The 42,116-nt window shown below is 70.4% G+C and carries 37 protein-coding genes; 15 read left to right on the top strand and 22 right to left on the bottom strand.

Features of this window, described 5'->3' with window-relative positions; all coding sequences use genetic code 11:
* The 3 genes from EIZ44_RS40815 to EIZ44_RS40805 form a co-directional block, all read left to right on the top strand.
* Positions 1-312, top strand: a 312-nt coding sequence (locus EIZ44_RS40815) for a sensor histidine kinase (RefSeq protein WP_205673467.1), incomplete at its 5' end; no start/stop codon positions are given.
* A gap of 263 nt (positions 313-575) precedes the next feature.
* Complete coding sequence (locus EIZ44_RS40810) at positions 576-1,313, top strand: GAF and ANTAR domain-containing protein (protein ID WP_134662277.1); 738 nt, start codon at positions 576-578, stop codon at positions 1,311-1,313.
* 530 nt (positions 1,314-1,843) lie between these two features.
* Positions 1,844-3,469, top strand: a complete 1,626-nt coding sequence (locus EIZ44_RS40805; RefSeq protein WP_134734232.1) for a carboxylesterase/lipase family protein — start codon at positions 1,844-1,846, stop codon at positions 3,467-3,469.
* A 42-nt stretch (positions 3,470-3,511) separates the two neighbouring features.
* Here the strand turns inward: EIZ44_RS40805 and EIZ44_RS40800 are convergent, their stop codons facing one another.
* Entirely contained in the window at positions 3,512-4,156 is a 645-nt protein-coding gene (locus EIZ44_RS40800) for an SDR family oxidoreductase (RefSeq protein ID WP_134734231.1), read from the bottom strand.
* Between the two features lie 93 nt (positions 4,157-4,249).
* Between EIZ44_RS40800 and EIZ44_RS40795 the strand changes: the two genes are divergently transcribed.
* Together EIZ44_RS40795 and EIZ44_RS40790 are read left to right on the top strand one after the other, a co-directional pair.
* A complete protein-coding gene (locus EIZ44_RS40795; RefSeq protein ID WP_337824933.1) occupies positions 4,250-4,612 on the top strand; it encodes a winged helix-turn-helix transcriptional regulator in 363 nt (120 codons plus the stop codon).
* Positions 4,613-4,731: 119 nt separating this feature from the next.
* Positions 4,732-5,229 (top strand): hypothetical protein, encoded by a 498-nt coding sequence (locus EIZ44_RS40790; RefSeq protein WP_134734230.1) that lies wholly within the window; start codon positions 4,732-4,734, stop codon positions 5,227-5,229.
* A gap of 5 nt (positions 5,230-5,234) precedes the next feature.
* Here EIZ44_RS40790 and EIZ44_RS46135 read toward each other — a convergent pair whose 3' ends face one another.
* The gene (locus EIZ44_RS46135; RefSeq protein WP_338081109.1) at positions 5,235-6,056 is read right to left on the bottom strand and encodes an ATP-binding domain-containing protein; all 822 of its coding nucleotides are present in this window, start codon (positions 6,054-6,056) and stop codon (positions 5,235-5,237) included.
* Positions 6,040-6,975 carry a helicase domain-containing protein gene (locus EIZ44_RS46130; RefSeq protein WP_338081108.1) on the bottom strand — a complete coding sequence of 312 codons (936 nt, stop codon included), beginning with the start codon at positions 6,973-6,975 and terminating at the stop codon, positions 6,040-6,042. The genes EIZ44_RS46135 and EIZ44_RS46130 overlap by 17 nt, the downstream gene beginning before the upstream one ends.
* Before the next feature lie 243 nt (positions 6,976-7,218).
* Between EIZ44_RS46130 and ligA the strand changes: the two genes are divergently transcribed.
* Positions 7,219-9,210 carry an NAD-dependent DNA ligase LigA gene (ligA, locus tag EIZ44_RS40780; RefSeq protein ID WP_134734229.1) on the top strand — a complete coding sequence of 664 codons (1,992 nt, stop codon included), beginning with the start codon at positions 7,219-7,221 and terminating at the stop codon, positions 9,208-9,210.
* 654 nt (positions 9,211-9,864) lie between these two features.
* Here ligA and EIZ44_RS40775 read toward each other — a convergent pair.
* Positions 9,865-10,818: a ketopantoate reductase family protein gene (locus EIZ44_RS40775; RefSeq protein WP_134662271.1), complete on the bottom strand. Its 954-nt coding sequence runs from the start codon at positions 10,816-10,818 to the stop codon at positions 9,865-9,867.
* Positions 10,819-11,010: 192 nt separating this feature from the next.
* Between EIZ44_RS40775 and EIZ44_RS40770 the strand changes: the two genes are divergently transcribed.
* Positions 11,011-11,397 carry a hypothetical protein gene (locus EIZ44_RS40770; RefSeq protein ID WP_134662270.1) on the top strand — a complete coding sequence of 129 codons (387 nt, stop codon included), beginning with the start codon at positions 11,011-11,013 and terminating at the stop codon, positions 11,395-11,397.
* A gap of 156 nt (positions 11,398-11,553) precedes the next feature.
* On the opposite strand, the gene EIZ44_RS40765 is transcribed toward EIZ44_RS40770, so the two are convergent.
* The 5 genes from EIZ44_RS40765 to EIZ44_RS40745 form a co-directional block, all read right to left on the bottom strand.
* The gene (locus EIZ44_RS40765) at positions 11,554-13,269 is read right to left on the bottom strand and encodes an ATP-binding cassette domain-containing protein (RefSeq protein WP_134734228.1); all 1,716 of its coding nucleotides are present in this window, start codon (positions 13,267-13,269) and stop codon (positions 11,554-11,556) included.
* 541 nt (positions 13,270-13,810) lie between these two features.
* The gene (locus EIZ44_RS40760; protein ID WP_134734227.1) at positions 13,811-15,463 is read right to left on the bottom strand and encodes an ABC transporter ATP-binding protein; all 1,653 of its coding nucleotides are present in this window, start codon (positions 15,461-15,463) and stop codon (positions 13,811-13,813) included.
* Positions 15,464-15,763: 300 nt separating this feature from the next.
* Complete coding sequence (locus EIZ44_RS40755; RefSeq protein ID WP_158691391.1) at positions 15,764-15,898, bottom strand: class III lanthipeptide; 135 nt, start codon at positions 15,896-15,898, stop codon at positions 15,764-15,766.
* A gap of 32 nt (positions 15,899-15,930) precedes the next feature.
* On the bottom strand, positions 15,931-18,465 hold the full coding sequence (gene lanKC, locus EIZ44_RS40750; protein WP_134734226.1) for a class III lanthionine synthetase LanKC: 2,535 nt from the start codon (positions 18,463-18,465) through the stop codon (positions 15,931-15,933).
* Between the two features lie 592 nt (positions 18,466-19,057).
* Positions 19,058-19,951: a LysR family transcriptional regulator gene (locus EIZ44_RS40745; RefSeq protein ID WP_037813014.1), complete on the bottom strand. Its 894-nt coding sequence runs from the start codon at positions 19,949-19,951 to the stop codon at positions 19,058-19,060.
* Between the two features lie 82 nt (positions 19,952-20,033).
* Here EIZ44_RS40745 and EIZ44_RS40740 point away from each other — a divergent pair, with 82 nt between their 5' ends.
* Positions 20,034-20,930: a DMT family transporter gene (locus EIZ44_RS40740; protein WP_134662266.1), complete on the top strand. Its 897-nt coding sequence runs from the start codon at positions 20,034-20,036 to the stop codon at positions 20,928-20,930.
* Here EIZ44_RS40740 and EIZ44_RS40735 read toward each other — a convergent pair.
* From EIZ44_RS40735 to EIZ44_RS40700, 8 genes are all read right to left on the bottom strand, one after another.
* On the bottom strand, positions 20,927-21,709 hold the full coding sequence (locus EIZ44_RS40735) for a class I SAM-dependent methyltransferase (protein WP_134734225.1): 783 nt from the start codon (positions 21,707-21,709) through the stop codon (positions 20,927-20,929). The two genes, EIZ44_RS40740 and EIZ44_RS40735, sit on opposite strands and share 4 nt — an antisense overlap.
* Positions 21,710-21,761: 52 nt before the next feature.
* Positions 21,762-22,592 (bottom strand): endo alpha-1,4 polygalactosaminidase, encoded by an 831-nt coding sequence (locus EIZ44_RS40730; RefSeq protein WP_134734224.1) that lies wholly within the window; start codon positions 22,590-22,592, stop codon positions 21,762-21,764.
* Between the two features lie 177 nt (positions 22,593-22,769).
* Positions 22,770-24,074, bottom strand: coding sequence for an alpha-glucosidase/alpha-galactosidase (locus tag EIZ44_RS40725; protein ID WP_134734223.1), 1,305 nt, complete (start codon positions 24,072-24,074; stop codon positions 22,770-22,772).
* Complete coding sequence (locus EIZ44_RS40720) at positions 24,071-25,009, bottom strand: carbohydrate kinase family protein (protein WP_037813006.1); 939 nt, start codon at positions 25,007-25,009, stop codon at positions 24,071-24,073. The genes EIZ44_RS40725 and EIZ44_RS40720 overlap by 4 nt, the downstream gene beginning before the upstream one ends.
* A gap of 26 nt (positions 25,010-25,035) precedes the next feature.
* A complete protein-coding gene (locus EIZ44_RS40715) occupies positions 25,036-25,923 on the bottom strand; it encodes a carbohydrate ABC transporter permease (protein ID WP_134734222.1) in 888 nt (295 codons plus the stop codon).
* Entirely contained in the window at positions 25,920-26,834 is a 915-nt protein-coding gene (locus tag EIZ44_RS40710; protein WP_043829941.1) for a carbohydrate ABC transporter permease, read from the bottom strand. The genes EIZ44_RS40715 and EIZ44_RS40710 overlap by 4 nt, the downstream gene beginning before the upstream one ends.
* 10 nt (positions 26,835-26,844) lie before the next feature.
* Entirely contained in the window at positions 26,845-28,128 is a 1,284-nt protein-coding gene (locus EIZ44_RS40705; protein WP_134734221.1) for an ABC transporter substrate-binding protein, read from the bottom strand.
* 52 nt (positions 28,129-28,180) lie between these two features.
* The gene (locus EIZ44_RS40700) at positions 28,181-29,362 is read right to left on the bottom strand and encodes a Gfo/Idh/MocA family protein (protein ID WP_134734220.1); all 1,182 of its coding nucleotides are present in this window, start codon (positions 29,360-29,362) and stop codon (positions 28,181-28,183) included.
* A gap of 910 nt (positions 29,363-30,272) precedes the next feature.
* Between EIZ44_RS40700 and EIZ44_RS40695 the strand changes: the two genes are divergently transcribed.
* The 4 genes from EIZ44_RS40695 to EIZ44_RS40680 all read left to right on the top strand — a co-directional run bounded on the left by EIZ44_RS40695 (position 30,273) and on the right by EIZ44_RS40680 (position 34,129).
* Positions 30,273-31,100 (top strand): SIS domain-containing protein, encoded by an 828-nt coding sequence (locus tag EIZ44_RS40695; RefSeq protein WP_134662458.1) that lies wholly within the window; start codon positions 30,273-30,275, stop codon positions 31,098-31,100.
* Positions 31,100-31,987, top strand: a complete 888-nt coding sequence (locus EIZ44_RS40690; RefSeq protein WP_134662261.1) for a 1-phosphofructokinase family hexose kinase — start codon at positions 31,100-31,102, stop codon at positions 31,985-31,987. The genes EIZ44_RS40695 and EIZ44_RS40690 overlap by 1 nt, the downstream gene beginning before the upstream one ends.
* Entirely contained in the window at positions 31,984-32,820 is an 837-nt protein-coding gene (locus tag EIZ44_RS40685; protein WP_134662260.1) for a class II fructose-bisphosphate aldolase, read from the top strand. Before EIZ44_RS40690 ends, EIZ44_RS40685 begins: the two co-directional genes overlap by 4 nt.
* Before the next feature lie 100 nt (positions 32,821-32,920).
* Positions 32,921-34,129, top strand: a complete 1,209-nt coding sequence (locus EIZ44_RS40680; protein ID WP_134662259.1) for an amidohydrolase family protein — start codon at positions 32,921-32,923, stop codon at positions 34,127-34,129.
* A 271-nt stretch (positions 34,130-34,400) separates the two neighbouring features.
* Here the strand turns inward: EIZ44_RS40680 and EIZ44_RS40675 are convergent, their stop codons facing one another.
* Positions 34,401-35,045, bottom strand: a complete 645-nt coding sequence (locus EIZ44_RS40675; RefSeq protein ID WP_037812994.1) for a GntR family transcriptional regulator — start codon at positions 35,043-35,045, stop codon at positions 34,401-34,403.
* 138 nt (positions 35,046-35,183) lie between these two features.
* Here EIZ44_RS40675 and EIZ44_RS40670 point away from each other — a divergent pair, with 138 nt between their 5' ends.
* Complete coding sequence (locus tag EIZ44_RS40670) at positions 35,184-36,650, top strand: chlorohydrolase family protein (protein ID WP_134662258.1); 1,467 nt, start codon at positions 35,184-35,186, stop codon at positions 36,648-36,650.
* A gap of 13 nt (positions 36,651-36,663) precedes the next feature.
* Here EIZ44_RS40670 and EIZ44_RS40665 read toward each other — a convergent pair whose 3' ends face one another.
* Genes EIZ44_RS40665 through EIZ44_RS45005 form a run of 3 tightly spaced genes read right to left on the bottom strand, consistent with a single transcriptional unit; the run spans position 36,664 to position 39,487 of the window.
* Positions 36,664-37,824, bottom strand: a complete 1,161-nt coding sequence (locus EIZ44_RS40665; protein WP_134734219.1) for an amidohydrolase — start codon at positions 37,822-37,824, stop codon at positions 36,664-36,666.
* Positions 37,821-39,275 carry a sodium:solute symporter family protein gene (locus EIZ44_RS40660; protein WP_037812991.1) on the bottom strand — a complete coding sequence of 485 codons (1,455 nt, stop codon included), beginning with the start codon at positions 39,273-39,275 and terminating at the stop codon, positions 37,821-37,823. The genes EIZ44_RS40665 and EIZ44_RS40660 overlap by 4 nt, the downstream gene beginning before the upstream one ends.
* Positions 39,272-39,487, bottom strand: a complete 216-nt coding sequence (locus EIZ44_RS45005; protein ID WP_037812989.1) for a hypothetical protein — start codon at positions 39,485-39,487, stop codon at positions 39,272-39,274. Before EIZ44_RS45005 ends, EIZ44_RS40660 begins: the two co-directional genes overlap by 4 nt.
* A 248-nt stretch (positions 39,488-39,735) precedes the next feature.
* Between EIZ44_RS45005 and EIZ44_RS40655 the strand changes: the two genes are divergently transcribed.
* Positions 39,736-40,083 (top strand): hypothetical protein, encoded by a 348-nt coding sequence (locus EIZ44_RS40655; protein WP_037812987.1) that lies wholly within the window; start codon positions 39,736-39,738, stop codon positions 40,081-40,083.
* A 140-nt stretch (positions 40,084-40,223) separates the two neighbouring features.
* Positions 40,224-41,348: a hypothetical protein gene (locus EIZ44_RS40650; protein ID WP_205669840.1), complete on the top strand. Its 1,125-nt coding sequence runs from the start codon at positions 40,224-40,226 to the stop codon at positions 41,346-41,348.
* A gap of 24 nt (positions 41,349-41,372) precedes the next feature.
* Here the strand turns inward: EIZ44_RS40650 and EIZ44_RS40645 are convergent, their stop codons facing one another.
* Positions 41,373-41,987, bottom strand: coding sequence for a TetR/AcrR family transcriptional regulator (locus EIZ44_RS40645; RefSeq protein WP_037813407.1), 615 nt, complete (start codon positions 41,985-41,987; stop codon positions 41,373-41,375).
* Positions 41,988-42,116 lie beyond the last annotated feature (129 nt).

Below are 42,116 nucleotides of genomic sequence, written 5' to 3'. Positions count from 1 at the left end.
GCGGTCAGCATGGCGGGCCCGCTCGACGCGGTGCCCGCCCAACTGGCCGAGCACGTGGAAGCGGTGGTGCGAGAGGCGGTCAGCAACGCGGTCCGGCACGCTGGCGCTTCGGCGCTGTCGGTTTCCGTCGCGGTGCGGGACGAAATGGTGCGGATTTCGGTGACCGACGACGGAACCGGGCTGCCGGAGGGGGTTTCGCCGAGCGGACTGGGGAATCTGCGGGAACGCGCGGAGTCGGCGGGCGGGGAGTTCACGCTCGGAACGAGCGCGGGCGGCGGGGTGCGGCTGGACTGGTCGGCTCCGCTGCGCTGACCTGGCCGTCCGCCGCGCGACTCTGCAGGTTGGTGAGAAATCCGGCGCTCCGGGCGTTCGGCAGTCCACTGTGGACCTATGAATTCCCAGCGCGGGGCCGATTTCCTGGTTGTCCATTGTGGACTCCGCTTGGTGCGGCGGGGAAACTGGTTGAGGCCGCCGCGACGGCGGGCCGAGCCGGGAGTAGGGTGGCGAAGCCGTCCGAAAAGGCGCAATGCCGTTGGCATATTCGCGTTTCCGCTGCGGCCCAGAAAGGAGAAAACATGACCGACACGGCCGCGTCCTCCGGCGACCACGAGTTGCTGCGCGCGTTCGTGGACATGGCCGACACACTGGCCGACGAATACGACGCGACGGACCTGCTGCACCGGCTCGCGAACTACTGCGTCACGCTGCTCGGAGCATCGGCCGCCGGGCTGCTGCTCGCCGATCAGCGCGGCGGACTGGAGACGATCGCTCCGGACGAGAGTGCCCCGATCCGCGAGCTGCTGCGGGCCGAGCCGGGGCCGTGCCTGGACGCCTACCGCAGCGGCGAACCAGTGCGCGTCGAGGACATCGCCGCGGAGGCCGCGAAATGGCCGCGCTTCGCGGAGCAGGCGACGACGGCGGGATTCCGGTCCGTACAAGCGCTTCCGTTGCGATTGCGCAAGCAGGTGATCGGCACGCTGAATCTGTTCGGACAGGGCCCGGACCCGGTGAGCGGGCCCGCGCTGAACGTGGCCCGCGCGCTGGCGGACGTCGCGACCATCGGGATTCTGCAAGAACGCGCGATCCGGCGCGGGGAACTGCTCGCCGAGCAGTTGCAGCACGCGCTCAACAGCCGGGTCGTCATCGAACAGGCGAAGGGCGTGCTGGCGCATGCCGGCGGGCTGGAAATGGACACGGCGTTCGACCGGCTGCGCGCCTACAGCCGCGCGCGCAACGAACGGCTCAGCGCATCGGCCGGGGCGGTCGTGCGCGGCGAACTGCGGCCGGAGCGGGTGCTCGGCGACGCGAGCTGAGCGTCACCCGCCGCGGCCGGGATGACCGCGCTCGTTCCCGATTCCTCGCGCGTCGATCCTGCCGATTGCTGCCCGAGTTCGTCCGCCAGGCTGTTCGACACGGTGCCCGCTGCCGTGCTTGCCAGGCGGGCAATCCTGCTGACCCCGCCGCTCCCCGGAGAAGGCGGTGTTCCGTCCGCGTTTCCCGCGGATTCCGTTCCACTGCGCCGAAGAATGAACCGCATTCGCCGACCAACCCGTCGCGGCCGGTCCGGCGGAGCGAATCCGATCCCTGACAAAGACCATTCTGCCCGGGAATTTGACAGTTCCGGCGCGACCGAACGGAGGTTGTGCCGTTTCCCGCCGCGCCCAGACTGGAGTCAGGCGGGAACGAGCGGTCCGTGCCGTTCTCGTGGCGGCGGCCGGGAAAAGGCCGCCGGTGATGTCGAGCCCATGCCGGCAGGCCGCCTGGTCGGTGCGTGGATGCCGCTCGTCGTGTCCCGCGCCTGTCCGTCCGGCTCTCCTGGCGAGGCGGGAGCGAAGGAGGACGGATGAGACTTGACGGGAAGGCAGGCGTCGCGCTGGCGGCCGTCGCGCTGGCGGCGGCGTCGCTGGCCGGTTCGGCGTCCATGGCCGGCGAGCGGGCCGCGGCGGCACCTCCGCCGGCGTGCTCGCCGGACACGACGGTGACCACCGACGACGGCCCGGTGTGCGGGATCGCTGGCCCGGATGTCCGGTCGTGGGAAGGGATCCGGTTCGGCGCGCCGCCGGTCGGCGATCTGCGCTGGGCGCCGCCGCAGCGTCCGGCGAAATGGACCGAGCCGTTCCCCGCGACCGCGCCCGGCAACGCGTGCCCGCAACTGGCCGGGCTCGGCCCCGGATCGGAGACCGAGGACTGCCTGAACCTGAACGTCCGCGTGCCCGCCAACCCGGGGCACGAGAAGCTGCCGGTCATGGTGCAATTCCACGGCGGCGGATTTCTGATCCTGCAGGCACAGGACGCGAGCCGGCTCGTGACCGAGGGCCGCGTGATCAGCGTCGAGGTCAACTACCGGCTCGGGATTTTCGGGTTCCTCGCGCACGCGGCGTACGGCGAGCACGCGGGCGATTACGGGCTGCAGGACCAGCAGGCGGCGCTGCGCTGGGTGCAGCGCAACATCGCGAAGTTCGGCGGGGACCCGCACAACGTCACGATCTACGGGGCGTCCGCGGGCGGTTCGAGCGTCTGCGACCACACCGTTTCGCCCACCGCGGCGGGATTGTTCCAGCGCGGCATCGCGCAGAACGGCGAGTACAACTCGTTGCTGGGCGAGGACATCCAGTGGCAGGCGCAGGACTGCAAGGCCGATCTTCCCGACGAGGAGGAGGCCCAGCAGGCGGGCGCGCGGTTCGCCAAAGCGCTGGGGTGCGAGTCGAATGCCGGGGAGTGCTTGCGCAAGGTGCCCGTGGCGACCTTGCTGAAGCAGGCGGGCAACGGGATGAAACCGGACAGCGGCACGGTCGCGCCGATCGTGAACGGGACCACGCTGCCGATGTCGCCGGGCGAGGCGTTCGCCAAGGGACGGGTCAACAAGGTCGCGCTGATGCACGGCGTGGCCCGCGACGAGGTCCAGCTGCCGTCCGCCTCCACTCCGGAGGACTACCGGAAAATGGTGGCGCAGCAGTACGGCGAGCACGCGAAGGAAGTCAGCGAAAGCTATCCGCTGAAGCGATTCCCCAATCCCGCGCCGTTCCTTGCCTTCCGGACCATCGTGGCCGACTCCAATTCGGTCTGCCCCGCGCTGCTGAACGACGAGCGGCTGTCCCGGCATATTCCGGTGTATGCCTACGAAATGGACGACACCGACGTGCCGCCCGCGTTCTTCCTGGATCCCACCAAACCGAACGGCGCGTACCACGTCTCCGAGGGGATGCTGCTGACGCCGCCGCCGGGAGTTCAGCTCAACCCCAACCAGAAGGTGCTCTCCGCCCAGCTGGTGGCGCAGTGGACCGGGTTCGCGCGCACCGGAAACCCCACCGTGGACGGAACTCCGCAGTGGGATCCCTTCACCGAGCGCAACCCGGTCGTCATGTCCCTCAACGCGGCGGGGGACAGCCAGCTCACCACTGAGATCCCGCGCCAGCACCGGTGCGACGGCTTGTGGAACCCGTTGGCTCCGTTCGCGCAGCATCGGTGAGACCGCCGGTGCCGGCAGGGTTTCCTCCTGCCGGCACCGGTTTCAGGGCCGTCCGCCTTCGAGGTGGATGGTTTCGCCGGTGAGGAATTCCGCCTGCAGCATCCACAAGACCGTGTCGGTCACGTCGGCGACGGTGCCGGTGCGCCCGACGAGGGTTCGTTTCGCGGCGTTGGCGAGGACATCCGGTTTTCCGTCCCAGACGCCGGAGTCGATGATCCCCGGCGACAACGCGTTGACCCGGACCGGCGCGAGTTCGGCAGCAAGGTGCCGCGCGGCGAAGGCGGCCGCCCCGTTGGTCACACCGGTCACGACGCTTCCGCGCGCCGGACGCCAGCCGACCTGCCCGGAGAACAGGAGCAGCGACCGTTGGATCGTGAAGTGTTTCGCGAGCAGCAACGGGCCGATGACCTTGGTCGCGAAGGCGTCGACGGTCTTGTCCCGATCGAGTTCGCGGACCGGCACCGCGTGGGGCGCCGCCGCGGTGTTGACGACATGATCGACCGGCCCGAGTTCGTCCGCCGCGGCCGCGATGGTCGCCTCGTCGCGCAGGTCGATGTGCAGTCCGCCGGGCCGATGGGACGCGACGTGCACCTTCGCGCCCTCGGCGCTCGCGGCGTCGGCGATCGCCGTGCCCAGGTGCCGTCCGCCCAGCACCAGCACTGTCTGTCCGGCCAGCCGGTTGTTCATGGTCCTTCTCCGTTCCGTCGGTTCGCCGTGGCCGAAGTAGGCTATGGAAAAGTAACCAGGTACTTCAACGTAACCGGAACCGGAGGAATCGCCGTGCGCTACAACGTCATGTCCGCCCGCTGCCCGTCCCGGGTGGTGCTGCACCGGATCGGGGCGCGGTGGACGGTCTTCGTGGTCAACGCGCTGGAGCACGGGCCGATGCGCTTCACCGCGCTGGTCGACCGGATCCAGGGCGTCACCCCGAAGGTGCTGACCGAAACGCTGCGCGCGATGGAGGAGGACGGCCTGCTCTTCCGCGTCGAGTACGCGGAGCAGCCGCCGCGCGTGGAGTACGGGCTCACCGACCTCGGCCAGTCCCTGCTGGTGCCGCTGCGCGCGGTCCGCGAATGGGCCGAAAGCCACGTCCCCGAAATCCTCGAAGCCCGCGAACGCGCCCAGGCCGCACGGCAGAGCTGAGTTTTTGTCCGGAGGTCTGTCGGAGAAAATCCCGTCACCCGCTGGCTTCCGGCACGCATAGCCTCCGGGAACTGCCCGGTCGAGGACCGTGGTTGGCGAATCGGGAAAGGCTGCGGATCGTGACGCTGCGAGAAAAGGTCGAGAGCCGGCTCGCCGGAGAACTCGCGCCGGGGGAGCGCGTGCTGGACGCACTGGTCGCGTTCCGCACCGGCGGCGTGCGCAAGACGATGGTCGCCGGCGCGGCGGGCATCGCGGGCCTCGCCGGCGCGGCCGGGATGGCGCTCGCCGCGCGTCGCGGGCAGACCGAAGCCCCTCAAGTGCCGATCTCGACCCCGGGCCGGTTCGTCTTCTCGCTCACCTCGCACCGCGTGGCGCTGTTCACCGTCGGCGGCATCGTCCGGGCCGCCCCGGGAAAGCCGCTGCGGTCGTGGACGCTCGACCAGCTCGCCTGGGTCTCGGAACCCGAACTGAACTCCGGCGTGGCACAGGCGCTCCGGGGCCGGATCGGCGTCGCGGGCGAAGGCGTCCTCGGCTACGAATTCGCCCGGCTCCAGGTCGACGCGGGACGGTCCATGATCAAACGACTGGCCCGCGCGCTGCAAGAACTCGAATCCTGACTGGTTCACCGTTGCTCGAGCCGGGTGAGCTCGTCCGGCACCGGTCCAAGATGGACGATCCCCAGCCGCCGGGTTGCGCGCGTCATCGCGACGTAGAGGTCGTTGCGCCCGCGCGGAGCTTCGAGGATTCGGGCCGGGTCGACGATCAGCACTGAATCGAACTCCAGTCCCTTCGCCTCCGCGGGCGTCAGCACCGTCGTCGTGCCGCTTTCCCGCCACGATGCCAGCCGCCCTGGCGGAGCGATGACCGCGAACTGCCCGCCACGATGCTCCTCGGCAATCCCGCCGACGACCCGCGCCAAGTCGGCAAGCGTGCTCCGTACCCGCCACGGCGATTCTCCCGCTGCCCGCACTGACCGGGGCCTCGGCTGCCCTGCGGCCAGCAACTCGTTCGCAGCCGCCATGATCTCCGCCGGCGTCCGGTAGTTGACACTCAACTCCGCCACCCGCCACCGGTCCGCCACGTGCGGCCGCAGCACCTGCTCCCACGACTCCGCTCCCGCCGGATCGCCCGTCTGGGCAAGGTCTCCGACCACCGTCATCGACTTGCCGGGGCAGCGCCGCATCGCCATCCGCCACGCCATCGCAGACAACTCCTGCGCCTCGTCGACCACCACATGCCCAAACGCCGGGACGGGCTCGCCGAGCACCGCGGCCGCCTCGTCCAGCAACGGAATGTCCGCCGCGCTCCATCCCTCGCCGCCGAACACCTCACCCACCACCTCCTCGGCAGTCAGCGATGGCCACAGTTCGTCCAGCGCCCGGCACACCGCGACGTCGGCCAGCAACGTTTTGCGCAGGTCAGCGACGTCAGCCTCGTCCAGCAACCGCCGGGGCCCGTCTTCCTGCTCCGGTCCGAGTACCACTCCCGCCGCCGCCAACGCCCGCAGATCCGCCGGGCTGAGCCGTCGCGATCCGCCCCGCAGCCTCCGCTCGCCCCTTGCCCTCCGCGACCCCGACCGGATCTACCCAGCTGACCTCGACGTCCGGCCACAGCCCGGCGATCGTCGCCGTCACCACCGCCTGCTCGCCCAACCCGGGCAGCACCTGCCCGATGTAGTCGAGAAAGACGTCGCTGGGCCCGATCACCAGCACCCCGCGGGTACGCAACCGCGGCCGCGTGTACATCAGATACGCCAGCCGATGCAGCGCCACCGCGGTCTTCCCGGTCCCCGGCCCGCCCTGCACCACGAGCACGCCCGCATACCCGTCACGGACGATCCGGTCCTGCTCGGCCTGCAACGTCGTGACGATGTCGCCCATCCGCCCGGTCCGGTCCGCCGTGAGCACCGCCATCAACGCCGCCTCCCCGACAAGGCCCCCGGTGTCCGCCGCGCCGGGGTCGAGCAACTCGTCGTCCAGCGCGGTGACCACCCGCCCCCGGGTCGTGATCCGCCGCCGCCTCCGGACCCCGTGCGCCTCCGCCATGGTCGCGGTGTAGAACGGCTGCGCCGCCGGAGCCCGCCAGTCGAGCAGCAACGGCTCGTCCGCCCCGTCCTCGAACAGCCCCAAGCGGCCGATGTACCTGCGGATTCCGTCGTCCGTCTGCAGCCGCCCGAAGCAAAGCCCATCCTCGACCGCCGCCAGCCGGGCCGACTCCGCCCGCCAGCGCGCCGCGGCCTCCGGATCCGCGCTGTCGAGCCCCCTCGCCGCCTCCTCGCGCAACGCGTCGAGCCTGCCGTAGAGGCTGGTCACGTACTCCTGTTCGAGGACAAGCTCCCGCTCGACACGGTTTTCCTCCGGCACCCCAGAACTCCCCGCTGTCGGGTGATCGATGGCATCGAGGGTGCGCGGCGATCGGGGGAAAGAACAGTCTTGTCTTTGCGGGCGGCGTCAGCCGAGGCGACCGGGGGAGCGCTTGCCACGGCATCAGACCCTTGCCGCACAAGGAGTTCCGGTCTTCGTCCGGCCGCCGGAGATTCGTGCCGTGGTTGCTCGGGTTGCGTCGCTGTCCGGTTTTGTCGGTGGGGCCGGGTAGCGTTCCGGTTCGTGGACGTTCGGGAACGTATTCAGGAGCTGGCCGATCAGGTCGTAGTGCTGCGCGACGCGTACTACCGGGGCTCGCCGGTGGTGGCGGACGCGGAGTACGACGCGATCGAGGACGAGCTGCGCGGGTTGATCGAGGCGAGCCCCGAGCTGGCCCCGGACCCGAATCCGCTGGACCAGGTGGGCGGGCCCGCGGTGCTGCACGCGCCGATCCGGCATTCGCGGCCGATGCTGTCGCTGGAGAAGGCGACGAAGCCGGAGCAGGTCGAGGCGTTCTTCGACCGGTTCCCCGGCCAGCCGGTGGTCGTGATGCCCAAGCTGGACGGCCTGTCGCTGGCCCTGGTGTACGAGGAAGGCCGGCTGGCCCGAGCGGTCACCCGCGGCGACGGGACCACCGGCGACGACGTCACCATGCTGGTGCGCGCGCTGACCGACGGCGTTCCGCACCAGGTCAGCGCCCCGGGCCGGGTCGAGGTGCGCGGCGAGGCGGTGATGCTGCGCTCGACGTTCGCCGCTTACAACACCGCGCACCCGGACAAACCGCTGATCAACCCGCGCAACGCCGCGGCGGGCACGCTGCGCGCGAAGGACCCGGCCGCGGTTGCCGAGCGCCGGCTGCGCTTCTTCGCCTTCGACCTGGACACCGAACCCGGCAGCTCGGAAACCGATCTGGGCAGCGGCCTGCTGGCGCTCGGGTTCACCGCGGCGGACATGCGCCGCTGCGCCGACGCGGCCTCCGCGCAGGCCGTGATCACCACGATCGAGCAGCAGCGCAACGACCTGGACTACGACATCGACGGCGCCGTCCTGCGGCTCGCCGACCGGGCCGCGTACGCCGCCGCGGGCACCCGGTCGAGCTCGCCGCGCGGGGCGCTGGCGTACAAGTTCGCCGCCGAGGAGAAGACCACCGTGCTGTCCGATGTGGTCTGGGACGTCGGCAAAACCGGCAAGATCGCCCCGGTCGCGTGGCTGGAGCCGGTCTTCGTGGGCGGGACCACGGTCACCCGCGCGACGCTGGCCAACCAGGAGGTCATCCGCGCCCGCGGCATCAAGATCGGCGACACCGTGCTGGTGCGCCGGGCGGGCGACGTGATCCCGTTCGTCGCCGGCGTGCTCGACGAGTCCAAACGCACCGGAGCCGAGCGGGAGATCGTGCCCCCGTCGACGTGCCCGTCGTGCGAACAGCCGCTCACCGAACAGGGCAACAGCCGGGAACTGTTCTGCACCAACGTTTCCTGCCCCGCGCAGACCGTGCGGCGGCTGATCCACTGGGCGTCCCGCGCGGCCGCCGACATCGACGCGATCGGCGGCGTGTGGATCGAACGGCTGGCCGAGGCCGGGATCCTGGAACACCCGTCGGACTTCTACCGGCTCACCAAGGAACGCCTGCTGGAATTCGACCGCATCGGCGAGGTCTCGGCGACGCGGATGATCGAGTCGATCGACGCCAGCCGCCGGGTCGGGCTGCGCCGGGCGCTGATCGGGCTCGCGATCCCGATGGCGTCGGAAGGCACCGCCGCCCGGCTGTGCCGCGCCGGATTCGCCTCCCTGGAAGCGGTGCTCGAGGCGGGCGTCGACGGTCTCGTCGAGGTGGAGGACATCGGACCGAAGGTCGCCGCCTCCCTGGTGGAACACCTCACCCGGCTGCGCCCCGAACTGGAACGCCTGCGAGAACGCGAAGTCTCCCTGGACGTCCTGGAAGAAGACCTCCCGCCCGCCGTCGTCGCGGGCGCGCCGCTGGAAGGCAAGACCGTGGTGGTCACCGGCGCGATCAGCGACCCGCGATCCGGGGAGAAAGTGCCCCGCCCCACTTTCCAGCGCCTGTGCGAGACGGCAGGAGCGACCACCGCGTCGTCAGTGTCGGCGAGCACCGACCTGCTGATCACCGGTGCCGACGTCGGCGCGAGCAAGCTGACGAAGGCCGAGAAACTCGGCGTCGAGGTCGTGGACCAGGGGGTGATCTGGGAACAGCTGATCGCGGCCGGAGTGGTCTGAGCCCGCTGTTTCCCCGAACGGGCGACCGCCGCCTGGGGAAACCGGCGGGAGAGGTCGCCGGATCGTGGCGACGGCTCACGCACGCCGGAACGGCCGAGAACTCTTTGCCNGGCGACGGCTCACGCACGCCGGAACGGCCGAGAACTCTTTGCCTGGCAACGTGTTCGTCGGATCCTTTCGCGCCGCGGGTTCGCGGCCTCGGGCGGCTTGTTGATCGTCAGCTGCACCGACGATGCGTTGTTCGTCCGGCTGTGCGAGGTGCTTGGGCACGTCGGAATGGTCGAGAATCCTTTGCGTGGCAACGTGTTCGTCGGATCCTTTCGCGCCGCGGGTTCGCGGCCTCGGATGGCTCGTTGATGGTCAGCTGCGCCGACGACGCGTTGTTCGTCCGGCTGTCCGAGACGCACGGGCAGCCGGAATGGGCGGCCAATCCGCGGTTTCGGCGGCCGAACGCGAGGCGTCGTGCGCATTCGGCAGCGCGCTCGCCGCGCGGCCCGGCAACAACCGGGTCAGCGCGAGCGTGCGGTGTGATTGCGGTGAGAGGCTCGCGCGAACCGTCGGCACCCGGCGAGGCGATCAGCCGCGCCACTCGCTGGCGTCCAGAGGCCGATCCCACCGAAACGGTTTCTGGCAACACTTCGAGAAAGCCGGGGCTCACTCTGTCCTTTCCAGACCGAAGTACGGTTCCGCCGCCTCCAGCCGCGGCACCGTCACCCCCAGCCGCCGGGCGTGGGCCAGTACGTCGCGGCAGATCTCGCGCGGCTCGCGGGCGTCGGGATCGGAGTGCGCCTCGAAACTCAGCCGCGCTGCGGGAAAGTGGGCCAGCATCCACCCGAGCACGGGGACCGTCAGCCAGGTCGGTGCCCGGAACAGCAGCAACGCGCCCCGATGCCGCCGCACGTCGATGCCGCGGGCTTCGAGAAGCGGCACAAGCTCGCGCCCGGCCAGCAACGCCTCGCGCAGATCGCCCTGTGACCCGGCCAGCGAACTCAACGAGCCGAGCCGCACGCCCTGCGAGTGCAAACCCGCGTCCGAGACGAAGTGCACCCAGAGCCAGCCGCGAAAGTCAGGTCGCTCGCGGATCCGGAACCCAGCGTCGCGAAACGCCTCCCGAACCACCCGTTCGCGTTCGGTCGGAGGCTCGCCGAGCGTCCCGAACACGGCGAGCGGCAACAGCATCCCGCGCAGCACCCCGTCCTCGCCGAAACCGCCGCCGCCCTGCGGAAACCCCCACGCGACCTGCTCGACGGGAAGATCGCCGATCGCGGCCAGCGGCTCGGACCAGATGTTGCCGAAAACCAGCACCGTCGCCTTCCCGACCCGCGGCGCCAGAAAGGCCGTCGCCTCCGCGAGCCGATAGTGCTGGACGCTCACCACAATCAGATCGAACTCATGACCCGGCTCCAGCACCTCGCGATACCGCACCGGCCACGTCCGGACACCCCGCCGCCGCCGCGCCCGCAGATCCCGAACATCGAGGCTGATCGACTCCCCGTACTCCGCCGCGCGCCCCGGACGGACATAGAACTCGACGTCGTGCCCCGCCTGTTCCAAGGCCCAGCCGTACATCGTCGCGATCACGCCGCGTCCGAACATCAAGATCTTCACAGCCGCACCTCACGGGAATCCTGAAACTGGAGACAATCTCCACTTTCCGAAGATATGGAGACTGTCTCCGGTTGTCAACGAGCGGTCCGAGACGCCTTCCCGGCAAGGCCCGCGAATTCACGCATAATCCCGCCTCGCAGGCCGCGGCCCAGTACGATTCCGCCCAGCATCGACCATCTCTGGGGGACCATCATGAAACGCATCGCCGTCAGCCTCGCCGTGTCCGCGGTCGCCGTGCTCGGGGGAGCGGGAGCCGCGAGCGCGGCCGACTACCCGACGTCCGACTTCGGCGACCACATCAGCGGCGGGGCCGCTGGGGGAACGCTGACCTGGTACAACCGCTCAGTCGGCGTCAGCGGCTACGTCCGCGACGACGCCGGGTCCGCGAGCACCACGGTGACCTTCGAGTTCCGTCAGGCGGGCACGCTGCTGGACGTCCAGACGCGGTCCGCGCTGAACGACTACCGGAAGTTCGGCTGGACCGAACCCGGGCCGTCCGGCGGGTTCAGCAAGGTGGACATCTACCTCGGCCACGGCACCAACAGGATCCTCATCGCCTCGGTGCCGCGCAAGGTCTGAGCCGCACCGCCGGAAGGCTGCCTCGGATCCGGGCGGACAGCAGATCAGCGCGGATCCGGGCAAACAGGCGACGTGACGGGAGTGCTCCGATCGCGGGGGAATCTGCTCCAGCCGTTCCCGTCCGACGGCGCGTGCGCACGACGAGGCCCCTGCCGGTCAGCTGGCTTCAAGGCGCGATCGCTCCGGCAGCCAAGCCCGCATCATCTCGGCATACCGCGGCGATGCGGCCAGCAACTCGTCGTGCCGGCCCAGCACCGTTTCCTGTCCGTCCATCAGCAACACGCGATGTGCCCGGACTGCCGACGACAGCCGGTGCGCGATCACGATCAGGGTGCTTCCCCGGGCGGCGAAGGCGCGTTCCGCGTGGACCTCCGCTGCCGGGTCCAAAGTGGACGTTGCCTCGTCCAGGACGACGACTCCGGCAGGCGCGGCATAGGCCCTCGCCAGTCCGAGGAGTTGGGCCTCCCCGGCGGAAATGCCCTCCGCGCCGGGGCCGAGTTCGGCGTCCAGGCCGCCTAGGCGGGCCAGCAGCGGGGCGGCGCCGACGGCTTCCGCGGCTGCGATCAGGCGGCGGTCGGAGGCTTCGGGGTGGAACAGGGACAGGTTTTCGCGCAGGGTTCCGGCGAAAAGGTAGGCCTGCTGCGGGACCAGCACGAGATGCCGAGGGCGGTCGGCCAGTTCGCTGGCGCGCACGCCGCCCAGCCGGACTTCGCCGTGCTGCGGGGTCAGCAGGCCGGTGAGCAGCGCGGCGAGGGTCGATTTCCCGATGCCGCTCGGGCCGACGACCGCCAGGTGTTCGCCGGGGCGCAGGTCGAGGTTCAGGCCGCGGACGACCGGTTCCGGCGCCGCGCCCCAGCGGAACGTCAGGTCGCGCACGGCGAGCCCGAGTCCGGCGGGGCTTTCGGTCGCCGGGCGGCTTTCGGGCGGTGCGGTGGTTTCGGCGAGCCGGCGCAGTGCGACGAGCAACCGGAGGACGACCGTCGACGCGGTGGCGGCGAGCCCGCGCAGCGCGGGTTGCAAGGTCGTGGCGAGGTAGACGAGCGCCCCGAGCGCGGCCCCCGCGGTCAGCTCGCCGCGGGCGACCATCGCCGGTGCGAGGGCGAGCGCTAGCACCAGCGGGACGAACCCGCCGAGCGCCACGATCACCGACCGGAGCGCTGCTGACCTGGCGACCCGCACTGCAGCCGCGGCTTGCCGGTCCACCGCGTCGTCGGCCGTCAGCGCGGCGACCGGTTCGGCTCCGCACGCGACGACGTCGCGCATCCCGGCGAAGATCGAGCCCGTGGCGGCTGCCGTTCCTTCGTCCGCCAGAGTGAGCGCGCGTTGCCGCCGGGCGAGCGAGGGCAGCAGCGCGGCGAACCCGGCCAGCGCGAGCACCACCGGGACCACGACCGGCAACGCCAGCGACCCCGCGACGGTCACCAGCCCGGCCACCGCCGCCGCCGTGGTGACGAGCATGCCGCGGGCCTGGACGAGAAGCCCGCCGGTAGCGTCGCGCACGACCTCGACGTGCTGGGTGATCCGCGCGACGCCGCGCGCGTCCGGCCCGCTCCGCGGCGGCGCGGGATCGTGCAGCACTCCGCGCACGACGGCAGTCACCAGCGCGTCCCGCAACGGCTCGACGACCTTGCCCAGCTGCCGCCACACCAGCCGCGACCCGAACGCACCCCCGAGCGCGGCCAGCCCGAACACCCCGAGCCACCCGAGGCCGACCCCGGGCTTGCCTGCCGCGAACCCGCTGTTGACGGCCAGTTCGACGAGCCGCCCGGAGAAGAACGCGGGCAGTCCTTCGAGGACAGAGCAGGCCAGGAGAACCAGCCCGCCGCGCCATTGCCCGGCGAGGGCGCTCCAGTAGAGGCGGCCGACACTCATGGCCGCTCCATGCGAGCGGCGCGGTTGCGTTCGGGGGTTGGTTGTGCGGTGGGGTTGGTGCGCGGTGGTGCGGGGGTTGGTTGTGGGGTGTGGTGCGGCAGCGTGGACGTCGTGTGGTCGCGTGCGTGGGGCGGTTGGGCGGTGAGGTCGGTGCGCCGTGGCGCGGGGTTCGTTTCTGGAGTGCGGTGCAGCGGCGTGGTGCGGTGGCGTGCGTGAGTGGGTTGCGCGGTGAGGTCGGTGCGTGGTCGCGTGGGGGTTGGTTGTGGGGTGTGGTGCGGCAGCGCCGACGTGGTGCGGTGGCGTGCGTGAGTGGGTTGCGCGGTGAGGTCGGTGCGCTGTCGCGCGGGGTTCGTTTTGGGTGTGTGCTGCGACGGCGCGGTGTGGTTGCGTGCGTGGCTTGGCTGCGCGGGGCTCGCTCCTGAAGCGCCCCGCAGCAGCGTGGACGCGGTCAGTGTCGCGGGCACGGATCGTCCTGGGGGAGCGATGCGCAGCGGTCCGCCATTCGCGGTCGCGCCGTGGGCGTTCCGCCACCGCACCCTGCTCACGTCTCCTCCGTGAACACCGCGCGGTACCCCGGCATCTGCCACAACCGCGCGTGCGGCCCAACCGCCCGGACCTGCCCTGCCGCCAGCCACACCACCACATCTGCCCGCGCGGCCATCGCGGCCCGGTGTGTCACGACTACCCTCGTCCGGCGGCCCAACTCCGCCGTCACGGCGCGTTCGGTGATCGTGTCCAGGCTGGCGGTGGCGTCGTCGAGCAGGAGCACCCGCGGGTTCCGCGCGAGCGCCCGCGCGAGGCCCACCCGGGCGCTTTCCCCGCCGGACAGTGGAGTTTCGGCTAGCGGAGTCTCGTAACCTTGCGGCAAGCGCACGAGGATGTCGTGAATGCGGGCAGTCCGGCAAGCCGCATCGACCGCCGGGACGCTCGCCCACGAGCCATAAGCGACAGCATCGGCGACAGTGGTGCCGAGCAGCGCGGGTTCGGCGGCGGCATACCCGACGACGGCTCGAAGCTCCTCTGGACGCAGTACGGCGAGGTCGCGGCCGTCTAGCAGCACTTGTCCGGCGTCGGGGCGGCGAAGACCGGCCAGCAGAGAGACCACAGTGGACTTTCCTGAACCGGAACTTCCTACTATCGCGGCGAAACAACCACCGGGGATGGTGAGGTCGACGTCGGCGAGTGCGCCATGCACGGTCGCGCTGCGGAGTTCCAGGGTGCCGTTTCCGGGCAGCAGTCCGAGAGCGCCGCGAGCAGGGGGTCCGGTGTCGAGGACTTCGGTGATCCGGAGCGCGGCCGAGCGGATCCGGGAAAGGGTGGTGAGCAACGGGATTTGCGTGACCAGGCCCAGACCGAGCGCGACGTAGCCGAGGGCGGCGAGGACGTCTCCGGCGCTCAAGCGTCCGTCCAGGACAACGAAACCGGCGGCGGCGAGGGTGACGATTTCCACCGTGGGGAGCAGGAGACCGGCTCGCCACACCATCCGCGCTTGGGTGCGCCACATGCCCTGGCCGGCGAGGTTCAGCCGCGGCAGGGGACGCAGCACCCGGGCGGCTTCGGCGTCGGCGGTGCCGGACGCGGCGATCGTCCGCAGGCCGGCGACGGCGTCGAGCAGCCGGGCGGACAGTTCCCCGGAAACCCGTTGGTAGGCAAGCACATCCTTCGCCGTTCCGCGCAGGTGCGATCGCGCCAGCAGCAAGGCGAAGGGCAGGCTGCCCAGGAAGACCAGGGCGAGCCGCCAGTCCAAGAGCGCGAGCAGGACTATCGCGCCGGAGGACATGAGCCCGGTCGCGGCCAGCTGCACCACGACCGCGGCGATGCCTCCGGCGGCGGCGCAATCGCCGCTCACCCGGCTGACCGCGTCGCCAGGGGCGAACGGTGAACCGGTGCCTAAGGCGAGCACGCGGTCGGTTACCCGGCGGCGCAGCCAAGCGCTTGCGTTGCTGGTCAGGCGGGCGGGAAGGACCACGATGACGGCATCCGCGGCGATCTCCGCCGCGCCTACGGCGAGCAGCCACACCACCGCGCCGGTGCTGCTTCGGCCGCTGAGCACCGCGTCGGTGGCGGCGGCGAGGGCGCCGGGCAGCAGCAGTCCGGCGCCGGCGGAGATCAGCGACGCCACGATCAGCGCGGCGAGCCGGGGACGGTCCAGGCGGGCGACCGAGGTCAGGAGGCGATCGGCGGCTCCGGCCATGTCGCTCCCTTCGCGTGGTGGTCGGCGAGTTGAGATCAGCGGGCGGCGTCGGCGCAGACAGCGAGCGTGGCGTCGGCGGAAGGCGAGGACTGGACGACAACCGAACGCGCCGGAAGCTTCGTCGCGCCCGTCGATCCCCGGCGGCTGCCTCGTCGCGCCCGTCGACCCCGGCGGCTGCCTGGCCGCGCCCGTCGATCCCCGGCACCTGCCTCGCCGCGACCGCCGCGAGGCAGTCAGTGCAGAATGAACGGGGCGGGAACGGCGCACTTGTCCTGCGCCGTTCCCGCCCTGCCCGCGCGGTCAGTAGCAGAGAAGCAGGCTGAGCGTGCTCTCGCCGCACCATGCGCTGTAGTGGCTGTGGCCGTGGTGGTCCAGTCCCTGGCCTTCGAGGGCTTCGGGGGCCTCCAACGCCTGCAGCTCCAGGACGTGTTCCATGGGTGTTCCCTTCTCTCGGGGTCCGCCGGCGCTCATCGGCCGGAGGTGTGCGGGGACGGTGCGGAGCCCAGGAAGGGCAGCAGTTCCGCGCCGTCCAGTAGTGCGGCGAGCGTGCGGAGGACCCCCGCGCTGCCGGTGCTGACGTCGGTCGACAGGCGAAGCAGCTGGTTGCCGGGGAAGGCCAGCCCGCCGTGGTACGGCACGCCGTGCCACGTCAGCCGCGCCAGGTGCAGGTCGATCGCTTCGCGGTCCGGCTCGTCGGCGAAGGACAGCGCGGCGGCGAGCCCGCACCGGCCGTAGAGCAGGCCCGGGTGGATCACGAACTCCCCGCGGCACGCGGCCCGCAGCCCGGGCAGGCTCTCGGCGGCGGCCGAGTCCGGCAGGCTCCGGGCGACCTGTTCGGCGACCAGCAGGATTCCGGCGCTCCCGATCGCGGCGTAGGGGAGCAGGCGCAGGGTGCCGTCGCGGACTTGCAGCGATCCGTCGGACGCGGCAGTGCATTCCTCCAGGTCGCGGGCCAGCACGCGGTCGGCAAGCGTGAGCCACGACGGTTCGCCGGTGTGCTCGTACAGGCGCAGGAACAGCAGCGCGGGCCCGGACCAGCCGCTGAGCAGTCCGGCCCTGGCGAAGCGGCCGGGCGGGTCGGCGGTCTCGAACGCGGTCGCGAGCTTGAGGGCGATGTCCAGCGCTTGGCGGCCGAATTCGTTGTCGCCGCGGGTCGTCGCGAAGTGCAGGCGGGTGAGGCCGATCCCGGCGAGCCCGCTTTCCAGGCCGTGGTCGGTGGTCTGGTTGACCAGCGACTGCGACGCGGCGAGCAGTTCGTCGGCTTCTGCCGTGTAGCCGAATTCCTCGAGGACGTACGCGATGCCGTGGCTGCCGTCGAAGAACCCGGGCCGCGAGGGCGGTTGCCGCCGGGCGGCCGCCAGCAGCCACTGTTCGTACTCCGGAAAACGGCCTGCTCCGGCGACGTGCAGCGAGTGCAGCACGCCCGCGGCGCCGACGCCGAAGCCCGCGCCGCCGGAGCGGAACTGCTCGATGTCGCCGGGGAACAGCCGGTCGGTCCGGTCTGGCGTGGCACTCGCGAGGATGGCTTCCGCGATCTGCTTGCGGACCAGCGACCAGTCCGGCCGCGGCTCGTCCAGCGCGGTGTGGGTCGCGGGCCGGTCGGTGCGCGGGGCGAGCACGGAGACCACGCGGTCGGCGTACCCGTCCGGCAGGTCGAACCGCTGCTGCGCGAAGTCGGCGAGCCCGCGCAGCTTGCCGGGCGCGAGTTCCAGCAGCATCACCAGCGGAAGGAAGAGCCACAGCCGCAGCGCGGCCAGTGCGTGCTCGTCGATCTCGAAACCGTGCCGGTCGGCGGGAGCACGGAAGCCGGGCGCGCCCAGCCCCGGCCGGTCGCCGGAATCGGCGTCGACGGCCAGTTCGAAGTCGATCAGCGACACCCGGTCCTGCTCGTCCACCAGGATGTTCTTGCCGTGCAGGTCGGCGAACACGATCCCGTGCCGGTGGATGTCCGCGACGATCCGTTCGACCTGGGCGAGCACCGCCAGCGCGCGATCGCGGAAGGACTCGAGACCGCCTTCGGCCCGGGTGCCGCTGGTGAGCGGGTAATGCCGGGCGAGCCAGCTGCTCAGCGTGCTGCCGGGCAGGTGCTCCATCGCCAGGTAATGGTGCTCCCACACGGTGAACTGCTCGTACACGCGCGGGACGCCCGGGACGTCCGCCAGCCGTTCGAGCACCTCGCGTTCGTGGTTCAGCCGGGCGACCGCGTCCGCGCCGTCGCGGTCCAGCCCGGCGTGCGGCCGGGCCTCCTTCAGCACGACGGTCTTCCGGTCGACCCCTCGTTCGGCCAGATAAACGCCGCCGCCGTTGGAAAAGTGCAGGGAACCGGTCACCCGGTACGGGAATTCGGCTCCGCTCTTGCGCGCGGCCAGGCTGTCGGACAAACAGGACGGAATCGGCGCCCATTCCGGCACCGAAAAGGACGGTTCCCGCCGGTCGGGCACGAGCGTGCCATCCGGACGGCGGATTGCCAGCACCCTCGTTCCGGCGTGTTCGGTCCACTGTTCGGCGAATCCGCCGTATCGGACGTAAAGCGGACCTTCGCGGTAGCGCAGATCGCTCAGAATATACGCACCGTGCTCGCCTTCCAGCTCGGCGGAAAGGTCGGACAGTATCGTCGCGAGCGCCTCTTCGGTGTGCGGGTAAATCGTGATCAGCTTGCCGCTTCCTTCGCGGGGCGCGTATTTCGAATTGCGGCTGAGCAGGGTCGCCCGGGAGCGCAGATGCTTGTACGCGACCTGATGCTCCACACAGTACCGGTGCACCCGGGACAGTACGCCGGCCGCGTTGTCCAGACCTGCGGAGACGTGGATTTTCCAGCCCTGGGCGGGAAGTTTCCGCCCGGCCGGCCGCAGCGACCGCCAGATCCCGTGCGTCTCGTCCGTCCACCCGGGCCCCGGCAGCGGCAGTCCCGCGGCCAGGTCGCCTGCCGCGCCCGGGGATTCCCGCGGTTCGTCGAAGAACAGCGGATCGGCGAAGCAGAAAGCCTCGTACCGGACGTCCATGAAAACGAGCCCTTCCCTTTTCCTGAGGAAAACCGGGCGACTTCGATGTCGGACGGTGACACCATTCCCGCACGAGGGGGGTGCCCCGGCCAATCCGCCAACCCGGGGGTTCGAGGCTCCTCGTCAGGGTGAAGGACGCGGGTTCGGGCCGCGAAAACCGGGACTGCGCGTGAGTCATCCCTACCCGATCGGGGTGTAACGAAGACGTTTCCCGGCGACTCGCCCAGGTCGGCGCGGAAAGAGCCGGAGAAATTGGCGGAAGGCCATCAACCCGTTCCGGTGACCCGGCTTCCGCCCGTCGTCCGGCGCGAACCCGGTGCGGATTGGGCCATTCGGGGTGGCGGCGGCGCATTCGCGTCGGGAATGTGCCGCATTCGTTACCAGAGAAGGGGGATCCGCGCGATTCTCACCCCGCCCGGCGTGCCGTGAAGGACTCCTTGAGGGAATCAGATTCCCCCAAGGAGTCCTTCACGGCGTTTCCGGCCCGCGTTCCCGGCCGTGCGGGCGAAACGTCGGCGATCCCGGGCTCGCGGGTCGGCCGTCCGTGAGGGGAACCCTCACGGCTTTCCCGGCCGCGCCTCGCCCAAGCTCCCTACCCGGCCAGCGCCTTCCCCGAACACACCAGGCTTTCCAGCAACTCCACCGCCCGCCGCGCAGCCGGGTGCTCCGCGATCGGCTTCTTCACCGCCAGGCTGAGATGCCGCACCGGTGCGGGAGAAGCAAGCGCCACGGTGGTGAGCCCGTCCGGCAGCTCGCCGATGCCGAGCTCCGGCACCACCGTCAGCCCGATTCCCGTTGCCACGAAAGACATCGCGGTGCGGTAGTCGTGCGTCTCGACGACGAAACTCGGCGAGAACCCGGCTTGCGTGCAGGCGTTGAGCAGCACCTGCCGGCACGGGCCTTCGCGCAGGTCGTTGTCGACCCAATGCCGTTCGGCGAGCGCGGCCAGCGGTACCTCCGGCAGTCCGGCGAGCGGGTCGTCCCTGCGGACGACCGCCAGGTACGGGTCCTCGGCCAGCCGGTGCACGACGACCGACCCGGGATGTTCGGCCCCGGTTTCCTCCACGAAGATGTCGATGTCCGGGTCGCCCGGGGTGAACTCGGTCAGCATCAGGTCCAGCCGCAGGCCGGGGAATTCGGTGCGCAGCGCGGCGACGGTCGGGGCCAGCCAGGTCGAGCCTGCCGAGCCGAAGTAGCCGATCGACAGGCGGCCGACGCGTCCGGCGCGCAGTTCGCTCACCACCTGCTCGACCCGGCTGAACGCCTCGAACAGCGTCTCGGCCTCCGCGGCGAGGGTGCGCCCGGCCTCGGTGGGCTCGATGCCGCGGCCGGACCGTTCGAACAGCTGCAGCCCGGTCTCCCGTTGCAGCGTGGTGATTTGCTGGCTCACCGCGGACGGCGTGTAGCCGAGCGCGGCGGCGCTCGCGCGGATCGATCCTGACGCGACGACTGCGCGCAGCACGCGGAGCCGGGGAATGTCCAGCATGCGGCGAATGTACAGCACTCCTTAACGGAGGTACAGAACTCATCGCTTGTGCTGTACAGCCGACCGAGGCGACGATGGCCAGGTGACCGATCTCGTGGAAACCGTCCCGCCCGCCGGCAAGACCGACCTCGGCAAGATCGCGGCCGCCGCCGGGCTCGCCGTCGTGCTGTGGGCTTCGTCGTTCGTCGCTATCCGCAGCGTTGGGCACGCGCTGTCCCCGGCCCCGCTGGCGTTGCTGCGGCTCGCCGTCGCAGCCGTCACCCTGACCGGGTTCGCCGTGGCCAAGGGCGCGGTTCGCGTCCGGCTGTCGCGCAAGGCGTTCCTGCTGGTCGCGGCCTACGCCGTGCTGTGGCTGGCCGCGTACACCGTCGTCCTCAACGCGGGGGAGCGGCACGTCGACGCCGGGACCGCGGCGCTGCTGGTGAACCTGGCACCGCTGATGGTCGCCGTCGCGGCGGGGAAGTTCCTCGGCGAAGGCTTCTCGCGCTCGCTCGTCATCGGCTCGCTGGTCGCGCTGGGCGGGGCCGCGCTGATCGCGACCGGAGCCACCGGCAGCAACGACTGGGCCGGCGTGCTGCTGTGCTTGCTGGCCGCCGTGCTCTACGCCGCCGGAGTCATGGTCCAGAAGATCACGTTGCGCCACGTCGACGGGCTGACCGCGATCTGGCTCGGCTGCGTCGTCGGCACCGTGGTTCTGCTGCCGTGGGCACCGCAGTTGGTCAGCGAACTGCAGGTGGCATCGGCCGGCGCGGTGCTCGGCAGCGCCTACTTGGGAGTCTTCCCGACCGCGGTCGGCTTCACCGCGTGGGCGTACGCGCTGCGTCGCACGGACGCGGGTCGGCTGACGATGGTGACCTACGCCGTGCCCGCGGTGGCCGTACTGCTGTCCTGGCTGCTGCTCGCCGAAACCCCGACCGCGTACGGACTCGTCGGCGGCGTGCTCTGCCTGGCCGGCGTGGCGATCTCCCGCCGTCGTTAACGGCGTCCCCACCCCGATACGAGGGGATAGGACGACACGGTGAACCGCGGATCGGCGAGCACCCGGCGGAACTGCTCGATGTCCGCCGGCGGCACGCCGTCCGCGGCCAGCTTTTCGGCCAGCTCCACCGAATTCGCCGCCAGCAACCGGATTTCTGGCCCGCCGCCCGGCCACCGGGTCGTGACCCGCGCGCTGCCGACCTCGCGCAGCCCGGCCCCGGCGAGCACCTCCGGCAGCCGCCCGGCCCATTCGACGTCGCTGCCCGCTCGTTCGAGCAGGTCCAGGATCCGGCCTTGTACGGAACGGAAAACCGTCGCGCTCGCCTCGTCCGGCGTCGCGAGCACGGTTTGCCCACGCGGTTCGATTTCTTCGAGGACCAGCCAGCCGCCGGGGGCGAGCGCGCCGGCGAGTTTCGCGACCAGTTCGTCCCGCTCCGGGAAGTGGATCAGCACCAGGCGGGCGTGGATCAGGTCGAATTTCCGGTCCGGGACCGGCTCCGCTCGGACGTCGTGGCGCACCGCCTCAGCGTTGGCGGGAAGGTCGGCGAGCAGCCGGGTGTCGAGGTCGGTGGCCAGCACGTGCCCGTCCGGACCGGCCTGCCCGGCCAGCCACCGGGCGACCGACCCGCCGCCCGCGCCGATTTCCCAGCAGGACCATCCCGCGCCGACGCCGAGTTTCCCCAGGTGCTCGAACGTCGTCCGGTCGTAGCTGGCTTCCAGTGCGGACATCCGGTCGCTCGCCGGGGCGCTCGCGTTGTCGAACGGGTAGTCGTCGGCCATTCCGCCACCCTGCCAGCATCCGCGCGGCGGCGCTGGCAGGATGACGGAAGTCTCAGCAGGTTTCGCGGACGTAGCCGGATTCGCCCTTCGGCGTGACGTCCCGGTCGCGCCGGACGACGCTCAGGCTGCTGCCCCATGTGGCGCACGCGTTGCGCAAACCGTCCTCGGTGTATTCGATGACGATCACGTGGTCGCCGAAATACTGGGTGTATTCCGCGCAATTGTCCTGCTCGCCGCATTCCTCGGCGACGGCGAAGTCCAGCCCGTTGTCCGTCCGCGACGAGGACAGTTCCGAGGTGTTCTTCTGCGCGATCGCCAGGCCTTTCCCGTGCGCGCGCGAGGAAAGCAGTTTCACGAGGTCCTGCGCGTTCCGCGCGCTGAGCAGGCCTTGGGACCGGGTGAAGCTGTCGTAGTTGTCCGGCTCGATCGCCTGGTAGCCCTTGCCGGCGCACTCGTCGATCCACCCGCCGACCTTGTCCGCGATCCGGCTCCGCTTGTCCGCGGTGCGCAGGTCTAGCAGCGCCTCGTTCCAGTCGGGATCCATGACGACGTCGCCGTTGCCGTCGTGCAGGACCAGGTCGCCCCATTCGCCCTCGGTGCCGGGCTGGGCCTGGAAAGCGTTGACGTAGCAGATGTTGTACGCCCCGGCGGCGGCCGGGGCGCTGTGGTCGCGGCTGACCGCCTGGACGCCCGACGGCGGCGTGTACGGACCGCCGATCTGATAGTCGAACCCGGCATGCGGGGCGGGCAGCGTGACGCTGTGCGGCGCGGGGAGCGGCGCGCTCTCCGCCGGGCCGGCGGCCCCGAGCGCGCACGCCGAACTGCCGACGAGCAGCGCGGCCGCCGCGGTTCCCCGAGAAATCCGACCAGGAAGCGAATGCATCTGGTGACTCCAGCGATGGTGAGTACGGCCCCGCCTCGGAGGGTTCGAAGACATCCTGGCGACTGGGTCCGGGCTCGCGGGGCATTCCGCATTACCGGCTGGGCGTACTTCTGGCGCCTGCCCGTCCGGCAGGCACCAGAAGTTTAGCGGATCACCGCGCCGCGCCGTCAAGACTCGTTAGCTGCCCAGGGTTTTCCGCAATCCGGGCTGGAGCGCGTCGCCGTGCGCGCGCACCATTTCGTCGCACAGTTCCCAGATCCGCTCGACCGGAAGCGCGGCCGCCGTCGCGGGATCGGCCATCGCGGCGTGGCGGATGTGCCGCGGATCGTCCTCGACCGCGGCGCGCACCACGAGTTCGGTCGTGCTCAGATAGGTGCCGTTGAGCGCCGCCAGTTGCGGCGGAAGCGCGTCGACGCGGGTGGGGCGGATGCCGGTCGCGTCGGCGAGACACGGCACTTCGACGGCTCCGGTCGCGGGGAGATTCGGGATCAGCCCGCGGTTGAGCACGTTGCCGTAAACGGTCCGCGGCGTCCCGGTGACGACACTGTGGATGATTTGCGGCGCGTATTCGTTGGTGCCCTCGACGGTGAGCGGTTCGTCGCGTTCGATGGCTTGACGGGTGTGTTCGTATTCTGCTTCGTTCTCCGCCACGACGTCCAGATACGCGCCGATCGGCAGCCGCAGCCGTTCGATTTCGCTGGCGTGGCCCAGATACCAGGGCACGTATTCGGACGAGTGCTCGCTGGTTTCGGTGGGGTAATAGCCGAGCCGCCGGAACATGTCGAACCGCACGCGCCGCCGCAGCTGCGGGTCTTCGGCGAGCTCGGCGAGCCGCGGGTACAGATCGTTGCCCTGATGCTCCAGACGCAGGATCCAGGCCTGGTGGTTGATGCCCGCGGCGTGGTAAGTGACCTCGGACAGCGGCACCTCCAGCAGCTTCGCCAGGTCGTGCACGGTCCAGTACACCGAATGGCACAGGCCGACCACGCGGTCCGGGCCGAGCGTTTCGGAGAGGTACTGCACGTTCATCGCCATCGGGTTCGTGTAGTTCAGCAGCCACGCCCGCGGGCACACCTGCGCGATGTCCTCGCCGAGCTCGCGCAGGAACGGGAAAGTGCGCAGGGCCCGGAAGATCCCGCCGACGCCGAGCGTGTCGCCGATGGTCTGCTTCACGCCGAAGCGCGCCGGAATGTCGAAGTCGACGCGGGTGGCTTCGCCCATTCCGATTTGGACCATGTTGACGACGAAGTCCGCGCCCTCCAGGGCTTCGCGACGGTCGAGGTGCGCGGTGAGGACGGGCTTGGCGCCGCGGGCTTCGGCGATGCGACCGGCCGCCGCGTGCGCGACGCGCAGGCGTTCCGGGTCGATGTCGTGCAGCGCGACGTGCACCTCGGCCAGTTCGGGATAGGCGAACAGGTCCGCGAGCAGGCCCTGGGTGAACACGACGCTGCCGGCGCCGATGAACGTGATCTTGGTGGTCATGCATTTTCCGTTTCAGTGAGGTGGAGCTCGTTCCAAGTCGGTTGGCCGTCGATCCCGCCGCGCGCGAGCGTCGAACGGCCGCCGCCGGTCACCCCGGCGCGCAGCGCGTCGGACAGCGGCAGCCCGCGCAGCATCGCGGCGAGGAACGCGGCGTTGAAGCTGTCGCCTGCCCCGACGGTGTCGAGCGGGGTGATCGGGGACGCGGGAACCGTGACGGTTTCGCCGCGGTGGCGGGCGATCGCGCCGTCAGCGCCGTTCTTGACGACGACCGTCGGCCCTTGTGCGGCGAGGTGCGCCACGGCGTCGAGCAGGCTGGATTGTCCGGACAGCTCGAGTGCTTCGGCGGCGTTGGGCAGGAGGAAGTCGGTCTCCTGAAGTACCAGCTTGATGCCGCTGGGATCCCACTGCCGCGCCGGGTCGTCGTTGGTGTCCAGCGACGTGGTCGCGCCGTGCGCCCGTGCGGTGCGGAACAGCTCCGGCAGCCCGGCGGCCAGCTTGGGCATCAGGAAGTACGACGAGGCGTGGACGTGCCGCGCGTTCGCGAGCAGCTCAGCGGGGACGTCCGCCGCCGACACCGCGTCCAGCACTCCGGAGCTGGTGACGATCGCCCGGCTGTCGTCGCGGGTCAGGATCGCCGTGAGCGGGGTCGGCAACGACGGATCCACGGTGAGGGCCTGGGTGTCGACGCCGCGTTCGTCGAGGATGTCCCGGACGAAGCGACCGGCGGCGTCGTCGCCGATCCGCCCGGCGAAGGCGGTTTTCAGCCCCAGCCGGGCGGCCCCGGCGGCGGTGATCGCGGCGGACCCGCCGAGCGTGAGCGAGCCGTGGCCGACGAGGTTCTCCCGTTGCCGGAAGTCGAGGTCCCCGGTCAGCGGCCCGAGGACGACGTCGGGGTTGACGTCGCCGAGCACGAGCAGGTCGAAGCGGTGCGGCATGCGTGGTTCCTCTGGAGGAGTGCGGTTCAGCCTTTGAGGCCGCTGGAGGTGATGGACTGGATGAAGGTCTTCTGCGCGCCGAGGAAGGCCAGCAGCACCGGCAGCACGGTGATGACGTTCCCGGCCATCACCGCCGCCCAGTTGGTGTGGTGCTGTCCCTGGAAGGTGGTCAGTCCGAGCTGCAGCGTGTACTGGGTGTCGTGGTTGATCGCGATCAACGGCCAGGTCAGGTCGTTCCAGGTGCTGAGGAAGGTCAGCACGGCGACGGTGCTCAGCGCGGGCCGGGACAGCGGGAGCACGATCCGGATCAGTACCCGCAGCCGCGAGCAGCCGTCGATCCAGGCCGCCTCCTCCAGCTCGCGCGGCAGCGACAGGAAGAACTGCCGCAGCAGGAACACCGCGAACGGCGTGACCAGCGACGGGACGATCAGCGCGCCGAGCGAGTCGATGAGGCCGAGCTTCTTCATCACCAGGAACGTCGGGATCATGGTCAGCTGGAACGGCACCGCCATGGTCGCCATCATCAGCCCGAGCATCACCTTCGAACCGCGGAACCGCATGCGCGCGAACGCGTAGCCGCCGAGCGAGCCGAAGACGAGGTTGGCCGCCACGGTCACCACCGACACGATGAGCGAGTTGGTGAACCAGCGCAGGAACAGCGCGTTCTCCAGCACGTACCGGTAGCCGGAGAAGTCGATCCCGGACGGCCACAGCGACGGCGGGAACCGGTTGATCTCCGCGTTGCTCATCACCGAGCTGAGCAGCAGCCACACCAGCGGGGCGGCGAACACCAGCGCCAGCGGGGCCAGCAAGAGGTGCCACGGGCTGAAAGGCAGCCGCCAGCGCCTGGGCTGATGGATCACGCCGGGCAGTTGAGATGCCGAAACCGGGGCAACATGGGCGCGCGTGGTCATCGGACCTCCTTGTCGCGGCGCAGCAACCGGACGCCCAGCCCGAGCGCCAGCAGAACGACGGCGAGCACGTACGCCGCGGCAGCGCCGTATCCGGCGGTGAAGTTCTGGAAGGCCTGCTGCCAGATGAAGTAGACGATCACCGTGGTCGAGCCGAGCGGTCCGCCCTTGGTGGTGACGTACGTCAGGTCGAACACCTGGAGCGATTGGATCAGCTGCCACAGCGTCAGGAACGTGGTCACCGGCAGCACGGCGGGCAGGGTGACGTGCCGGAGGATCCGGAACGGACCGGCGCCGTCCAGCCGCGCGGCTTCGATCAGCGACGGCGGGACGTCCTGGAGCGCGGCCAGGAAGACCACCATGCAGAACCCGGTGCCGCTCCACAGCGTGATGGCCACGAGGACCAGCAACGCCTGCGACGGGTCGGTCAGAAACCCTTGCGGGCTCAGGCCGATCCGGTGCAGCAGCGAGTTGGCGACGCCGAACTCCGGGTCGAGGATGAACGAGAACAGCACGCCCTGCGCGGTGGCCGACAGCACGAACGGAACGAACATCAACGTCCGGTACGCGCCGATGAAGCGCACCCGCCGGTTCAGCGCGAGCGCCAGCGCGAGGCCGAGCACGATGCTCAGCGGAACGTATAACGCCGTGTACAGCAGCGTGTTGCCGACCGCTTGGCCGAAGTGCGGGTCCTGCGCGAGCGCCGCGTAGTTGTCGACGCCGACGAAGCGGGACGGGGTGACGAGGTCGTCGGCCTGGAACGAGAGGATCAGCGACCACACCACGGGCACCAGGCCGAGGCCGATGATGACGACGACCGAGGGGCTCAGATACGCCCAGGCGGCGGCGGTTTCGCGGCGGCGGCGGGTCTTGGCGGCCGGAGCGACTGTGATCGGGCCGGGATGTACGGACATGGGCGGGGTCCTATCGGGGGATGATGAGGGCGGCGTTGGCCGCGGAAGCGCAGTCGCGCATGGCATCGGCGGGGGTCGCGCGCCCGAGCAGCACCGAGACGATCGCCGCGGCGACGGCCTGCGAGACCTGCGGATAGGCGGGGTGGTTCGCGCGGACGTGCGAGTTGTCGAGCGACTTGACGAACACGGAAAGCCCTGCGGTGTCCTGGGTTTTCTGCTGCCATTCCGGAAGCCGCTGCGATCCGGCGCTCAGCGGGAGGCTGCCGGCGCCGACGTCCCACACGACGTCCTGCTTGGGCGCGGTCAGCCACCGCAGGAACGTCTTGGCCGCGGCGAGGCGCCGGTCGCCGTTGTCGAAGACCGTCCAGGTGTCGGGGCCGGAGATGGTGATCGGCTTTCCGGTGAACGTCGGCAGCGGGACGATCTGGTAGTCGATTCCCGCGTCGGCGATGTCGGGCAGCTGCCACGGACCGGTCGGCACCATCGCGATCCGGCCCGAGGCGAAGGCCTGGTACATCTGCTCGGAGCCGGGTTTCGGGTCGATGTAGACACTGCGGTCGGCGGCCAGGTTTCGGATCACTTCGAGCGCCCGCACACCGCTGTCGGCGAAGCCGATGCTGCGGCCGTCCTGGCCGACGATGGTGCCGCCGAGGTCCCAGATCATCGGCCACAGCCGCCAGACGGTGTCCTCGTCGCCCGCGCCGGGCCAGGCCGTGCCGAACTGGCCCTGGTCGCGGTTGGTCAGTTTCTTAGCGGTGGCCACGAAATCCGGCCAGCGCCAGGATTCGTCCGGCAGCGGGACGCCGTGCTGCTGGAACAGTTTCTTGTTGCAGGCGACGGCCAGCGAGTCGAGCATCGCGGGCACGGCGCGGACGCGCTCGTTCACGGTGACCGCTTCGAGCGCGGGTTTCCAGAACTGGGTGCCGTCGTTGACGACGTCGCCCATGTCGGCCACGCGCGGGCTGCGGGCGATGCTGGCGAGGTCGGAGCCGAAGATGTACGCGATGTCCGGGTAGGAACCGGACGCGAGCGCCGCGGTCACCTTTTGCAGCATGGCGTCGGCCAGCACGCCGCCGCCCAGGTCGATCCGGATGTCGGGGTGCTCGCGCTGGAACGCGGCGACGAGCTGCTTGAGGACTTTGAGACCGGTGTCGCTCTGGCCGTGCCACATTTCGACGGTGACCGGTCCGGACGTGGCGGCGGGGGCCTCGGCGCACGCCGCGGCGGCGGGCACCAGCGCCATCGCCGCCGCGCCGCGGAGAAAACCGCGCCGGGTCAGGGTTCGCACGCGCATGGGAGTGTTTTCCTTCCCTTGCGCTAGCGGAGGGGACGGCGGGAGGGCGGGGTCATCTGCGATTTCCTTCCGGCGGGGAGAAATGGGCGGCCAGTTGTTCGGGCAGGGGAGGGACGTCGACCGGCACGGAGCCGGAACGCAGGGACTGCGTGGCGAGCGCGCCCGCCGCCACGGCTTCGCGGGCGGCGATCGGGGACAGTGCCGGCGGGTCGCCGTGCACTACGTAACGCAGGAATTCGGTCATGGTCAGGAGATCCGCGTCCTGGTGTCCTGATGCGACACCGTCGATCGGGTACTCGCGGTCTCCGTCCAGCGCCCATCCGCGACGGCGGTTCCACACCTTCACCACGCCGCCGCCGGTGTCGCCGAAGTTCTCCGCGCGGCCTTCGGTGCCGATTACGGTGTAGTTGCGCCAGTAGTCGGGCGTGAAATGGCATTGTTCGTAGCTGGCGAGGACACCGTTGTCGAGTCGCATGTGGACCATCGAGAGGTCTTCGACGTCGACGACCGGGTTGAGGCCGGTTTGTGCGGCGGGAGGCCAGTTGTCGAAGGAAAACCAGTCGTCGGCGAGGCGGTCGCCCTGGCCGCTGCGGTCGGTGATGCCACCGTAGACGGTCAGGTCGCCCATCGCGGTGACGCGGCGGGTGAAGCCTCCGGCGAGGTAGTGGATGACGTCGAGGTCGTGGCTGGCTTTCTGCAGCAGCAAGGAGTTTACGCGGCTGCGGTCGGCGTGCCAGTCCTTGAAGTAATAGTCGCCGCCGTTGCCGACGAAGTGACGACACCAGACGGCTTTCACTTCGCCGATCTCGCCGCGCGTCACGACGTCGCGGAGCGTGCGGACGACGGCGGAGTGCCGGAAGTTGTGTCCAATGTAGAGCGGAGTGCCGGTCTCCTGTGCGGCGGCGAGGACCGCGTCCGCGTCGGGAAGCGTTGTGGCCAGCGGCTTTTCGAGGTACACCGCCACTCCGGCGCGGAGCAGGTCGACGGCGATCTCGGCGTGCGTCCAGTCCGGCGAGGTCACGATCGCGGCGTCGACCAGATTCGCGAGTTCCCGGTGTCCCGGCACGATCTCGATGCCGCCGAACATTTCGCGCGCTCGCGCCCGGCCGCGCTCGTCGGGATCCGAAGCCGCCGCCAGTTCCGCCGCGACGCCGGATTCCGCCACGTGCCGGGCGATCCCGGCCCGCAGGCCGACGCCGACCACACCGACCCGCAGCACCCCGGGGTTCACCACCGCGCCACCTCACCTCTGCGTGATATTGATCTGCATGATGGCAAAACAATCATAAATGCGCAATGGCGCGGGTCCGCTCGTGGGGCGACGACCGGCTCCGCGGAGGGCGTGGCGAGGTCGGCGGGTGCTCCCTTGTGGACGGAGTGCCGTGCCGCCCGCGGACGCCGAGTCGGCCGGTTCGCAGGTCGCGACGATCTTGACCTGCGCATGGACTGACGGCTCGCAGGCGTTGGCGAGGACGGTCGGGCTGGGCTTGCCGGACCTGCACGCTCTTGTCCAGCGCGCGGGCGACCCCGTTGGGCTCCGCCGTTTCGCCTGGTCGCGGCAGGTCTGCGGCACGGGCGGCAGTCTTGTGCTGCGGCAGCAGCTCGTACCCAGCGCCCGGTACGGCGCGGGTGGGCGGTCTTGTATTGCAGCGGCAGCCCGTGCCCGGCGGCCCGTACGGCGCTGTATTGCAGCGGCAGCTCGTACCCGGCGACGCCGTGCGCCGCTGTATTGCAGCGGCAGCTCGTACCCGGCGACGCCGTGCGCCGCGGGTGGGTGATCAGCCGCTGGTCGGCAAGGGTCGAGGGATCCCGCCGCGCGGTCGCGAGCGCGTCGCCGCTCTCCGCGATCGCGCCGCTGCCCCGTTCGCCCGCTCATTCGAGCAGGACGTTCGGGCGTTGCCGGGGCGTCATGCCGGGTCTCTCGTTCCTGGCCGGAGGCGGTCCGGTGCCCATTCTAGAGGCCGCGATGGCTCGACTTTGTGATTGAATCTGCGCTATAACGCAAGTAGCAAGCAAAAACACTCAAGCAGAGTGCCGGAGTCGGTCACGTCTCCCGCCCTGGATCGAAAGGCCTCCATCCCGTGTCCTCCCTTCCGGATGCTCCCGGCTCCTTCGTGGCCGCCGAACTGGCTTCCCAGCCCGAAATGTGGCGCGCGGCGGCCGCGCTGGCCCCGTCCGCCGCGCTGCCTCAGCCGGGCGAACGAGTGGCCGTCGTCGGCTGCGGCACCAGCTGGTTCATCGCGATGAGCTACGCCGTCGCCCGCGAACAACGCGGTCACGGGGTCACCGACGCCTTCGCCGGCTCCGAATACCCGGCCTCGCGCGAGTACGACCGCGTCGTGGCGATTTCCCGCTCCGGCACCACGACCGAGATCATCGACCTGCTCACCGCGATGCCTGCGCAACGCACCGTGCTGATCACCGCGGTCGGCGACAGCCCCGCTGCGGCGGTCGCGGACGAGGTCGTCGAACTTTCCTTCGCCGACGAACAATCCGTGGTGCAGACCCGCTTCGCCACCACCACGCTCGCCCTGTTGCGCGCCGGTCTGGGCGACGACATCGACCAGCTCGCCACGTCCTGTGCGGCCGCGCTGACCGAACCGATCGACGACCTCCTCGACGCCGAGCAGGTCACCTTTATCGGCCGTGGCGCTGCCGTGGGCCTGGCTTGCGAAGCCGCACTCAAGACCCGCGAGGCCGCACAGTTCTGGGCCGAGTCGTACCCCGCCATGGACTACCGCCACGGACCGATCGCGATCGCTCAGCCAGGCCGTCTCGTGTGGTCGCTGGGCGAGGCCCCCGCCGGACTCGCGGACGACGTCGCCCGCACCGGCGCGCGTTTCGTCCACCACGACCTGGACCCGCTCGCCGCACTCGTGGTGGCGCAACGCTTCGCCGTCGCACTGGCGGCCCGGCGCGGCCTGGATCCCGACCGTCCGCGCTCGCTGACGCGCTCGGTGATCCTCGTCTGATGATCGTCACGCTGACGCCGAACCCGGCCATCGACGTCACCTACCGGGTCGGCACCCACACGCCCGGCGACACGAACCGGGTGCTGGAGGTGCAGCGACGGCCGGGCGGCAAGGGCGTGAACGTGGCCCGGGTGCTCGCCGCGGTGGACATCCCGGTCCGGACGCTTCTCCCGCTGGGCGGCGACGCGGGCCGGTGGCTCGGGGGAGCGCTGGATGTTCCGTTCGAGGCCGTCCCGATCTCCGGCGAAACCCGGACCACCGTGACGGTGACCGGCGACGGCCATCCGACGGTCTATACGGAACCTGGCCCGGAAGTGTCCGAAGAGGAATGGACAGCTTTCGGTTCGCGCCTGTCGAACTGCCTGTCTGCGGCTGCCCTGCTGGTTGTCTCCGGATCTCTGCCCCGGGGCACCTCGCCGGACCTGGTCGCCGACTGGGTCCGCATCGCCCGGGAAGCCGGGGTGCGGACGCTGGTCGACGCCTCCGGCCCGGCACTGCTGGCCGCCGCCCGAGCAGGTGCGGCAGTGAAGCCGAACCAGGCCGAACTCCTCGCCGCGACCTCTGCCGCCGACGAGGCTGCGGGAGCCGCGGCCCTGCTCCGGCTGGGCGCACAACCGGTCGTCGTCTCGCGCGGGGCAGACGGCATCGCCGCCTACACCTCCGGTGGCGTCTTCGCCGTCCCCGCCATCCCCGATGTGCAGGGCAACCCCACCGGTGCCGGGGATGCCGCGACGGCCGGGCTGGCCGTCACCCTCGCCGCCGGCCGCCCCCTGATCGAAGCCCTGCACAACGCCGCCGCCCTGGGTGCCGCGGCCGTCCTCCGCCCGGTCGCCGGAGAAGTCGATCTCCCCGCGTACCACCGATTCCTGAACGGAGCCCCCGCATGATCACCCGCCCCGACCTGCCGACGCTGCTGACCGCCGCCCGCGAGCGCGGTTCCGCCGTGGGCGCGTTCAACGTGATCCTGCTGGAACACGCCGAGGCCATCGCCGAAGGCGCGGAACAGGCCGGATTGCCGGTGGTGCTGCAGATCAGCGAAAACTGCGTCCGCTACCACGGCGGGCTGGCCCCGATCACCGTCGCGTCCCGGGAAATCGCCCGCCGCGCGTCGGTCGACGTGCTGGTGCACCTGGACCACATCGAAGACCCGGAGCTGATCCGCGAGGGCATCGCACTGGGCGTGGACAGCGTGATGTACGACGGATCGCATCTGCCATACGAGGAAAACCTGCGTATGACCCGCGAAATCGCCTCGCGCTGTCACGACGTCGGCGTGGCGGTGGAAGCGGAACTGGGCGAAGTCGGCGGCAAGGACGGGGTGCACGCGCCCGGCGCCCGCACCGACCCAGCCGAAGCGGCGGACTTCGTGACCGTGACCGGCGTGGACGCACTCGCGGTGGCCGTAGGAACGTCCCACGCGATGGTGGAACGGACGGCCCAGGTGGACCGCGCACTGGTCACCCGATTGCGAGACGCGGTACCGGTCCCGCTGGTATTGCACGGCTCATCAGGCCTGTCGGACGAGGAACTGCGCGGAGCCGTGGTGAGCGGGATGGCGAAGGTTAATATCTCAACGCACCTTAATGGTCTGTTCACGCGGTCGGTCCGGCAGTTCCTGGAGGAACAGCCAGAGGCGGTGGACCCGCGGAAGTACGTGCGGCTGGGGAGGAGTGCGGTGGCCTCGGAGACTGCTCGGCTTCTGCGTTTGCTGGCTGGCTGAAGACCCGCAGCGACATCTCTTCGTCGAACACGTGCGGACGGCTCGGCGGGACCAGGGTACTCTTGGTATACCAAAGTGTCCGTCGAGAAAGGTGCTCTCCGTGTTGATCCGTGACGTCCGTCCCTGGGGCGGTCAGCGCAGCGACGTCGAGGTGGCCGGCGGCCGGATCGCCGCGGTTCGTCCGCATGGCCCGGCGGGGTCCGGCGGCGAGGTGGTCGAGGGGCGCGGGCGGCTGTTGTTCCCGTCCTTCAGCGACGTCCACGTGCACCTCGACTCGACGCGCATCGGGCTGCCGTTCCGGCCGCACACGGGGGCGCCGGGCGTCTGGGCGATGATGCTGAACGACCGCGAGAACTGGCGGAACGCCGAGGTGCCGCTGCCGGAACGCGTCGCGGGCACGTTGGAGCGGATGATCGCGAACGGGACCACTCGCGTGCGCACCTACGCGCAGGTCGACGTCGACTGCCAGCTCGAGAAGCTCGACGCGGTGCTCGCCGCCAAGGAGCGCTTCGCCGCGCACGCGGACGTCGAGGTGATGGCGTTTCCGCAGGCAGGGATCCTGCGCGAGCCCGGAACCGTGGACGTGCTGGAGGCCGCGCTGCGTTCGGGTGCGTCGGTGGTCGGCGGGATCGATCCGTGTTCGCTCGACAAGGATCCCAAGGGGCACTTGGACGTCGTGTTCGGGCTGGCCGAGAAGTACGGCGTCGAGGTCGACATCCATCTGCACGAGCCGGGGCATCTCGCGGTCTTTTCGACGGACCTGGTGATCGAACGCGTCCGCGCGCTGGACATGCGCGGCAAGGTCACCATGTCGCACGCGTACGAGCTGGGCTCGGTTTCGGAAGCGGTGAGCCGCCGGCTGATCGACACGTTCGCGGAGCTGGACATCGCGATGGCAACCGTCGCGCCGTCCGTCGACCGGCAGTTGTCGCTGGCGGACCTGACGACCGCGGGCGTGCGCGTCGGGCTGGGGGAGGACGGGCAGCGGGACTACTGGAGCCCGTACGGCAACTGCGATCTCCTCGACCGCACGTGGCAGCTGGCCTTCACGCACGGGTTCCGGCGCGACGAGCTGATCGAGATGGCGCTGGCGGTCGCGACGATGGGCGGCGCGTCGATCATGAGCCACGACGTGCCCCGGCTGGCGGGGATCGCCGACCGGCCCGGTGTGGCGGTCGGCGACCGCGCGGATCTGGTGCTGGTGGACGGCGAGACGCCGACCAGCGCGGTGATGGACCGCGGCAAGGACCGGACGGTGCTGCACGACGGCGTCGTGGTGGCGGACGGGCTCGCGGTCGTCGACCTCTGACGGGGCTGAGGGGCGCTGGGCCCGAGGTGCGTACGGCTGTTTCAGCATGGGCGGGGTCTCGCGAAGACGGGCTGTGCCAGGTGATCTGAAAGTTGAGAAGCCAGTGCCGCGGCGAGCTCAGCGTTGCCAGAGTTGAGGTCTCGCGAAGGTCGAGGGCGCAGTCCGACGCGGCGATCTCGGCACTGCCAGGACCTCGCGAAGGCCAACGGCGTCAGTCCAGCGCAGCGAGCATTGCCGCGGCCGGAATCTCGCGGCTACAACAGAACCAGGGTCAGCCCGCCTCCGCGGGATGCCGCCGCACCGCCTCGCTGGCTCCGGTCGCGAGATGGGCCAGCACCAGCCGTTCCACCCGTTCGACGTCCCGGTCCACGATCGCCTCGTACAGGAGTTCGTGTTCCGCCGCCATGGCTTCCAGGTCGTCGTGCTGGCCGAGCAGCCATCGCATCCGGCTGCGCAGCGTCCGCTCCAGTTCGCCGAGCAGTTCGTTCGCCGACAGCGACGTGACGACCTCGTGGAAATCCGCGGCTGCCCGGCGCGCGGACACCGCGTCGCCGGCGCGGGCGGCGCGCAGTTCCGTGTCCAGCACCTCCCGCAGCCGCGCCAGGCCCTCGCGGGTGCGGCGCTGCGCGGCGAGCCGGAAAGTGAGGCCTTCGAACGCGGTGCGCACCTCGTTGAGGTCCGCGACGTCCGACGCGGTGAACTCCCGCACCACCGACCACGACCGCGGCCGCGGCGTCACCAGTCCCTCGTTTCCCAGCGCGCGCAACGCGTCCCGCACCGGCACCCGGCTCACGCCCATCTCCGCGGCCAGATCCCGTTCGACCAGCTTGCTGCCGGGAGCCCGGGTGCCGTCGAGGATCTCGTTGCGCAGCCGTTCCGTGACGCGCTCGGACTCCGACGCGAAACCCGGCTCCATCCGATCCCCTCCCGCCGCCGTCACCGACAGTATCGGCGAACCTCCTCCCAGGTTCCCGGAAAAACCCGCCCCCGGCAAGGTCTGGCCCCCAGATTCCGCCGTTTGGTATACCTAAATGTCCCGAACGGAAGGAACCCGATGCGCACTCGCTGGCGTGCCCGCCATGTGCTGGCCCATCAGAACGGGCGGCACGCCCTGCTGAAAAACGGCGAGGTCGTCTGGGAGGACGATGTCGTCGCCTACGTCGGCCCGCGGTATGCCGGAACGACCGATCTGGACGTCGACCTCGGCGAATCGCTCGTCCTCCCGGGCCTGATCGACCTCGACGCGCTGACCGACGTGGACCATCTCGTCCTCGATTCCTGGGCCACGGCAGACCGTGCGGCCGGACTGCAGTGGTCCGAGGACTACTTCGCGCACCGTCGCCGCGACGTCTTCACCCCGGAAGAACGGCAGACCATTCGCGAGTACGCGATCGTTCAGTTGGCGCTGCACGGAATCACGACGTTCATGCCGATCGCGTCGGAAGTCCATTCGTCGTGGGCCGAGCCGTACGAGGAACTCGTCGCGATGGCGGACTTCTCACGGAACCTCGGGCTGCGCGGATATCTGGGCCCGGCTTACCGATCCGGCGTCAACGTGGCCACTGTGGACGGTACCCGCACGGTCGCCTTTGACGAGCCCCGCGGCGCGGAGGGGCTAGCCGACGCACTGCGGTTCCTCGACCACGCAAAGGAACTCGACGACCCACTCGTCAACGGCGTCCTGCTGCCGTGCCGCATCGAGACGCTCACCGAAGACCTCATACGCGCCACCGCCGTCGCATCGCGCGAGCGCGACGTCCTGGTACGGCTGCACTGCCTGCAAGGCGTGCTCGAGCGCGAACTCATCCTCGACCGTTACGGCGCAACACCGCTGGAAATGCTGGAACGCACCTGCCTGCTCGGCGACCGGTTGCTGATCCCGCACGCCCAGGTTCTCGACCGCCATCCCGCCGTCCACGGCGAAGACCGAGGCGACGTCGCGACCTTGGCCGCGGCGGGCGCGTCGGTGATCCACTGCCCGCTCACGTCCTTCCGCTACGGCCACGCCCTGCGCTCGTTCCGCGACTACCGCGAAGCGGGCCTGAACCTGTGCCTGGGAACGGATTCCTTCCCGCCGGACCTGATCCGCGGCATGGATGTCGGCGTGCATCTGGCGAAGGTGATGGGCGACCGCGCCGACGCGGCCCCGGCGGAGTGGTACGTCGAAGCGGCGACGCTCGGCGGCGCCCGTGCACTCCGCCGCGACGACCTCGGCAAGCTGGCCCCGGGCGCGCAGGCGGACCTCGTCGCGTTCCACGTCGGCGACCTGCGCGACGGTGTGCAGGACGATCCGATCCGCACCTTCTTGCTCTCCGGAACCGCCCGGCAGGCAACGCATTCCGTCGTCGCGGGCCAGCCGGTGCTGGTGGACGGGCACCTTCCCGGCATCGACGAACCGGACCTCCGCCGCCGCGCGCAGGCGCTGTTCGAGAAGATGCGCGCCGCGTATCCGGAGCGGGACGTCGAACGCCGGGAGGCGGGGGAGTTGTTCCCTCCGACCTTCCCGGCGTTCCAGGAGTAGCGGCGCGGCGGGGCTATCGCTGCGAGACGACAGCCCCGCCCTTCACCACGAGCCGCCCCGGAGGATGGGACACGACGGCTTCGGCCGGGTACTCTGCGGCTACGAGGAAGAAATCGGCGTGGTCGCCGATCCGCAGGCCGTAGTCCTTGAGCCGCAACGCTTTCGCGCCGCCGTACGTCGCCGCGTGCAGCGCGAGTTCGATCTCCGGGTCGGTCCGGAACGAGCTGCGGTACGCCAGGTGCATGGTGCGCGTCAGCATGTCCCCGTCGCCGTAGGGTCCCCACAGGTCGCGGATGCCGTCGTTGCCGCACGCGGCGTTCGCGCCCGCGGCTCGCATCTTGGCCAGCGGCGGCACTGGCCGGTCGTACACCGCCGCGGTGGTCAGCGTGATCTGCTGCTCCGCGAGGCCTTCGAGCAGCCGGTCCTGCTGCGCGTCCGGGATGCCGCAGATGCCGAACGCGTGGCCGATCGCGACCTTCCCGGCAAGCCCGAGCGCCTTCGTCCGCTCGATGACGAGCTCGATTTCCCAGGCCCCGAGCGGACCTTCGTCGTGCAGGTGCAGATCGACGCCGCAGCCGTGCCGGGCGGCGATGTCGAAGATCGCGTCGAGGTGCCCGCGCGGATCGCGGTCGTAGCCCGCCGGGTCGATGCCGCCGACGTTCTCCACGCCGGACGCCACGGCCCGCTCCAGCAGTTCCAGCGTGCCGGGCCGGGTGAGCAGGCCGCCCTGGGGGAAGGCGACCTGCTCGACGGTGACCCGGCCGCGATGCCGCGCCGCCGCCTCCCGCACCGCCTCGATGCCGGACAGCCCCAGTTCGGGGTCGACATCGGTGTGCGCGCGGACGAAGGAGGTGCCGTTCGCGATCATCGTGTCGAGCAGCGCGGCCGCGGGTTCGGGCGAGGGGAGCCCGAATTCCTTGCGGCGGCGCTGTTCGTTGGAGATCCGGTCGGCGAGCACCGAACCCGAGGTGTTCGGCACCCAGGGGAGTCCCCACAAGGTTTTGTCGAGGTGGCAGTGCGCGTCGACGAGGCCGGGCAGCAGCAGCGCGCCGCCGCCGTCCTCGACGGGAACGTCCGCTTCGGTGGGCCCGAACCCGGCGATCCGGCCGTCGCGCACCAGCACGTCCGTCGGATCGCCGCCGCCGGGCCGGACGTTGCGCAGCAACAGGTTCACGCGACTCCCTCCACGGCCTCGGCCCGGACGGTCGGCTCGCGCCGCTCGGAGGTGGCGAGGCTGACGCCGACGGTGAGCACGACGTTGACGGCGATCGCCAGAAGCCCGGGATTGAGGCCCCACAACGTGTTCTTCGAAGCCAGGACCGTCCACGCGACGATCGCCACGCCGACCACGAGCCCGGTCGCCGCGCCCGCCTTGGTCAGCCGCCGCCACACGAGCCCCAGCACGATCGCCGGGAAGAACTGGGAGACGCCGTTCTGTCCGGTGAGCAGCAGGTTCACCAGCAGTGCGGGCTGGAAGATCGCGAACACCAGCGCCACCGCGGTCACCACGACGACCAGGGCGCGCGACAGCCGGAACACGCCGAGTTCGCTGGTCTTCGGCCGCAGGACGCCCTGGTAGACGTTGCGGGCCAGCAGCGTGGCGGATTGCAGGAGCAGCAGGCTGATCGGCACGATCGCGGCCAGCGCGCCTGCCCCGCCGACGAGACCGACCACCCACGACGGCATGGTCTTCAACGTCAGCGAAAGCAGCGCGCCGTTGGTGCCGCTGCCCTTCAGCCCGGGCACGACGAGCACCGCGGCGAAGCCGACGAACAGCGTCAGCGCGATCAGGATCTGGTACAGCGGAAGGTAAATCGCGTTGCGCCGGATCGTCTGCTCGGACTTCGCGGTGTACATCGCGGCGAGTGCGTGCGGGAACATGAAGAACGCCGCGCTCGTGACCAGCAGAGTCGACATCATCCACGGCACGCCGAGCGGGCTGCCCGGCGCCGGGACGCCGAGGAAGCCGGGGTGCTGTGCCTGGACGGTGTCGATGAGATGCCCGAACCCGCCGAAGTAGTGCACCGGGATCGCGATGCCGACGACCAGCACGGTGCCGATCAGCAGGATGTCCTTGAGCACCGACACCCACGCGGCGGCCTTCATGCCGGACGCGTAGACGAACACCGCGATCAGCACGACCGCGAGCACCATGCTGGTGACTCGGTTGATGCCGGTCGTCGTCTCGACGATCTGGCCGAGGCCGAGCAATTGTGCCTCGATGTAGGGGATCATGAACGCCACGCCGACGATCGCGGTCAGCGCGCCGAACCACGGGCTGCGGAAGCGGTGGGTGAAGAAATCCGCTTGGGTGACGAGGTTGTGCTTCTTCGCGTACCTCCACAATGGAGGGAGGAAGAAGTAGGACAGGACGAACGCGCACGTGCCGTAGCCGGCGATGTAGAACGCTGCGCCGCCGTTGGCGTAGGCGAATCCGGAGGCGCCGAGGTAGGTGAAGGTCGAGTAGGTCTCGCCCGCGGCGAGGACCCAGAACAGCAGCGTCCCGTAGGACCGGCCGGCGACCGTCCACTGTTCGAGGTTCATCTGCTTCCGGCCGCGCGCGGCGAGTCCGATGACCACCGCCAGCGCCACCACGGCCAGCGCGACGACTGCGCCCGCGTTCATCGCTGCTCCTGCTCGGTTTCGGCGGCGCCGGGGCGCCGGATGCGGTCGGCGACGCCGAGGAACACGGGCGTGAGGGCCACCCAGAGGAGGATCCAGAACCCGATCTCGGGCAGGAACCAGATCCGGCCGTCGCCGCTGAACCAGGGCAGGCCGGCGATCATCGCCACGTAAGGGGTGAAGGCCACCGCGGCCACCACTGCGGAACGCTTCATCGCGCACACCCTTCGTTGTTTGGTATACCATAAGCGCGGCCGGTGGCGGGTTGTCAAGGGCGCGGCCGGGAACGATGCGAGCTCGCGACCCGGGTGTCCGGCCGGGTGCCGTGATTTGTCCGATTTGGACGCCGGGTCGCCGGGGGTGTGCTTTGGTAGACCGGATCATGCGTGCTGAGCCGAGGTAAAACCGGTCGCTGGCGGGTCCTTTCGGCAGCTAGCTTGTGCCCTCAAGAAGGGGGGGCGAGATGGACAAGCCGACGACGGAGCTGTGGCGCCCGACCGGCCCGGCCGAACTGGAGCTGGTGCGCCGGTCCGGCTGGCGCGCGTGGCCGCCGCGGCTGCCGGATCAGCCGATCTTCTACCCGGTGCTGAACGAGGACTACGCGGTGAAGATCGCCCGAGACTGGAACGTCCGGTTCGACGGCGCCGGTTACGTGACCCGGTTCCGGGTGGAAACGGCGTTCCTCGACCGCTATCCGGTGCGGCAGGCGGGCGGCGAGACGATCCTGGAGTTGTGGGTTCCTGCTGAGGAACTGGACGAGTTCAACGCGCACTTGGTTGGGGAGATCGAGGTCGTGCACGAGTTCCGCTGAGCAGTGCCTGAAGCGGGTCACTCACAGGGCCGCACGGGTCTGCGCTGGGTGAGGGCGGCGATCCGCCTCCGGGGTGGTTGACGTCGGCACCTAGGCGACGGTGAGTGACCGCACGGGCTGGCTTGCGTCACCGTGGACAGATGGATGCGGCACTGGCAGGGCTTTCCGGGCGGCTCCTGATCCAGTGCCGGCCCGCGCAGTCCGAGGAACTGCTCGGCGTCTGCGCGGCGCACGACACCGGGCTCGTCCTGACTGGGAGGTCGGCGCCGGATGCCGTCAAGAGCCTGCGCGAGAAGGGGTTCGACGGGCCGCTCCTGTGCGACGCCGAGCGTTACGCAGGGAAGCGGCGGGTACTCGCCGGGGCCGGAACGCATCCGGCGTGGTGCCGGAAGCAGCGGGAACTCGGGTTGCTGCCGCTGACGGATTCCGGCTATCTCGCGGCGCGCGACTGGACGGGTTTGCGCGGCATCCTGCTGGCCGCCGCGAGGAAGCCCGCGGCCGTTGCGACGCTGCCTCTCGCTCCTTGGTGGTTCGACCACGGATCGATCGCCGCCGCGCTGGCGAGGGAGGTCAACCGGCACGGGGTGCCGGTCGCGATCGTTCTCGAGCACCGGACTGATCCGTTCGGGGTTCAGAAGCTGCTGCGCGCGTTTCTGCGTTTCCTGGCCGGCTGCGCGGTTCCGGTGCTGGTGTTGCGCTGCGACATTTCGGCCGCAGGCCTTCTCTGTCACGGTGCGCACGCGGCGGCGGTGGGCACGAAAAGCTCGTTGCGGCACCTGTATCCGGCCTCCGGCGGCCGCCCGGGCGAGCCTTCGGTGTTCGTGCCTCGCCTGCTCAGCTACCACCGGATCGAGACCTGCGCGAAGATATTCGGCCGGACTCCGGAGATCGAGCAGCTGTGGACTTGCCCGTGCCCGGTCTGCGAGGACCGGACCCCCGTCGGTCTCGACCGGTCTTCGGCGGTCCGGCACGACCTCGACCGTCAGCTGGCGCTGCGGGACGAGTTGTTCCGGCGGCCGCTCACCGCGGAGCAGCGCCGGAGTTCCTGGCACGAGACGTGCAGCCACGCGAGCTTTGTCCATCGGCAGGTCGCCGAGGCGGTGCGGGGATGGACCGAACCGGCGAACCTCAGGGCCTGGTATCGGGTGACCGAGGATCCGTTGCCGCGCAACATCCCTGGTCAGTCGGCGACGGGGGCCGCCAGGACGAGCGGTGCCGGCAGGCGGAGGGTGTCCGATCGCGGGGCACGCCGATCAGACGTCTAGGCAGCTGTCCTCGGCGCGGAAAGGTCAATGGTCTCGCGAGACGTCGAGCCCGCTCGACAACCCGCGGAAACACCGCACCGCCAACTCCACCGGTGCGGCCTTCTCCTCAGTCCCAGCCCACAGCTCCAGCGAGATCCGAATCGCATCCGTCGCTGCGGCCGCCACCAAATGCACCGTCACCTCGTCCGTCTCCGGTGCCAGCCGCGCCAGTACCGGTCGCAGCCGGGTCTCGGACTCGCCGTTCACCCGGTGCCACACGGCCGCCAGCGCCGAGTCGTCCCCGCTGGCGGCGCGCAGCAAGCCGCGGGTCCAGCTGAATTCCTGGGTCGCGTCCGCGGCGGAGATCGTCTTGTGGATCGCGTCCTCGACCGCCTTCAGCAGCGGCGTTCCTTCGGGCGTCGACGCGAGGTGGTCCCGCCACGAATCGGCGCCCACGACCAGCAGCGGGGCGACCGCGTCCTCTTTCGTGCGGAAATAGCGGTAGAAGGTGCGCGGCGCGACGCCCGCCGCGGCGGCGATCGCTTCCGCGGTCGTTCCCTGTGCGCCATGCTCGGTGAACAGGCGTGCGGCGGCGCGGGCGATGTCGAGTTGCGTCGCCGCTTTGCGCCGTTCGGTCAGGGTCGGGGTCTTTCCGCTCACCGCGACCACGCTACCCGATCACTGTCAAGTATGCAGATCTCGTCAAGGTGGCACAGTGTGCCATATAGGCGTAAGGTGGCGGCAGATGAAAGGAGCTTCTCAATGAAGTTGTCAAGCCGCCGCGGTGAC

It is taken from the genome of Amycolatopsis nivea, from assembly GCF_004522235.1.
Classification (GTDB): Bacteria; Actinomycetota; Actinomycetes; order Mycobacteriales; family Pseudonocardiaceae; genus Amycolatopsis; species Amycolatopsis nivea.
The sequence above is the reverse complement of the archived record's forward strand: the minus strand, read 5'-3'. Positions and strand labels throughout refer to the sequence as shown.

Coding starts and splice junctions, on each gene's coding strand:
- EIZ44_RS40770 (WP_134662270.1), top strand. CDS start 11,011: ATGAAACGCATCGCCGTCAGCCTCGCCGTGTCCGCGGTCGCCGTGCTC.
- EIZ44_RS45005 (WP_037812989.1), bottom strand. CDS start 39,487: ATGAAGCGTTCCGCAGTGGTGGCCGCGGTGGCCTTCACCCCTTACGTG.
- lanKC (WP_134734226.1), bottom strand. CDS start 18,465: ATGGACGTCCGGTACGAGGCTTTCTGCTTCGCCGATCCGCTGTTCTTC.
- EIZ44_RS40760 (WP_134734227.1), bottom strand. CDS start 15,463: ATGGCCGGAGCCGCCGATCGCCTCCTGACCTCGGTCGCCCGCCTGGAC.
- EIZ44_RS40685 (WP_134662260.1), top strand. CDS start 31,984: ATGATCACCCGCCCCGACCTGCCGACGCTGCTGACCGCCGCCCGCGAG.
- EIZ44_RS40810 (WP_134662277.1), top strand. CDS start 576: ATGACCGACACGGCCGCGTCCTCCGGCGACCACGAGTTGCTGCGCGCG.
- EIZ44_RS40675 (WP_037812994.1), bottom strand. CDS start 35,045: ATGGAGCCGGGTTTCGCGTCGGAGTCCGAGCGCGTCACGGAACGGCTG.
- EIZ44_RS40805 (WP_134734232.1), top strand. CDS start 1,844: ATGAGACTTGACGGGAAGGCAGGCGTCGCGCTGGCGGCCGTCGCGCTG.
- EIZ44_RS40660 (WP_037812991.1), bottom strand. CDS start 39,275: ATGAACGCGGGCGCAGTCGTCGCGCTGGCCGTGGTGGCGCTGGCGGTG.
- EIZ44_RS40690 (WP_134662261.1), top strand. CDS start 31,100: ATGATCGTCACGCTGACGCCGAACCCGGCCATCGACGTCACCTACCGG.
- EIZ44_RS40755 (WP_158691391.1), bottom strand. CDS start 15,898: ATGGAACACGTCCTGGAGCTGCAGGCGTTGGAGGCCCCCGAAGCCCTC.
- EIZ44_RS40655 (WP_037812987.1), top strand. CDS start 39,736: ATGGACAAGCCGACGACGGAGCTGTGGCGCCCGACCGGCCCGGCCGAA.
- EIZ44_RS40720 (WP_037813006.1), bottom strand. CDS start 25,009: ATGCCGCACCGCTTCGACCTGCTCGTGCTCGGCGACGTCAACCCCGAC.
- EIZ44_RS40725 (WP_134734223.1), bottom strand. CDS start 24,074: ATGACCACCAAGATCACGTTCATCGGCGCCGGCAGCGTCGTGTTCACC.
- EIZ44_RS40735 (WP_134734225.1), bottom strand. CDS start 21,709: ATGGCCGACGACTACCCGTTCGACAACGCGAGCGCCCCGGCGAGCGAC.
- EIZ44_RS40710 (WP_043829941.1), bottom strand. CDS start 26,834: ATGTCCGTACATCCCGGCCCGATCACAGTCGCTCCGGCCGCCAAGACC.
- EIZ44_RS40745 (WP_037813014.1), bottom strand. CDS start 19,951: ATGCTGGACATTCCCCGGCTCCGCGTGCTGCGCGCAGTCGTCGCGTCA.
- EIZ44_RS40695 (WP_134662458.1), top strand. CDS start 30,273: ATGTGGCGCGCGGCGGCCGCGCTGGCCCCGTCCGCCGCGCTGCCTCAG.
- EIZ44_RS40650 (WP_205669840.1), top strand. CDS start 40,224: ATGGATGCGGCACTGGCAGGGCTTTCCGGGCGGCTCCTGATCCAGTGC.
- EIZ44_RS40715 (WP_134734222.1), bottom strand. CDS start 25,923: ATGACCACGCGCGCCCATGTTGCCCCGGTTTCGGCATCTCAACTGCCC.
- EIZ44_RS40705 (WP_134734221.1), bottom strand. CDS start 28,128: ATGCGCGTGCGAACCCTGACCCGGCGCGGTTTTCTCCGCGGCGCGGCG.
- EIZ44_RS40670 (WP_134662258.1), top strand. CDS start 35,184: ATGCGCACTCGCTGGCGTGCCCGCCATGTGCTGGCCCATCAGAACGGG.
- EIZ44_RS40800 (WP_134734231.1), bottom strand. CDS start 4,156: ATGAACAACCGGCTGGCCGGACAGACAGTGCTGGTGCTGGGCGGACGG.
- EIZ44_RS40765 (WP_134734228.1), bottom strand. CDS start 13,269: ATGAGTGTCGGCCGCCTCTACTGGAGCGCCCTCGCCGGGCAATGGCGC.
- EIZ44_RS40730 (WP_134734224.1), bottom strand. CDS start 22,592: ATGCATTCGCTTCCTGGTCGGATTTCTCGGGGAACCGCGGCGGCCGCG.